This window comes from Flavobacterium hauense (assembly GCF_054457175.1).
Map to the genome: position 1 here is coordinate 57,672 of NZ_JBTKVX010000012.1, position 57,092 is coordinate 114,763.

At 39.1% G+C, this 57,092-nt stretch carries 58 protein-coding genes (1 of these 58 only partly in view); 29 read left to right on the forward strand and 29 right to left on the reverse strand.

Translation table 11 applies throughout. The annotated features are described in order from the left end of the window. The 4 genes from ACX0HA_RS10415 to ACX0HA_RS10430 form a co-directional block, all read right to left on the reverse strand. Positions 1-53 carry the start of an ELWxxDGT repeat protein gene (locus ACX0HA_RS10415; protein ID WP_458845220.1) on the reverse strand. 1,555 nt of this gene lie to the left of the window's left edge, so 53 of the gene's 1,608 nt are visible here — the first part of the coding sequence; the start codon lies at positions 51-53; the stop codon falls past the left edge of the window. Between the two features lie 145 nt (positions 54-198). Next, the gene (locus ACX0HA_RS10420; protein WP_458845221.1) at positions 199-630 is read right to left on the reverse strand and encodes a VOC family protein; all 432 of its coding nucleotides are present in this window, start codon (positions 628-630) and stop codon (positions 199-201) included. 64 nt (positions 631-694) lie between these two features. After that, positions 695-1,369 (reverse strand): DUF4919 domain-containing protein, encoded by a 675-nt coding sequence (locus ACX0HA_RS10425; protein ID WP_458845222.1) that lies wholly within the window; start codon positions 1,367-1,369, stop codon positions 695-697. 65 nt (positions 1,370-1,434) lie between these two features. Next, complete coding sequence (locus ACX0HA_RS10430; protein ID WP_458845223.1) at positions 1,435-2,226, reverse strand: glycine-rich domain-containing protein; 792 nt, start codon at positions 2,224-2,226, stop codon at positions 1,435-1,437. A gap of 245 nt (positions 2,227-2,471) precedes the next feature. Here ACX0HA_RS10430 and ACX0HA_RS10435 point away from each other — a divergent pair, with 245 nt between their 5' ends. Next, positions 2,472-3,278 carry a lysophospholipid acyltransferase family protein gene (locus ACX0HA_RS10435; RefSeq protein ID WP_458845224.1) on the forward strand — a complete coding sequence of 269 codons (807 nt, stop codon included), beginning with the start codon at positions 2,472-2,474 and terminating at the stop codon, positions 3,276-3,278. Here ACX0HA_RS10435 and ACX0HA_RS10440 read toward each other — a convergent pair. Then, a complete protein-coding gene (locus ACX0HA_RS10440) occupies positions 3,275-3,682 on the reverse strand; it encodes a VOC family protein (RefSeq protein ID WP_458845225.1) in 408 nt (135 codons plus the stop codon). The genes ACX0HA_RS10435 and ACX0HA_RS10440 overlap by 4 nt on opposite strands. A gap of 226 nt (positions 3,683-3,908) precedes the next feature. On the opposite strand from ACX0HA_RS10440, the gene guaA reads away from it, so the two are divergent. From guaA to ACX0HA_RS10460, 4 genes are all read left to right on the forward strand, one after another. Continuing rightward, positions 3,909-5,438: a glutamine-hydrolyzing GMP synthase gene (guaA, locus tag ACX0HA_RS10445; protein ID WP_458845226.1), complete on the forward strand. Its 1,530-nt coding sequence runs from the start codon at positions 3,909-3,911 to the stop codon at positions 5,436-5,438. A 211-nt stretch (positions 5,439-5,649) separates the two neighbouring features. Next, positions 5,650-6,054, forward strand: a complete 405-nt coding sequence (locus tag ACX0HA_RS10450; protein ID WP_458845227.1) for a LysM peptidoglycan-binding domain-containing protein — start codon at positions 5,650-5,652, stop codon at positions 6,052-6,054. Between the two features lie 132 nt (positions 6,055-6,186). Continuing rightward, positions 6,187-8,121, forward strand: a complete 1,935-nt coding sequence (locus tag ACX0HA_RS10455; protein ID WP_458845228.1) for an amino acid ABC transporter substrate-binding protein — start codon at positions 6,187-6,189, stop codon at positions 8,119-8,121. A gap of 2 nt (positions 8,122-8,123) precedes the next feature. After that, positions 8,124-8,522 (forward strand): OsmC family protein, encoded by a 399-nt coding sequence (locus ACX0HA_RS10460; RefSeq protein ID WP_458845229.1) that lies wholly within the window; start codon positions 8,124-8,126, stop codon positions 8,520-8,522. A gap of 36 nt (positions 8,523-8,558) precedes the next feature. Here the strand turns inward: ACX0HA_RS10460 and ACX0HA_RS10465 are convergent, their stop codons facing one another. Continuing rightward, on the reverse strand, positions 8,559-9,101 hold the full coding sequence (locus tag ACX0HA_RS10465; RefSeq protein WP_458845230.1) for a YfiT family bacillithiol transferase: 543 nt from the start codon (positions 9,099-9,101) through the stop codon (positions 8,559-8,561). Between the two features lie 163 nt (positions 9,102-9,264). On the opposite strand from ACX0HA_RS10465, the gene ACX0HA_RS10470 reads away from it, so the two are divergent. The 9 genes from ACX0HA_RS10470 to ACX0HA_RS10510 all read left to right on the forward strand — a co-directional run bounded on the left by ACX0HA_RS10470 (position 9,265) and on the right by ACX0HA_RS10510 (position 18,386). Then, positions 9,265-9,723 carry a lipocalin family protein gene (locus ACX0HA_RS10470; RefSeq protein WP_458845231.1) on the forward strand — a complete coding sequence of 153 codons (459 nt, stop codon included), beginning with the start codon at positions 9,265-9,267 and terminating at the stop codon, positions 9,721-9,723. Positions 9,724-9,834: 111 nt separating this feature from the next. Then, the gene (locus ACX0HA_RS10475; RefSeq protein ID WP_458845232.1) at positions 9,835-10,539 is read left to right on the forward strand and encodes a hypothetical protein; all 705 of its coding nucleotides are present in this window, start codon (positions 9,835-9,837) and stop codon (positions 10,537-10,539) included. Positions 10,540-10,691: 152 nt separating this feature from the next. Continuing rightward, positions 10,692-10,922 carry a DUF3820 family protein gene (locus ACX0HA_RS10480; protein WP_458845233.1) on the forward strand — a complete coding sequence of 77 codons (231 nt, stop codon included), beginning with the start codon at positions 10,692-10,694 and terminating at the stop codon, positions 10,920-10,922. A gap of 273 nt (positions 10,923-11,195) precedes the next feature. Beyond that, positions 11,196-12,812 (forward strand): CTP synthase, encoded by a 1,617-nt coding sequence (locus ACX0HA_RS10485; RefSeq protein ID WP_458845234.1) that lies wholly within the window; start codon positions 11,196-11,198, stop codon positions 12,810-12,812. A 67-nt stretch (positions 12,813-12,879) separates the two neighbouring features. Next, positions 12,880-14,793 (forward strand): membrane protein insertase YidC, encoded by a 1,914-nt coding sequence (gene yidC, locus ACX0HA_RS10490; RefSeq protein WP_458845235.1) that lies wholly within the window; start codon positions 12,880-12,882, stop codon positions 14,791-14,793. Between the two features lie 102 nt (positions 14,794-14,895). Beyond that, the gene (locus ACX0HA_RS10495) at positions 14,896-15,603 is read left to right on the forward strand and encodes a toxin-antitoxin system YwqK family antitoxin (protein WP_458845236.1); all 708 of its coding nucleotides are present in this window, start codon (positions 14,896-14,898) and stop codon (positions 15,601-15,603) included. 43 nt (positions 15,604-15,646) lie between these two features. Beyond that, positions 15,647-16,834 carry a tRNA 2-thiouridine(34) synthase MnmA gene (gene mnmA / locus ACX0HA_RS10500; protein ID WP_458845237.1) on the forward strand — a complete coding sequence of 396 codons (1,188 nt, stop codon included), beginning with the start codon at positions 15,647-15,649 and terminating at the stop codon, positions 16,832-16,834. Positions 16,835-17,023: 189 nt separating this feature from the next. After that, entirely contained in the window at positions 17,024-17,668 is a 645-nt protein-coding gene (locus ACX0HA_RS10505) for a TatD family hydrolase (RefSeq protein WP_458845238.1), read from the forward strand. Continuing rightward, a complete protein-coding gene (locus tag ACX0HA_RS10510) occupies positions 17,661-18,386 on the forward strand; it encodes a tRNA threonylcarbamoyladenosine dehydratase (RefSeq protein WP_458845239.1) in 726 nt (241 codons plus the stop codon). Before ACX0HA_RS10505 ends, ACX0HA_RS10510 begins: the two co-directional genes overlap by 8 nt. Positions 18,387-18,543: 157 nt before the next feature. Here ACX0HA_RS10510 and ACX0HA_RS10515 read toward each other — a convergent pair whose 3' ends face one another. The 8 genes from ACX0HA_RS10515 to ACX0HA_RS10550 form a co-directional block, all read right to left on the reverse strand. After that, positions 18,544-19,947 carry an effector binding domain-containing protein gene (locus ACX0HA_RS10515; RefSeq protein WP_458845240.1) on the reverse strand — a complete coding sequence of 468 codons (1,404 nt, stop codon included), beginning with the start codon at positions 19,945-19,947 and terminating at the stop codon, positions 18,544-18,546. A gap of 124 nt (positions 19,948-20,071) precedes the next feature. After that, positions 20,072-20,449: a hypothetical protein gene (locus ACX0HA_RS10520; protein ID WP_458845241.1), complete on the reverse strand. Its 378-nt coding sequence runs from the start codon at positions 20,447-20,449 to the stop codon at positions 20,072-20,074. Positions 20,450-20,470: 21 nt separating this feature from the next. After that, complete coding sequence (locus ACX0HA_RS10525; protein WP_458845242.1) at positions 20,471-22,003, reverse strand: COG3014 family protein; 1,533 nt, start codon at positions 22,001-22,003, stop codon at positions 20,471-20,473. 18 nt (positions 22,004-22,021) lie between these two features. Then, complete coding sequence (gene lpoB, locus ACX0HA_RS10530; protein ID WP_458845243.1) at positions 22,022-22,615, reverse strand: penicillin-binding protein activator LpoB; 594 nt, start codon at positions 22,613-22,615, stop codon at positions 22,022-22,024. A gap of 443 nt (positions 22,616-23,058) precedes the next feature. Next, positions 23,059-23,673 (reverse strand): response regulator, encoded by a 615-nt coding sequence (locus ACX0HA_RS10535; RefSeq protein ID WP_458845244.1) that lies wholly within the window; start codon positions 23,671-23,673, stop codon positions 23,059-23,061. Further along, entirely contained in the window at positions 23,666-25,462 is a 1,797-nt protein-coding gene (locus ACX0HA_RS10540; protein WP_458845245.1) for a tetratricopeptide repeat-containing sensor histidine kinase, read from the reverse strand. Before ACX0HA_RS10540 ends, ACX0HA_RS10535 begins: the two co-directional genes overlap by 8 nt. Before the next feature lie 3 nt (positions 25,463-25,465). Next, positions 25,466-25,984, reverse strand: a complete 519-nt coding sequence (locus ACX0HA_RS10545) for a hypothetical protein (RefSeq protein WP_458845246.1) — start codon at positions 25,982-25,984, stop codon at positions 25,466-25,468. A gap of 117 nt (positions 25,985-26,101) precedes the next feature. Further along, a complete protein-coding gene (locus ACX0HA_RS10550; protein WP_458845247.1) occupies positions 26,102-26,290 on the reverse strand; it encodes a hypothetical protein in 189 nt (62 codons plus the stop codon). 75 nt (positions 26,291-26,365) lie between these two features. Here ACX0HA_RS10550 and ACX0HA_RS10555 point away from each other — a divergent pair, with 75 nt between their 5' ends. Next, positions 26,366-26,749, forward strand: coding sequence for a pyrophosphohydrolase domain-containing protein (locus tag ACX0HA_RS10555; RefSeq protein WP_458845248.1), 384 nt, complete (start codon positions 26,366-26,368; stop codon positions 26,747-26,749). 175 nt (positions 26,750-26,924) lie between these two features. Here the strand turns inward: ACX0HA_RS10555 and ACX0HA_RS10560 are convergent, their stop codons facing one another. Further along, positions 26,925-27,992: a branched-chain amino acid aminotransferase gene (locus ACX0HA_RS10560; RefSeq protein ID WP_458845249.1), complete on the reverse strand. Its 1,068-nt coding sequence runs from the start codon at positions 27,990-27,992 to the stop codon at positions 26,925-26,927. A gap of 217 nt (positions 27,993-28,209) precedes the next feature. On the opposite strand from ACX0HA_RS10560, the gene ACX0HA_RS10565 reads away from it, so the two are divergent. The 3 genes from ACX0HA_RS10565 to mnmD are packed head-to-tail and all read left to right on the forward strand — an operon-like array spanning position 28,210 to position 29,954. Continuing rightward, positions 28,210-28,842, forward strand: coding sequence for a DUF4920 domain-containing protein (locus ACX0HA_RS10565; protein ID WP_458845250.1), 633 nt, complete (start codon positions 28,210-28,212; stop codon positions 28,840-28,842). Then, positions 28,842-29,291 carry a hypothetical protein gene (locus ACX0HA_RS10570; protein WP_458845251.1) on the forward strand — a complete coding sequence of 150 codons (450 nt, stop codon included), beginning with the start codon at positions 28,842-28,844 and terminating at the stop codon, positions 29,289-29,291. The genes ACX0HA_RS10565 and ACX0HA_RS10570 overlap by 1 nt, the downstream gene beginning before the upstream one ends. Next, complete coding sequence (gene mnmD, locus ACX0HA_RS10575; protein ID WP_458845252.1) at positions 29,292-29,954, forward strand: tRNA (5-methylaminomethyl-2-thiouridine)(34)-methyltransferase MnmD; 663 nt, start codon at positions 29,292-29,294, stop codon at positions 29,952-29,954. It begins immediately after the preceding gene. Positions 29,955-30,329: 375 nt separating this feature from the next. Here mnmD and ACX0HA_RS10580 read toward each other — a convergent pair whose 3' ends face one another. Next, positions 30,330-31,283, reverse strand: a complete 954-nt coding sequence (locus ACX0HA_RS10580) for a LysR substrate-binding domain-containing protein (protein WP_458845253.1) — start codon at positions 31,281-31,283, stop codon at positions 30,330-30,332. A gap of 120 nt (positions 31,284-31,403) precedes the next feature. On the opposite strand from ACX0HA_RS10580, the gene ACX0HA_RS10585 reads away from it, so the two are divergent. The 4 genes from ACX0HA_RS10585 (at position 31,404) to can (ending at position 34,652) form a co-directional block, all read left to right on the forward strand. Continuing rightward, the gene (locus tag ACX0HA_RS10585; protein WP_458845254.1) at positions 31,404-31,904 is read left to right on the forward strand and encodes a Dps family protein; all 501 of its coding nucleotides are present in this window, start codon (positions 31,404-31,406) and stop codon (positions 31,902-31,904) included. A 56-nt stretch (positions 31,905-31,960) separates the two neighbouring features. Continuing rightward, positions 31,961-32,245, forward strand: a complete 285-nt coding sequence (locus ACX0HA_RS10590) for a hypothetical protein (RefSeq protein ID WP_458845255.1) — start codon at positions 31,961-31,963, stop codon at positions 32,243-32,245. An 84-nt stretch (positions 32,246-32,329) separates the two neighbouring features. Continuing rightward, positions 32,330-33,982 carry a SulP family inorganic anion transporter gene (locus ACX0HA_RS10595; RefSeq protein WP_458845256.1) on the forward strand — a complete coding sequence of 551 codons (1,653 nt, stop codon included), beginning with the start codon at positions 32,330-32,332 and terminating at the stop codon, positions 33,980-33,982. Beyond that, the gene (gene can, locus ACX0HA_RS10600; RefSeq protein WP_458845257.1) at positions 33,966-34,652 is read left to right on the forward strand and encodes a carbonate dehydratase; all 687 of its coding nucleotides are present in this window, start codon (positions 33,966-33,968) and stop codon (positions 34,650-34,652) included. Before ACX0HA_RS10595 ends, can begins: the two co-directional genes overlap by 17 nt. A gap of 50 nt (positions 34,653-34,702) precedes the next feature. Here the strand turns inward: can and ACX0HA_RS10605 are convergent, their stop codons facing one another. Beyond that, complete coding sequence (locus tag ACX0HA_RS10605; RefSeq protein WP_458845258.1) at positions 34,703-35,905, reverse strand: LETM1-related biofilm-associated protein; 1,203 nt, start codon at positions 35,903-35,905, stop codon at positions 34,703-34,705. A gap of 132 nt (positions 35,906-36,037) precedes the next feature. On the opposite strand from ACX0HA_RS10605, the gene ACX0HA_RS10610 reads away from it, so the two are divergent. The 3 genes from ACX0HA_RS10610 to ACX0HA_RS10620 all read left to right on the forward strand — a co-directional run bounded on the left by ACX0HA_RS10610 (position 36,038) and on the right by ACX0HA_RS10620 (position 38,133). Beyond that, positions 36,038-37,243: an NAD(P)/FAD-dependent oxidoreductase gene (locus ACX0HA_RS10610; protein WP_458845259.1), complete on the forward strand. Its 1,206-nt coding sequence runs from the start codon at positions 36,038-36,040 to the stop codon at positions 37,241-37,243. 109 nt (positions 37,244-37,352) lie between these two features. Next, a complete protein-coding gene (locus tag ACX0HA_RS10615) occupies positions 37,353-37,952 on the forward strand; it encodes a DUF4142 domain-containing protein (protein WP_458845260.1) in 600 nt (199 codons plus the stop codon). Between the two features lie 19 nt (positions 37,953-37,971). Beyond that, a complete protein-coding gene (locus ACX0HA_RS10620) occupies positions 37,972-38,133 on the forward strand; it encodes a lmo0937 family membrane protein (RefSeq protein ID WP_458845261.1) in 162 nt (53 codons plus the stop codon). Between the two features lie 311 nt (positions 38,134-38,444). Here ACX0HA_RS10620 and ACX0HA_RS10625 read toward each other — a convergent pair whose 3' ends face one another. The 6 genes from ACX0HA_RS10625 to ACX0HA_RS10650 form a co-directional block, all read right to left on the reverse strand. Next, the gene (locus ACX0HA_RS10625) at positions 38,445-40,235 is read right to left on the reverse strand and encodes an acyl-CoA dehydrogenase family protein (RefSeq protein ID WP_458845262.1); all 1,791 of its coding nucleotides are present in this window, start codon (positions 40,233-40,235) and stop codon (positions 38,445-38,447) included. A 27-nt stretch (positions 40,236-40,262) separates the two neighbouring features. Beyond that, positions 40,263-41,450 (reverse strand): acetyl-CoA C-acyltransferase, encoded by a 1,188-nt coding sequence (locus ACX0HA_RS10630; protein ID WP_458845263.1) that lies wholly within the window; start codon positions 41,448-41,450, stop codon positions 40,263-40,265. A gap of 4 nt (positions 41,451-41,454) precedes the next feature. Next, positions 41,455-43,845 (reverse strand): 3-hydroxyacyl-CoA dehydrogenase/enoyl-CoA hydratase family protein, encoded by a 2,391-nt coding sequence (locus tag ACX0HA_RS10635; protein ID WP_458845264.1) that lies wholly within the window; start codon positions 43,843-43,845, stop codon positions 41,455-41,457. A gap of 63 nt (positions 43,846-43,908) precedes the next feature. After that, positions 43,909-44,364 (reverse strand): MarR family winged helix-turn-helix transcriptional regulator, encoded by a 456-nt coding sequence (locus ACX0HA_RS10640; RefSeq protein ID WP_458845265.1) that lies wholly within the window; start codon positions 44,362-44,364, stop codon positions 43,909-43,911. Between the two features lie 199 nt (positions 44,365-44,563). After that, complete coding sequence (locus ACX0HA_RS10645; protein ID WP_458845266.1) at positions 44,564-45,553, reverse strand: hypothetical protein; 990 nt, start codon at positions 45,551-45,553, stop codon at positions 44,564-44,566. Between the two features lie 52 nt (positions 45,554-45,605). Next, complete coding sequence (locus ACX0HA_RS10650) at positions 45,606-45,980, reverse strand: DUF2750 domain-containing protein (protein ID WP_458845267.1); 375 nt, start codon at positions 45,978-45,980, stop codon at positions 45,606-45,608. A gap of 164 nt (positions 45,981-46,144) precedes the next feature. Between ACX0HA_RS10650 and ACX0HA_RS10655 the strand changes: the two genes are divergently transcribed. Beyond that, positions 46,145-46,795: a hypothetical protein gene (locus ACX0HA_RS10655; protein ID WP_458845268.1), complete on the forward strand. Its 651-nt coding sequence runs from the start codon at positions 46,145-46,147 to the stop codon at positions 46,793-46,795. Positions 46,796-46,812: 17 nt separating this feature from the next. Here the strand turns inward: ACX0HA_RS10655 and ACX0HA_RS10660 are convergent, their stop codons facing one another. Both ACX0HA_RS10660 and ACX0HA_RS10665 read right to left on the reverse strand, forming a co-directional pair. Further along, positions 46,813-47,976, reverse strand: coding sequence for a DUF3095 domain-containing protein (locus tag ACX0HA_RS10660; protein ID WP_458845269.1), 1,164 nt, complete (start codon positions 47,974-47,976; stop codon positions 46,813-46,815). A gap of 52 nt (positions 47,977-48,028) precedes the next feature. Further along, a complete protein-coding gene (locus ACX0HA_RS10665) occupies positions 48,029-49,810 on the reverse strand; it encodes an AMP-dependent synthetase/ligase (protein ID WP_458845270.1) in 1,782 nt (593 codons plus the stop codon). Positions 49,811-50,093: 283 nt separating this feature from the next. Between ACX0HA_RS10665 and ACX0HA_RS10670 the strand changes: the two genes are divergently transcribed. Next, positions 50,094-51,554: a carboxypeptidase-like regulatory domain-containing protein gene (locus tag ACX0HA_RS10670; protein ID WP_458845271.1), complete on the forward strand. Its 1,461-nt coding sequence runs from the start codon at positions 50,094-50,096 to the stop codon at positions 51,552-51,554. 52 nt (positions 51,555-51,606) lie between these two features. Here ACX0HA_RS10670 and ACX0HA_RS10675 read toward each other — a convergent pair whose 3' ends face one another. After that, a complete protein-coding gene (locus ACX0HA_RS10675) occupies positions 51,607-52,449 on the reverse strand; it encodes a hypothetical protein (RefSeq protein ID WP_458845272.1) in 843 nt (280 codons plus the stop codon). Positions 52,450-52,692: 243 nt separating this feature from the next. After that, positions 52,693-52,977, reverse strand: a complete 285-nt coding sequence (locus ACX0HA_RS10680; protein ID WP_458845273.1) for a hypothetical protein — start codon at positions 52,975-52,977, stop codon at positions 52,693-52,695. A 98-nt stretch (positions 52,978-53,075) separates the two neighbouring features. On the opposite strand from ACX0HA_RS10680, the gene ACX0HA_RS10685 reads away from it, so the two are divergent. Together ACX0HA_RS10685 and ACX0HA_RS10690 are read left to right on the forward strand one after the other, a co-directional pair. Next, a complete protein-coding gene (locus ACX0HA_RS10685) occupies positions 53,076-53,873 on the forward strand; it encodes a polysaccharide deacetylase family protein (protein ID WP_458845274.1) in 798 nt (265 codons plus the stop codon). 62 nt (positions 53,874-53,935) lie between these two features. Then, positions 53,936-54,463, forward strand: coding sequence for a hypothetical protein (locus tag ACX0HA_RS10690; RefSeq protein ID WP_458845275.1), 528 nt, complete (start codon positions 53,936-53,938; stop codon positions 54,461-54,463). 60 nt (positions 54,464-54,523) lie between these two features. Here the strand turns inward: ACX0HA_RS10690 and ACX0HA_RS10695 are convergent, their stop codons facing one another. Beyond that, positions 54,524-55,033 (reverse strand): ATP/GTP-binding protein, encoded by a 510-nt coding sequence (locus ACX0HA_RS10695; protein ID WP_458845276.1) that lies wholly within the window; start codon positions 55,031-55,033, stop codon positions 54,524-54,526. Between the two features lie 116 nt (positions 55,034-55,149). Next, positions 55,150-57,087, reverse strand: coding sequence for a hypothetical protein (locus ACX0HA_RS10700; protein ID WP_458845277.1), 1,938 nt, complete (start codon positions 57,085-57,087; stop codon positions 55,150-55,152). Positions 57,088-57,092: the final 5 nt, after the last annotated feature.

Sequence of the window (57,092 nt, forward strand, 5' to 3'; positions counted from 1 at the left end):
TTTATCCCTAAAAATAAACAAACAGCATAAAATAGCGTAGTTTTTGATGTCATAATGATTGGGTTTATGGTATAAAGGTATTGAGAATAATACTATGAAAAAATACCTTTAAATAGGGATATTTTACCGTGAATCAAGTTACTACGATGTCAAAAATTACGCTATTTTATAAAGAAGTATGGGTTTAGAATAGTTGTATTATTCTTTAGGAGCAGTATCATGGTTTACCATCCAGTTGATGCCAAACTTATCGGTAAACATACCAAAGAATGCGCCCCAGAATGTTTTCTCAAGTGGCATGGTAATCCTGCCGCCTGCAGACAGTCCGTTGAAAAGGCGGGTAGCTTCTTCTTCGCTTTCAGCATTAATTGAGATCGAGATATTATTCCCTGTAGTCATCACATGTCCAAAAGAATCTAATGCATCGCTGCCCATAAGGATCGTCTCTTTACTGATAGGCAATGACACGTGCATGATGTAATTTTTTTCTCCTTCCGGAATTTTGTCACCGTCTGGCATTTCGCTGAAGCGCCCGATATATTGGAACTCGCCCCCAAAAACGGATTTGTAAAAATTGAATGCTTCTTCGCATGTACCCGAAAAAGTAATATAAGGATTAACTTGTGGCATAATTGTTATTTGTTTTTGTTTGTGAGAAGTCGGACGTCCGATATTGATATTGGCAATTGTTACATTATAATTTAAAACTCTCAAACAGCCTTGTTACATCAAAATAAAAGCCTTTGAGCTCATAAGAGTTTTCGGCTAAAGTAAGATAATCATATTGGTGTTCTATGAGCTTTTGTTCTCCGCCAAAGCGAAAGCCCAGGATATCAAGGATTTCGTATTCGTTTGTGGTATTTATCACGAAAAAGCTGTTTTCCTGAGTTGTGCCATCGCCGGTGCTCAGTATGGCATCGATAATGATGCTTGCCTGAATTTCTTCTGTTCGGGACTCTTTGTATTTGCCCAGTTCCTTAAAGGCATATACACGGTATTCTTTTATACGGATGCTAAAAGGGAAATCTTCCAAAACCTTATTGGAGATTTTAATGAGTTTCTCCAGTGTCTTTTTGTCTGACTTTTGGCTTCTGAGTATTTCGTTAAGCTCTTCCTGTGAATCGGAAATGCTGTATGGGGAGTAGTTTTTCTGGAAGGAATAGCCGTAATATAAATGTCTTTTTTCTTCAATGGTCATGGTGCTGTCGGCTTTTTTATAGCGCTCGTACAGAGAATTGAAGTAAAGAGGCGATTTTTTGTCGCCTACATTTTTTTCTATTTGTTTATAGTCTGGTTTTGTGAATTCTTCTGTCTGGCAGAAAGCCGTTGTAGAGAAAAGCAGGAAAAGCAATGAAAAAAGAGGTTTCATCTTTATTGAATTAGGAAACCTAAAGGTAAGTAAAAAACCTAATTCAGGAAATGCGGATTGTTAAATTAATCTCCGCCGCAGCCACCACCGCAACCGCTGCACCCGCTCGAGCATCCATCGGATGAGCACCCGCTGTTGTCATGATGAGATGAACATCCGCTATGCCCTTCTGAAGATGTGCAGGAAAAACTGCCGATACCATCACCATCTGTGCCGCTGTTTCCTCCCTTGCCGTTATTGTTGTTCCGGTTTGCAAAGGCAATGATGGCTCCAATAGCAAAGAGTACCAGTATGAATCCTTCACCCGACGCCTGTATCAACAGGGTGCTTATGGCTATGCCAATGAACTGTATTGCTAATCCGGGTGGATTTAGTTTAGGTTTCTTTACGAGCCAGTAGCGACTCAGGTTAACCCTTTGGAAATTAATTTCGCTAAACCGGGTCTTATTATCGTGCCAGATGTCGGGTGGAGGCACGGTGACAAATTTTTCAAGGTAAATTTCGTGCAGTCCGGTGTAGAGGGTGTTGAACTTTTGCTGTTCTTCTCTGCCGCCTTTAGTTGGGTTGTGATGAATCTCTCTTTCGAGGGTGTTTTTGCAGAGGTCGTTCCAGTACGATTTGGTGTAGGTAAGGTGCAGATGCCATGCCTGGTCTACCGGGTCGCTGGGTGTTACCGGAGTAGGAGAGGTACAGCACAGGAAGAGGAATTTTTTGTACTCTTCAATAACCCTGAGCGTGTACTCCCTGTTCCAGCCGTTCTCGCGGGCAAGCCGCTGTGAGAAGGTTAATCTGACATCGGTTTCATCAAGTTGGAAGCTTTTTAGCTTGTTCCAAAGCGGTGTTTCAGTTTGTGTCATTTTTATTTAAAGGTACTCTAAACAAAAGCCAATAGGCTAGTTTTTCAGTTCATTTATTGGCCTGCTTGTTACAGATTTTTAACATCCTTAAATGATAATCTAACGTTTACATAATAAATCGGTTATCGTAATTAAATCGGGCTATATTTGTTAGCAATCGGAGTAGAGAATTCACTGATGCGGTAGTACGCTTTATGTAGCAATTTACGTCGTTAATACAGATATGAACTCTCAATAACAAAACCATGACACTGATCTCCGAAGAAAAATTTTCTGAAATTGCCGGACTTTCTAAAATTCCCATCCCCGGCCTGTCTTCTTATCTGATGAAGAAGATGAAGATCGATAATTTAAATACTATTGTAAAAGAGGCGGGTAATCTTGAGGGTGCTGCGTTTTCGAGCCATGTTTTAGAAGCAATAGGCGTGAAGGTTCAGGTTAATGCTTCTGACTTACAGAATATCCCCGCTGATGGTGCATTTATAGCCGTTGCTAATCATCCTTACGGAGGCATCGAATCGTTGGCACTATTAAGTACAATTGCACGGGTGCGTCCTGATACATTATATATGGGGAATTTTTTGCTGAAGAAAATCCCTAACCTTGAAAAATGCATTATTGGGGTAAACCCATTTGAAAACGTACAAAATTCGTCGAGCATCAGCGGATTGAAAACAACGTTCAAAACCTTGAAAGACGGAATTCCTGTAGCCATTTTTCCTGCAGGCGAAGTGTCATCCTATGACTTAAGGACAAATTCGATCACTGATAAGGAGTGGCATCCTGTCGTTGGTAAAATCATAGCTAAAGCGGGTGTGCCAATCCTGCCCATATACTTTCACGGCAATAATGGTATTTTTTTCAGTTTACTGAAATCGGTGCATCCGATGCTGCAAACTTCGAAACTGATTTCAGAACTCTTCAATAAAAAAGGGCATGTTTTAAAAATAACCATTGGGAAACCCATAGTAGCGAGTGAGATTGAAGGAAAGGACCCGTCACTTTTTTTATTGAAGAATTTAAGGAAGAAAGTTTACGCTCTGAAGGGTTAATAATTAGAAGTACCGAATCTTTTCACGGCCTCCGGAGTTACAGGAGCAAAGAAGTTGATGAGGTTCCCGTCTGGGTCGCGGAACAATGTAGAACGGTTGCCCCACGGCATAGTTATCGGCTGTTGAAGAATATCTTCGGTAGTATTCTTAACCAACTCGTAGCTGTCGTCCACATTGTTAACGAGGAATTCAATAATTACACTTTTGTTCGATGATGGTTCGGCTATGTTTTCTCCAAATAGTGCCAGTGTTTTTGTACTGCCTATGGCAAGGTTAGAAGAAGGAGTGCCTATTTCTGCAAAATCTTCGGTATGCCATGTAGCAGTAAGGCCTGTAACTTTTTCGTAAAAATCTACAAGGTGTTTAATGTCTTCAGTAATTATCCGTAATGATCGTAAGTTCATAATAATGTCTCATTTTGTGATTAATGAGGCAAAATTATTTTGGAAGTATGACAACAGTGTGTCAGCAGGTTTTTGATTTTTTAATTTTTAGAGTATTAACTTTGAAATGCTTAGTGTTCTTTGCGTAAAACCTTGTGGACTTTATAGTTAATTGCTTAAAAATCAATCAATCTAAAAAACCGTAAATCTCATTTTTCATTTTCACATATAAGTATTACTTTTGCGCATGCAACACAATGTACTTATTCTAGATTTCGGATCGCAATACACTCAGCTTATTGCGAGAAGGGTTCGCGAGTTAAATATCTTCTGCGAAATTTTCCCTTACAACAACCCACCGGTTGATTTATCATCTTATAAAGCGGTAATATTATCAGGTAGCCCATTCTCTGTAAGGGCTGAAGATGCTCCGCACCCGGACCTTTCTCAAATTCGCGGCAAGCTGCCTCTATTGGCTGTTTGTTATGGTGCACAGTACCTTGCGCATTTTAACGGAGGTGAGGTAGCGCCATCTAACATTCGTGAGTATGGACGTGCTAATCTTTCTTTTATCAAAGAAGGTGAGCCTTTCCTGGAAGGTGTTTCTGAGAACAGCCAGGTATGGATGAGTCACAGCGATACCATCAAAAAACTGCCTACTGGCGGTGTAGTGCTAGCAAGTACTAAAGATGTGGAAAACGCAGCTTACAAGATTGAAGGCGAAACTACGTATGCAATACAGTACCACCCTGAGGTATACCACTCTACTGATGGTAAGCAGATGCTTGAGAACTTCCTTGTGAAGATAGCTCAGGTGCCACAAACCTTTACACCTGGGTCATTCGTAGAGGACATCGTAGCAGAGCTTAAAGGTAAAATTGGCGATGATAAAGTTGTTCTTGGTCTTTCAGGCGGAGTTGACTCTACTGTTGCTGCTGTGCTTTTAAACAAAGCTATCGGTAAAAACCTTTACTGTATTTTTGTTAACAACGGATTACTTAGAAAGAACGAATTCGAAAGCGTTCTTGATCAATATAAAGACATGGGACTTAACGTAAAAGGTGTTGATGCATCTGACCGTTTCCTTTCCCAGCTCGCAGGTATCGACGATCCTGAAACAAAACGTAAAACAATTGGGCGTGTATTCATCGAAGTATTCGACGATGAGGCAAACATGCTTGATGATGTTAAATGGCTTGCTCAGGGTACTATCTATCCTGACGTTATAGAGTCTGTTTCAGTAAAAGGTCCGTCGGCTACTATCAAATCGCACCACAATGTGGGTGGACTTCCTGACTTCATGAAGCTTCAGGTGGTAGAGCCATTAAGAATGTTATTCAAAGACGAAGTGAGAAGAGTAGGTGCTACTTTAGGTATCGACCCTGAGCTTCTTGGCCGTCACCCATTCCCGGGACCTGGTCTTTCTATCAGGATCCTTGGTGATATCACTCCTGAAAAAGTACGTATCTTACAGGAAGTTGATGCGGTATTTATCAACGGACTTAAAGAGCATGGACTATATGACAAAGTTTGGCAGGCGGGAGCAATCCTTCTTCCGGTAAATAGCGTTGGTGTTATGGGTGATGAGCGTACTTACGAAAAAGTAGTTGCGCTTAGGGCTGTAGAATCTACCGACGGTATGACGGCAGACTGGGTTCATTTACCTTATGAGTTCCTGATGAAAATTTCTAATGAGATCATCAATAAAGTAAAAGGTGTTAACCGTGTTGTTTATGACATTAGCTCTAAACCACCGGCCACTATTGAGTGGGAATAATCTTTTACAGATCTATATATAGAGAAGCCGTGCATTTTTTGCATGGCTTTTTTTATGGCTAACGAATTTTTGCCACCAATTACACGAATTAACACGAATCAAATTAGTGTAATTGCTGGCAAAGAACAAATTCTGGTGATTTTGAAATCGAAATTTTGTCTTTCCGCTAAAATCATTACTTTTAGGCATCCAAATGACCAAGATTACTGTTATGAAAAAAATGCTGCTGTTACTGGCCTTGTTTTTTGTTTTCCAAAGTGTTTCGGCACAGGATGACAGGGATAGCCAGACAAATACTGAAGAAAATCCTCCCGAGCTAATTGACCTGGATACCTATTTTATAGATCATAAGACCATGATGGGTGAGAGGATGATCATGATATCTAAAAAATATATGGTCGATCCGGACGAGATATATAAATACAATGAGGTGCAAACGGATGGTTTAGGTTTGGTGCCCGGGCAGATATTAAAGATTCCGCTACACGAGTCGCATAAAAAAGACCTTGATAAATTTAAGGCTGACCTGATAAAGAAGAATGGTGGTAATCCTATACAGGTGCCTGCCGTACCACCTATAAAGAAAAAAGAAGAAGAGGAAGAAGAGGACGAATAGTCCTCTTTTTTATGTAATAGCCTTTTGGTATGGGTTTTGTATTTTTAACTGAAATTTATAAGATAAAACTATCGAATAGTGGGAGTAAAACCTAAATTTGCAAGTGTTAAATTGTTCCAAAAAAATCACACCATGAAGTACCTTGTAATTTTTATTTTTTCATTGGCCTTGCTGTCAACGCCTTCTTATGCACAGGATTATAAAAAGCATAAGGTTGAGAAGGGAGAGACTGTAGCAAGCATAGCAAAAATATACAAAATTACCCCATACGATATTTATCGCCTCAATCCGGATGCAAAGAACGGCCTGAAGGAAAATACAACCCTGCTTATACCAAACAGTATAAAAGCACCTCAGGTTGCTCCGGTAAAAGAGAAGCCTACTAAAGTTGCGAATACGATACACGAAGTTCAGCCTAAAGAAACACTCTTTAGCCTTGCTAAAAAATATGATGTATCGGTCGATGATATCAAAAAAGCTAACGGCGCCACTCTTGATAATGGACTTCAGATAGGTCAGAAAGTGATCATACCTATTAAAGGCAGTGGTGTTGCTGCCCAGGTAAAAGCTGAAAAGAAAGCCGAAGCAAAGCCTAACTATCCGTCGTATATGTATCACGTAGTAGAGAAGGGCGAAACAAAGTATTCTATTGCCAAAGAATATGGCATGACCATTCAGTTACTGGATGAGCTTAACCCTGAAGTAAAAGACACCCTTCCGTTAGGCTATAAGCTTAAGCTGGATAAGAATGCAATAGTTAAGAAAGAAGATGCTAAGCCTGCAGTTGCTCCTGCACAGCAGGAATATTCAAGCTATGAAGTTCAGCCAAAAGAAACGCTTTACAGCCTTACAAAAAGAACAGGTCTTACCGAAGACCAGATAATTGCGCTTAATCCTGAAGTTAAAGATGGTCTTAAAGATGGTATGGTTTTAAAGCTTCCAAAAGGGGTGAATACAACTTTTGTTGCAGATGCATCTACTAAGTCTGTTTCGGGACTGATATCAACCCTTAAAAAATCAGAGACTAAAGAACTGGCTCTTTTATTGCCTTTCCATATATCAAGGATAGAATCGGATACCATTCGTGCCAAACTGTTACGTTCGGATAAATTCCTGAACATGACGCTTGATTTTTATGCGGGTGCCATGATGGCAATTGACTCTGCTAAAGTCCTTGGCCTTCCACTAAAGGTTAAGATACTGGATTCTAAAGAAAGTAAAACATCATCTGACGTTTCTGCACAGGCTCCGGGCCTTGCAGGAATGGATGCTATTATAGGTCCGTTTTTCCCTAATAATGTTGAGACACTTGCCTCGTTACTGGCTACTAAAGGTGTTCCTGTAATTTCGCCTTTATCTAAGGAAGAGGCTAAGCCGCATGCTAACCTGTATCAGTCAGTACCGACATCGGAAACAGTAAGGGGTGCAATGCTGGATTACCTGAAAACGAAAAATGGTAATCTTATTGCTGTGGTAGATGCCAAAAAGAACAGCTCAAGGCAATTTATAACCTCCAACCTTCCCGCTGTAAAATTTGCATCGCTGAATACCGATGGGACCATTATGGTTGATGCTTTAAAAGCAATGTTGGTTAAGGACAGGATAAACTATGTTATTCTTGAAACCGAAAGGATAGGGATGATATTGGGTACTACCAAAGCGCTTACAGACGCTCTTGCAGATTACCAGATACAGCTTGTGGTACTGGAGCGTTATGATACCTTCGATACCGACGAATTGCCGCTTACAAGGCTTACTAATCTTAAAATGCTTTATCCTTCTGTTACTAACGATAGTGATACACCGGGCAGTTTATTGTTTGCTAAAGTGTTCAGGGAAAAAAATAATGTAATGCCAAACCAATATGCTACACGTGGCTTTGACCTTACGTTCGATACAATTCTTCGTCTTTTTCAGCCGGAAAACTTTAAAGAGGTAACAGCAGAGAAGGCATCAGAGCAGGTAGAGAATAAATTTGCTTACGCATCAGTTAAAGGAGGAAATTACAACACAGGCGTATATATATTGTATTACGATCAGGACTTAAGTACTAAAATAGCTCAATAATTATGACATCTAAAGTAACTTACCTTGGGGAGTTAAGAACCTCTTCTGTTCATCTGCAATCGGGCAGCGAAATAATAACAGATGCGCCAACCGATAACCATGGTAAAGGTGAGGCTTTTTCGCCAACCGATATGGTTGCCAATTCGCTGGCTACCTGTATGCTTTCATTTATGGGTATTAAGGCCAATGAATTAAAGGTTAACCTTGAGGGATCAACAGCTGAGGTTACCAAAACCATGCAGGCAGATCCAAGGAAAATAGCAAAGATAGAAGTGATTTTCAACATGAAGTCGGATGCTGACGAAAAGTCAAGAATAATACTGGAGCGTGTGGCAAAAACATGTGCCGTAGGCCTTAGCCTGCATCCTGATGTAATTCAGGATGTGACATTCAACTGGTAATCAAAAAGTCCCGCTAATTTTAGTGGGACTTTTTGATTACCATCCTTTGCGTTTTTTTAATTCGGTAATGTGGGCAAGGTGATGATTGCAGTGCCATGCATAAAAGCTGATGTTTTCTACAATCTCAATTTTTTGGTTGCCTTCAGGATGTATAAAAGTTACTTTAAGGTCTTCTTTGGATAGTGACTTTAATAATGTAACCCATCGGAAATGCAGTCCTTCGAGTATATTCAGGCTGTGTAGTACAGGTAATGTCCTGCCGTCTTCTAATTCAGCCCATTTATCTTCCTGATATGCTTTTATGGTTGGATTATCTTCGGTTAATGCAAGCTTAAAACGAATATAGCTGTTTAGGTGGCTATCAGCACAATGATGAACCACTTGTCTTATTGTCCATCCCCCGGCTCTGTAAGGAGTGTCTAACTGTTCATCGGAAAGGTAGGCCGTTTCTTTTTTTATTGCTTCAGGAAAATTTGAAAGTGTTTTAATGTAATCGGATAGAATAAAATCCGTGTAGTTTTCGGGTGCTTTAAATTTCCCAATTGGAAAACGCAGTTCTTCAATATCATTATTAGACATAGGATATCTGTTTAGAGTCTACTAATGTACGATTTTTCGGGATTGTATAAGGATGTGGGTAAAACACTTACGAGTATATAGGTAAAATCCCCTTCTTCATGGGGATTTCTTTTTAGATGCTGGTAGTAGTTTTGGTGTAACAAATTATAAACCAATTATTACCATGAAAAAAGTTACCCAAATTTTAAGATTTACCGGTATGATATGCTTTCTGCTTATTGCAGTAGCGGTTGTTTCCTGTAGTGACGATAGTGATGAAAAAGATGACACCGGCAATTCGGAAATTGTAGGTGTATGGAAGAAAACAAAAGAAGAGGCCAGGCAGGGAAATGAAGCCTGGGAAGATGTTACAGAAGACTGTGATCTCGATGATACCGAAGAATATGAAGCAGGAGGTGACTGGACATTATATCCTGGTACAGTAACCTGCGGCAGTGCAAACGTAATCAAGGGCTCGTGGGAGCTAAAGGCTAACAATACAAAGGTTGTTTATTCATATGATGAGTTTGAAGGCGAATTTGAAAGTAACATTGAAGAGCTTACCAACACTAAAATGGTGCTTACCCATAGTTCCGGCGATATTGATGATACACAATACAGGGATACTTATGTAAAGAAATAAGTATAGGATAAAAATCATTATCCAATAGGGGAAACCCTCCTAAGGATAGGTTTTTCTTTGACTCTCGGTAAATTAATTTTGACTTAACAAAAACACGTAAACCTTATTATTATGAAAAAAATTACTCAATTCTTACGATTAGGCAGTTTCTTCTGCTTGCTTTTTGCTTCTGTCCTTGTGGTGTCATGTGAAGATGACAGTGAGGAGAGTACTAACAACAATAACGGTGGAACCTTTGGCGGAGTATGGACACGTCTTCCGGGTCCAAGTGGCGACAGGACGGATCTTGCTATTGGTGGGATAGAGGGCGAATCCTCTAATCGTGTCTACATGTGCGAAAAAAGGGGCTCTACTGCCGCGGGACTATACAAAGGGTATATTGACGGGAACTACATTACATGGGATTCAGAGTACGGCTTATGGGATACGTATCTCGAAATTGTAGACGGAACTCTTGAGTTTTCATATCCTGACTGTGATGTTTGTCTTGTGACCGATTATAAAAAAGGCTCATGGGAAGGAGACTGTGGCGAGCTGTCTAACAATGGGGGTGGCGGTTCAGGAGACGGACAGGTAATGTTTTGGGTTAGAAGTGACTTAGATTGCGGCTTTATTACTGTAAATATTGCAGGTATATCAGATACAATTGATGGGTATTACAGCTCAGGATCGCCATCATGCGGAGCTACTTCGGCAGCTACTTTTCAAATACCTGCAGGTAGCTACAATTATAGTGCAAGTTGTGACGGGCTTACCTGGAATGGAACTGTGACCGTTTCTGCTGATAGCTGCTTTAAAATGGAGTTGACAAATTAATATAGCAATATGCTAATTTTTCAATGTAGCAATGAAAGAGAAATGCTATGCATTGATTGCTATAACTGTAAATCAGTAATTTTTCACATTAAATTACACTACTTTTGCCTCTGCCACCAGCGGGGGCATTTTTTATTTTAAAACCTTCACATTTGGACCAGCAGAAAGAATTCCTGATAAAGCTCGCACATACAAAAATGCCCTTTGGTAAATATGAAGGCCGCTATCTTATAGAGCTGCCTGAATATTATGTGGTATGGTATCATAACAAAGGCTTTCCTGCAGGGCAGTTAGGGCAGATGCTGCAATTGGTATATGAGCTCAAGCTTAACGGCCTCGAAAATATCGTCAGGAATATCCAGCGCCTGCATCCGAAGAAGTAATCTTTATGTATCAATGTGATAATTTCCTACTGTACCAATTGATAGGTAGTAGTGGTAATTGTTACATTAAATCATTTGGTGCATTGTTATATTGAATAAGACAGTTTGGCAGGTTTTGTATTCATAGCATCATTTTTGGGTAGGATAATAAACCCGTTGATGTTATAAGCGTCATTACATTGCTACATTAAATAATTGATACATTAAACATCAATTAATTTTTGTACTTTTGCCACGTTTTTTACTACAGCAACACAACAACATATTTTACAAATGAATCAGACAAAGTATATTTTTGTTACAGGCGGTGTGTCTTCTTCTTTAGGAAAAGGAATTATAGCAGCATCACTGGCAAAACTACTGCAGGCAAGAGGTTACAGGACAACAATCCAGAAATTTGATCCCTACATTAATGTAGACCCGGGTACACTTAACCCGTATGAGCACGGAGAATGTTATGTTACAGATGATGGCGCGGAAACAGATCTTGACCTTGGCCACTATGAAAGATTCCTTAACGTTCCTACTTCTCAGTCGAATAACGTTACTACAGGAAGGGTCTACCTTTCGGTTATCGAGAAAGAGAGAAGAGGCGAATTTCTTGGTAAGACCGTACAGGTAGTGCCGCACATCACTAACGAAATTAAAGAACGCATGCAGCACCTGGGAAATACAGGTGAGTATGATATTGTTATTACCGAAATAGGTGGTACGGTAGGTGACATTGAGTCGCTTCCTTACATCGAGTCGGTAAGGCAATTGGTATGGGAACTGGGTGAAAATAACGGTATTGTTATCCACCTTACACTTGTGCCTTATCTTGCTGCTGCGGGTGAGCTTAAGACTAAACCAACGCAACACTCTGTTAAGACATTGATGGAAAGCGGTATCAAAGCTGATATCCTTGTATGCCGTACAGAGCACGAACTTTCGTCAGACCTGCGCCAGAAACTGGCATTGTTCTGTAACGTGAAGCGTGAAGCGGTTATACAGTCTATTGATGCTTCTACCATATACGAAGTGCCAAACCTTATGCTGGAGGAAGGCCTTGACAGGGTAACGCTTAAAAAACTTGACTTACCTGAAAAAAACACTCCGGATCTTAAAAACTGGAACCAGTTCCTTTTCAGGCTTAAAAATCCTAAACATACTGTAAACATAGGTCTTGTAGGTAAATATGTTGAACTTCAGGATTCATACAAATCGATTATTGAGGCATTTGTTCACGCAGGTTCTGCTAACGAAACTAAAGTTAACGTAATAAGCATTCACTCTGAATATATTGACAGGGACAATGCAAATGAAAAACTAAGCGGACTTGACGGTATTCTTGTTGCACCTGGTTTTGGTGGAAGAGGTATAGAAGGTAAGGTAGAGACGGTGCGTTATGCAAGGGAAAATAATATACCATTCTTTGGTATTTGTCTTGGTATGCAAATGGCCGTTATTGAATATTCAAGAAACGTATTAGGCTGGAAAGATGCTAACTCGACAGAAATGAACGAGAACACGCCGCATCCGGTTATCAATATCATGGAAGAGCAGAAAACCATTACCGACAAAGGCGGAACTATGCGTCTTGGTGCATGGAAATGTTCTCTTGAAGCAGGAACGCTTGCAAGTAAAATATATGATGGGGCTGCCGAGATACAGGAGCGTCACCGTCACCGTTATGAGTTTAACAGTGCATATATGAGCGACCTTCAGGGAGCAGGGCTTAAAACATCGGGTGTGAATCCTGATACAGGCCTTGTTGAAATCATTGAACTTGATAATCACCCATTCTTTATTGGGGTACAATACCATCCGGAGTATAAGAGTACGGTAGCTAATCCGCACCCACTTTTTGTAAGCTTCGTTAAAGCAGCCGTAAAGAAAAAAAGCAACTAAGAACTGCCTTTGGCATTCAACATAAAAGCCTGATGAAAGCGGGCATTAAAGTGAAATAATTTTTATAATGGAAGAAAAAAAGTTAGACTTAAAAACAATTATTGGTTTCGGTCTGGTAGCGTTACTGATGTTATGGATGATCTATAACAACTCTAATGAAAAAGAAAAAGAGTTTCAGGAAAAAGCTAAAAAAGAGCAGGTAGAAAAAGCTCAGGCTAAAAAACTTGCTGAAGAAGCTAAAACGGCTTCCATTATTAAGGATTCTACAGTAACCGATTCTGTTAAGATGGCACAGCTTAACGGTTCATTAGGTGTATTTGCTTATAGTGCTTCATTGCCATCGGCTAAAAATAATGTTACTGAGCTTAAAAGCCAGTTCCTTACATTAAAGATAGCTAACAAAGGTGGTTACATTCAGGAGGCAAAAATCAACGATTTTGAGCAGTTTGAAAAAAACAGCAACAAACCTGTTGACCTTATCAAAAACAATAACGCAAGTTTTAACCTTCAGTTTAAGACTAAAGATAACCGCATTCTGAATACAAAAGATCTTTACTTTGAGCCTGTACAGACTAAAGAAGGAGATAATGATGTATTGACAATGCGCCTTAAGGCCGGTGAAAACCAGTTTTTAGAGTACCGTTATGTGCTTAAGCCAAATAATTACATGATGGATTTCTCTATCCGTTCTCAGGGACTGGCACAGGTGGTTGACACGTCTAAGCCAATGGATCTTGAGTGGATGATGAAAACATACAGAAACGAAAAAAGCGTTTCGTATGAAAACAGATATACGAAAGTGGTCTATGAATATGAAGACGGTAAAGATGATAACCTGAGCGAAGGGTCTAAACTTGACAGCGAGAAAGCTGAAGCTGTTACCTATATCGCTTTCAAACAGCATTTCTTTACCTCTATCCTTTTAACTGACACGCCTTTTAAAACGGCTGAAATGACTTCTGAGAATCTTGTAAAAGATGAGAAGCTGGATACGATATTCACTAAAAAGTTCACGGCAAAAATGCCTCTTGAATTTAAAGGTGGAGAGCTAAGCTATAACATGAATATGTACTATGGCCCGGCAAACTATAATATTCTTACCCAAGATCAATATAAGGACAAAAATCTTGATGAGATCCTGCCATTAGGCTGGGGTATCTTCGGATGGATCAACCGTTATATATTTATTCCTTTATTTACATTCCTTAGCAGCTTCCTTTCTTATGGTGTTGCAATCATTATCTTCACGATACTGGTAAGGATAGTAATGTCTCCGGTAACGTATAAGTCATACCTGTCTCAGGCTAAGATGAAAGTACTTCGTCCTGAAATTACCGAGCTTAACGAGAAGTACAAAAAAGACCCGATGAAGAAACAGCAGGAAACAATGAAGCTGTACAACAGTGCGGGTGTAAACCCAATGGCGGGATGTCTTCCGGCGCTGATGCAGATTCCGGTATTCTATGCTCTATTCCAGTTCTTCCCATCGTTCTTTGATCTAAGACAGCAAAGTTTCCTTTGGGCAACCGACCTTTCATCATACGATTCAGTATACCACCTGCCATTCTACATTCCGTTCTATGGCGACCACGTGAGTTTGTTCCCAATATTGGCATCGGTAGCGATCTTCTTCTACATGAAGATGACAACAGGTGACCAGACTATGGCAGCGCCACCGCAGGAAGGTATGCCGGATATGAGCAAGATTATGAAAGTGATGATCTACATCTCTCCGGTAATGATGCTTGTGTTCTTTAATAACTATGCATCAGGATTGAGTTTGTACTATTTTATCTCTAACCTTATTACAATAGGTATCATGCTTGTAATTAAAAATTACATCGTGAAAGAAGATAAGATACACGCTAAAATTCAGGAAAATAAAACCAAGCCAAAGACCCAGGGTCGTTTCCAACGCAAAATGCAGGAAATGATGGAGCAGGCACAGGAGCAGCAAAAGCTTCAGAAAGGCAAAAAATAATACTGAAAGCATCTGCCCCGGCAGATGCTTTTTTTTCTTTGGCTCACTTTTGGATATACTAAAAAAGCCATATTTTCGATTAATAAAAAAACATACCGTTATATGATAAACAGGTTTTCAGCTTTATTGGTTTTATTTTTGGTAAGCGCAGTTACTTTTGCGCAGGGTATCAACCAGATGGATGCTGCCGGCAAACGCCATGGTGTTTGGAAAGGTACTTATGAAAAATCGAAGAATCCACGCTATGAGGGTACATTTGACCACGGAAAAGAAACAGGAACTTTTAAGTTCTTTGAAGATGATAAGACTTCTACACTTGCGGCAACAAGAGCTTTTGCAGCAGATGGCTCATGCATCACTACATTTTTTGATGAAAAAGGAAAGAAAGTGAGTGAGGGCAAAGAGGTAAACAAGCTCAGGGAAGGTGAGTGGAAATTTTATGATCCCAAAACGGGTAAGGTGCTTTCAACAGAGCCTTATGTAAACGGTAAGATACAGGGAACACGTAAAGTTCTTTTTGCAAATGGAGCCTTAGCGGAAGAAGCTGTCTATATAGACGGGGTTAAAAACGGAGCTTATAAGCAATATACCGAAAAGGGTATTGTGTTGGAAGAATCGACATATAAGAATGATAAGCTTGATGGGCCTGCTACTTTTAGGGATGGGCATGGAGACATTGTTAGCAAAGGTCAATTTACTGATAATAAGAAGACCGGCAAATGGCAGTTTTTTGAAAAAGGTAAAAAAGTAAGAGAAGAAGACCTTACCAATAAAAAAACGCAGTTGGCACGCAAAGAACGCAAAAACTAATTTTTGTCGTACTTTTGCAGAAATTTTTAAGAAAGGAATTAAAATGAAACGTGTAGTAGTAGGGCTTTCCGGAGGTGTAGATTCGAGCGTTGCAGCCTACCTGCTTCAGGAGCAGGGCTATGAAGTCATTGGGTTGTTCATGAAGAACTGGCACGATGACAGCGTAACGATATCTAACGAATGCCCGTGGCTGGAAGACAGCAACGATGCATTACTGGTAGCCGAAAAGCTTGGAATACCGTTCCAGACGGTAGACCTTAGCGAACAATATAAAGAGCGTATAGTAGATTATATGTTCAATGAATATGAAAAGGGCAGGACACCAAATCCTGACGTGCTTTGTAACCGTGAGATCAAGTTTGACGTGTTTATGAAGATTGCCCTTAGCCTTGGTGCCGATTATGTCGCTACAGGCCACTATTGCCGTAAAGGGACAATAGAGAAGGATGGTACCGAAACGTATCAGCTTCTTGCAGGGGTAGACGGTAACAAAGACCAGTCGTATTTCCTTTGCCAGCTTTCGCAGGAGCAACTGGCTAAGTCATTATTCCCGATAGGGGAGCTTACCAAACCTCAGGTGCGTGAGATTGCTGCCAAAATGGAACTGGTTACTGCTGAGAAAAAAGATTCGCAAGGACTTTGCTTTATCGGTAAAGTGCGACTGCCGGAGTTTCTTCAGCAGCAGCTGCAGCCAAAAGAAGGTGTTATCTATGAAGTGGCTGCCGATGTTGCAACCTACAGTGAAGCAGCACCGCAATTCAGCTCGGTAAAAGAACAGTTGGCTTACGAAGCCAAAAACATAGACTACAAACCTGAAATGGGTAAAGTGGTAGGCAAGCATCAGGGTGCGCATTACTTTACTATCGGGCAGCGAAAAGGCCTTAATGTAGGCGGTACCAAAGAAGCACTTTTCATTATAGCAACCGATGTGGAAAGCAATGCTATATACACAGGCCAGGGGCAGAACCATCCGGGGCTTTTCCGTAAGGCATTGTTCATACAGGAAAGCGAAATACACTGGGTGCGTGAAGACCTGAAACTGAAAGATGGCGAGACTATGGATGTAATGGTACGCATACGCTACCGCCAGCCATTGCAGAAAGCAACCCTGCATAAGTTTGATAACGGCATGTACATTTCGTTTGAAGAGCCGCAATCGGCAATCACCGAAGGACAATTTGCCGCATGGCATATTGGCGATGAACTTATTGGCAGTGGAGTGATTTCGTAATGTTTCTGTCATTCTGACGAAGGAAGAATCTAAATATATAATGCCCTATACTGAAAAGTGTAGGGCGTTTTGTTTTTAACCACAAAGAACACTAAGTTATTCCACAAGGTTCACAAAGCTTTGCGTTCTTCGTGCTTTCTTCTTTGTGAGCTTTGTGGTTAAAAGAATCTAAAATGTTATTTTTGTATAATGCTCTACAACCTCCATACACACAAATCATCAGAAGATATAAATATATTTGATATCGTAAACCGTTATCCCTACGAAGATATTGATGTGCCGTTTTTTTCTACGGGAATCCATCCGTGGTATATAGATGAGGATAAGTTGGAAGAGCATCTGGCTATCATAGAAAACCGGCTTTCAATGCCCGGCTGTCTTGCTATTGGCGAATGCGGACTGGACAAAAGAATAGAAAAACCACTCGATTTACAGATTGAAGTGTTTGAAAAACATTTACGATTAGCAAAAAAACATCAAAAACCCGTAATTTTGCACCTTGTTGCAGCATTTCAGGAACTGATTGAAGTTCATAACCGCATTAAACCGGGTGTACCAATGATCGTTCACGGGTTCTCTAAGAACATACAGGTAGCAAAACAATTGCTGGATAATGGGTTTTATTTGTCGTTTGGCAAATACCTGCTACGCAATGAGGAGTTATCGACTGTGTTTGCCGAAGTGCCTGCTGACAAGTTCTTTTTGGAAACCGACAGTATGGAACAAAGCATTGCCGAAGTGTATGCCAAAGCCGCAGCGGCAAGAAATATTGATATTGAAGAAGTAAAAGATATAGTAAGCACTAATTTTAAAACCGTTTTTAAGAATGGCTGATTGGAGAGAAAGGGCTGAGCTCCTTTTTAAAAAAGAAGGACTGGAGAGATTAAAAAATGCACACGTAATGGTGGTAGGCCTTGGAGGTGTTGGCTCGTTTGCGGCTGAATTCCTTGCAAGGGCAGGAGTGGGTAAAATGACAATAGTTGATGGCGACGTGGTAGATATCACGAACATCAACCGACAATTGCCGGCCCTGCATTCTACCGTTGGGCAGCCAAAGGTAACCATCGTTGGCGACAGGCTTATGGATATCAATCCTGAACTGCAACTGATACGTGTACAGGAATTCCTTTCGCCGGAACGCGCTTACGAACTGGTTACACCTGAGTATGACTATGTGCTAGACTGCATAGACAGCATAACACCTAAGCTGAATCTCTTAATATCGGCGAGACGTCAAAAGGTTAAGATCATAAGTAATATGGGCGCAGGGGGCAAATATGAGGCCGGTAAGGTAAGAGTTGCCGATATTAGCAAGACAGAATACTGCCCATTGGCCAAAACAGTGCGTAAACGCCTTAAAAAAGAAGGTATTACTAAAGGGGTAAAAGTGGTCTTCTCGATTGAATATCCCGACCAGACGAGCCTTAAAATGACGGATGGCTCAAACTTCAAGAAATCATTCTTCGGGACAAACAGCTGGATACCCGCAGTTTTTGGACTGCATTCAGCAGAAACAGTCGTGAAGCACATTATAGGCCACGGCCAAAAATAAAAAAGTCCCCTTCGAAAGAAGGGGACTTTTTTGTACTATTTATTATCTGTACTATCCTTTTTTTTATTTTTAGGATCAGAGGTTTCAATATTATTATCAGCGAATGTAGGTATCAGTTCAAATAATACTTCTAAAATCTCTGCAGTCATTTTCCTGTTTAGTTAGCGTTATTTGTAGTAGGTTTAGTTTCTGCCGGCTTAGGAGCTGTTGTGCCTGTAGTCGTTGCAGGTTTAGCAGCAGGTTTTACATGCGTACTTGTACCTGTTGCCGTTGTACCCGCTGGTTTAGTTGCTGGTTTAGTTGCTGTTCCGCCCGGCTTTGGTGCAGTTGTTGCCGGTTTTGTTCCTGTAGTTGTTGTAGCAGCAGGTTTGGTTCCTGTCACTGTAGGTTTAGCAGTACCAGTAGCAGTTGTAGTCCCCGCAGGTTTGTTTGTCGCTGCGGCCGGACGTGCACCGGCTGTAGTTGGAGTCACAACTGCCGGTTTTACCGGAGTCAATGCTGCCGGAGCCTGTATAGAATCGGTTATCGGCAATATTGTTGGTGGTCCGATTGGAATATAAAGATCGGTTATCCATTCAGACGGGCGTTTCGATTTCTGTACACCTTTGCTGTAAAGCTCTATATAGGTTCCTGTAGTGTTTTCCTGCAATGCTTTTTCGGTAATGTAGGCATGGGCGGCATCCCACGCTTTAGGAAGATGTGAGTAATCACCTTTAAGGGTTGTTTTAAGCGCATTGAAGCCTGCATATTTTCCACCTTCATATTCGCTTCCCGGAGAAGTGAACATCTCGTCTTTGATAGGGATACAAACTACATAAGAGGCTGTGCCCTGTGTTTTGTCATAGTTTCTGTAAAAGATGAATGGAGCACCCTGCTTCACCATCTTGTTCTTCTTCATGAAGTTCAAAAGCTTAGGGAAGATCTCTGCCGATTTTTTATTGATGTCCTCAATCTTAGATGTAACGGCGTGGCCTATATAATTTGCACCTGTTTTGGTAATAAGTCCTTTTACTTCAACATTGCTTTTAGAAAGCTCGTCGATCAGGAAGGCATTAAGGTTCTTGAGGCCGTTATCAAGTGACGATTCCATCACTTTGTTTACATTGCCACCACCGCGTATGAAGGCATTCGCTTTTTCCATAAAGCTAAGGTCGCCTTTCATCCTTACGGTCACTTTTGTGCTTTTTAGGGTGTCTTTAAAGTTCCAGGCAATATCGGAGTTCAGGCCGTCGATCACTGCTTTTTGTATAATAGAATCGTTTTCTGCAAGTTTAATGGTTTTAATCTGCCCTTCACTTCTGTCTTTTTTCCACGACATCATGGCCCCGCTTCCAGACGAATTTTCAGAATAGGTATATATCGCCGTAGTGTCGCTTCCTGTCAGGATACCAAGGTTTTCCCAGTTCTTGTATTCGTTTATATAGTTGTAAAGCACCATTTTAGGTACTCGTATCACGCTTTCTTTTTTGATATCATATTTCCCCTCCTGAGTGGCTATAAAAACCGAAACTGCGACTACCGAAAGCAGTAACAGGAGAAATATATATTTAACAATTTTCATAGGGGGAAAACTTTTAGTTTGTCGTAAAATTATAATAAATTATTTTAACAAACCAATTATCTTTTAAAGATCATAAAAACCCGACGAAATACGAAAAAAGCCCCCTAAAATGGAGGCTTTTGTATTAATTGTCACAATCTGCAAAATTTTCCGGATAGGGTGAAAGGCTCAGTTTGTCTACCAGAAGGTATATGTTGCTTCCTGTAGTGTAGACATCTATTTCTTCACTCATCTTTCCCGGGTTCATCGTTTTGCGATGTGTGGTGACAGCATATTCTTCAAGCTTATCGGTAACATGATAATTGAATGAGACCACTTCGTTATAATCGCTTCTGAACTGTATTTTCCAGTGGTATTGATCGCCAATTTTTTGTTCGTCTTTCATCCTGTAGGATATTTTAGAGTAGCAGCTTGTCCTTTGCCATTCATCCCAGCTGCTATTGTCCTGCGCGCACAGCGTAAAGCAGGTAGACAGCAATAGAAACAGTAGAAGCTTTTTCATAATTTCAGGTTTTAAATTCAATTATGGTTTTAATGCACCGGTGGTCGTTGGTAATGGAGTGGCAGATACAGGTGTTGTTTCAGAAGGAACCGCATCAGGAAAAACCTGCGTTCTCCCCAGGTCAAAGTAGTTTACAATCTGCAGGCCCTCTTTAAACGGTATTGTTATCGTATCAGTGTCAACAATACCTCCCTGGCCGTATTTTTTAATTGTAAATTTATTTTCACCTTCCTGTAAAGGCACACGTGCATACCCTATCGTAGCCGGAAGCGATTGCCAGTTCCTGGTATCGGCTTTTTCGGTAGCTGCCCCGGCAATATCACCACCTAACCTAAAAATGTCTTCACCATCTTTACCAAACATCTCTTTGCCTAAAGCCGCCATACCGGCACTTGCAGCTTTTTTAGCAGCAAAACGAGTAACAATACTTACGACTTCACGAAGCATCCTGTCTTTGAGGCACTGTTTTGCAATAGGATAAAAATCCTGTCCGGTTTGCAAAGGCATTTCAGCGCCATTTACAAGTACGGTTGCTTTACTATAAAAACTCTCCCTTTTCCTGTATTTCGGTATGGCAATAGCATTTACGGTGCCTAAATCAAATCCCATGGGAATTGGCAGTATTATATCCTGTACAACACCATCTTCCATGTATGATGCGTAGAACCAGTATTCACCTGCTGAGAAATTAAGTATAATCTGGTCTTTAGCAGGAGCAAGGCCATTCTCCCAAAATATGATTGCCTCACCCGCAGCTACAGGAGGATTTGGCTGTACTGCCAAACCATTCTTGCCGGTTTTTACCAGCTCTATAGGTTCAAGTTTGTATTGCTTTAAATACTTATTGTATTCATCCATGAAGCCCATTTGCTTTGCCGTACGTGCTAGGTCATATTTAAGCTGTTCAGGCATCGCTATACCAAAGAAATTGCCGCCATCGGCATCATAAATTTCTGCGGCATTCCTGTAAGCAATAAAGGCATTGTTAGTATCTCCTGTGCTTTCATAAATAAGACCCTGCAATATTTGAGAAAAAGCATCGCTACTGTATTTGTTCTTATTGTTCGGGTATTTATCGTTTAGCTCAAGCAGTTTTATATTTATTCGCTTTGCTTCAACAAGGGCTTCGTTGGGAAGACCAAGATGAAAATAGTTAAGCGCCATATAATAATGGATGGTCACTTTTTCAAAATCTTCACCCCTGTAAGGTTCTGCCATTGGATTGGTCAGCTTAGATGCTACAACCTGTCCTGCATTGATGGTTATTTTATCCTCGATCATAATGTAAGCCTTTTCAAGAAGGGCATTACTTTCTTTATAATTACCGAGGAGGTGTTCCATCTTACCTTTTTCCATAAGATACAAAAGCCTGTTCCTTTCCTTGTTCAGGAATTTGTTGCTGTCAATATTCTCAACGGCTTTTTTGAACTGCCCATTGTAAAGGTCAGCTTCTATAGTGGTCTTGGTATTATATGTGCCACAGGAATACAAGCCGGCCAACAATAGCAGTACAGCTGTTTTTGAAAAAAAAGAAGCAATATTCTTAAGTATCATAAAAACTTTACTCAGGAATTACTTGATGTATTTTTTTATCTTTTTGTCACCAATCCATACTTTTTCATTTGTCTGGATATTTGTTAGCTCAAGATCGATCTGGTAGTAAATCGTTTTTTCTTTTTTGTTTGAGTCAACAATAGAGTTTATAGTTCCCTGAAGCATAAAATCAGCCCCGTTTTCAAGTCCGAATTTTTTCATGGTAGACTGTGAAGCGAAGTTTTGCTGGTCAGCTCTTTCACCTCTTATCTCTTCACGTTTGGCACCTGCCTGAACAAGTTTCATCCTTCCTGAATTGATGATAGCTTTTTCGATGTCTTTAGAAAAAGTTTCCGCTTCAATATGCTCATGCGATTTGTTGGTGATTAGGCCTACAATGATAACCGGTTTTTTGCCACCGTTTTCAGATGCATAAGTACTGTACCAAGAATGTCCCATCATGTCTGCAGCAATAGCTTCGGCAGTCAGTCTTGAATCTGTGTCATTCCAGCGTCCGCTTATATCGGTTACACTATTTTCGTCTACACGCGTTACTGTTTGTGTTCCGCCACAATTTGATAAAGTAAGTCCTAATGCCGCTGCCAGGATAAATTTGTAAGTAAATGTTCTCATGTCGTAATTATTGATTAATGATTCAAATTTAAGAATAAAGTGTTTGTTAATTCTTCTATAAACAAAGAATGTGCCAAGGTTTTTAACATTTTTTGTGTTAAACACAAAACACTCTGTGAAAGAGTGTTTTAAGTATTCTTTATGGCGTATAATTAATTGTTTCTCAGGCGTATATTGTTATGTTAGATAATAAATAATATTAAAATATATTATAATCGCCCCTTAAAAGGCGTCTTTGTTTTGCAAAAGCACTTTTTTTACGACGAAAGATTCGGTTTAAAAAAAATACCCTGCCTAAAATTGCTGATAATGATGTTGGTTTATTCATAGCTTGTTTTTTTATGCATTATACGCATGAACATCGCAAAGTTGCAGATTACTGTTAAGCAAAAAAATACCCATAAGAGGGTATTTTTGTAAAATTTATAGTAATAATTCGTTTACTAAAAATCATATTTTTTTTCCATCGAATAGCGCAAAAGCTCGCTTTTACCCTGGAGGCTCAATTTTTTAAGTATGTTTTTTCTATGGGTATCAACGGTGGTCTTTCCTATGAAAAGAATATCGGCAATATCCTGCGAAGTCTTCCCTTCGCCAATGAGCTTAACAATTTCCATTTCACGTTTGCTAAGGGGTACATCCTGGTCAGATTTTTTTACGCCGGTATTTTTAAGCGAAGCATCAAAGTATTCTTCGCCATTCATAACTGCCCTTATGGCAGCAAGAACAATTTTGAGCGAAGAGTTTTTCATAATATATCCTGATGCCCCAGCTTCCTGCATCTGGATGATGGCTTCGTCCTGTTCAAACATGCTGAACGCAATTACCTTGCACAGCGGAAATTCTTTTTTCAGCTGCCTGGTGGCAGTAATGCCATCCATTTTTGGCATACGGATGTCAGTAAGCACCACATCGGGGTTTTTAAGCCTTACTGTTTCCAGGAGCCTTTCCCCGTCATTGGCTTCGCCTACAACATTGATATCTTCTTCATATTCAAGAAAAATCTTGATGCCGTCTATAAGCGACTGATGGTCTTCTGCAATTACTACGTTAATCATTTACAGGTATGTCTATTATTATTGTTGTGCCTTTGCCAGGAGTAGAATCTATTTCCAGATTGCCGCCAAGCTGCACTATTTTCTTTTTAATATTTTGTAATCCCATACCATCGGCGGTATCAATGTTCTTACGGTCAAAACCTACACCGTTATCTTCGATCATGATATTAATGTTATCGCCATGATCGGTCAGGTGAATAGTCGCTTCAGTAGCCTGTGAGTGTTTAATTATGTTGGTAGAGAGCTCCTGGACTGTCCTAAAGATAGCAATTTCCAGTGAATTCTCAAGCCTTTCCTTAAAGCCGAAAGCTATAACCTGTAGCTGAAGCTTACCTGGTATTGATATTTTCTCTGCCAGTTTCTGTATTGCCGGTATAAGGCCTTCGCTGGCAAATACCCCTGCATTTTTGGCGTGGGCAAGGCGGCGTACCTTTTGGTAGGCTTCTTCTATAAGCTCATCGGTGCGGTCGTATAGTTTATTTTCTTCTTCCCTAAGCTCCATTTTTCTGAGCTTAAGGTTTTCAAAGTTCAGTTTAAGGGTAGCAAGCATGCTGCCAAGGTTGTCATGAAGGTCGTTAGCCATTCGCTGACGCTCTTTTTCCTGGCCTTCCAGTATCATATCAATACTGTTCAGCTCGTAATCTTTAAGTGTTTTTTCAAACTTTTGCTGCTCGATAAGTTTTTCCTGTTTTGATATTTTTTCTCTCCTGCGGGAGTTTTTAATTATCAGGGCAGCAATTGCAACTATGGCAATAAGAAGTATTATGATAGAATATAATACTATCCTGTTGGTTTTAACTTCACTTTTTAGTAAAGTATTTTCAAGTTCCTTTTCTTTAGTTTTGTATTTGGTGTCAAGATCATTTAGCGCAATATTTTGCTCAACGATATTAATGCTATCGGAATATTTTGTGCTGAGCTGAAGATATTTATAGGCATTAGTGTAGTCACCTAAAGCATCATAATTTTTGTAAAGAAACTCATTAATATGCTGATTTTTCTTCGTTTTATATGAATTTAGAGGAATATTATCAGCAAGATTAAGGTATTCTATTGCTTTTCTATAATTTCCAAGGTAATAATATGAAGCTGCCTGATTTACGTAATTATACCATAAATCATCGACCTCTCCATAAATTTTGATTTCCGGTAGTTGTTTATTTAGATAGAATAAAGCTGAATCAGGCTTATGTAGTTGTTCATTATATATTGCAGCAATATTAAAGTATACGTATGACGCTTTTTTCCGATCATTAGCTTTTAAAAAAAGCGCTAATGCTTTTTTATAATAGGGCAGACTTTCTTTAGGTTTGTTATTGTCAAAAGCTATTTCACCTAGTGCTTTATAGCTCCTGGCAAGTCTTATAGTGTCACCTGTTTTATGAGCATAGTCAATATATTCATCTAAATATTTTTTATATATCGGACTGTAATTTTCCTGAGCAGTTATTAGATTGGATATTTCGAGATTGATATCCATTGCCATATTAACACTATCAATAGATAAGTATGCTTTTTTTGATAGTAAATAATACTTAAAAGCCTCGTTTATCTTTAGGTCTGAATGTGAACAATTAGCGATTAAATAGTAGTATAGTGCCTTATCCGGTTTTGAAAGAGATTTTTCGTCAATGTTTTTTAGCTCTTGATTAATATTCTTGAGCTTAGATGATTCCATCCTATGTCTTATATCTATAAGCTTTTTAGAATCGGATTGACAATATGCCCTGCTTATAAATAAGATATTTATAAGCAGCAGCAATAATAATTTTGGATAAGGTCTAATCATAGTTTATTTTTTAGGGACAGAACTCATCCCTGTTTTTCTTGTATCTCCCATAAGGTTAAGCCCCATCTGGAAGTTTCCATCGGCGATCAAATTAGTTTTTAGTGTGTCAAGCATTCCAAAGAGTTTTTTCGAACAATTAGTTACATACAATGCGTCGTTTTCATATTCGTGACGGATAATGATTACGGCATCGTCAAGTTTGTAATCAAATCCGCAGAAACCCGGCGTATCGTTTAATGGTTGAAAATCAGAATAACTGAAAGTTTTTTCAACTTCATTTAGGTCATCATCACTGTCCGAAAGGTCATCTCCATTATCATTTAGCTTTTTCATAAAGAGTAGCAAAGCATTTACAGGAGTGCCGTTTATTGTCTGAGAAATATCATATGTAATAAATTCATACGGGTTGTCTATTATTTCCGCTGGCAGTAAGAGCCTCAGGATAATCCCATCTTCGTCAAAATAACTGGTTACAGAATTTAATGTGTACGTTTTGTCCTTTGTTTGTTTTTCGATGTTCATTGTGGTGTGTGTTTTATTTTATTGGTTTTATTATTTGCAAATATGATGAACTGAATGTAAAAAAAAATCCCCATTAATGGGGATTTTTAAGGTTATAAAATTAAGAAAATTTTAAGACTATTCTTTCAGGAATGTTTTGATGACAAACAATAGTGCTATGAAAGTTAAAAAGCCTAAAAGGATCTTATAAGTGCCTTTGTAATATTTTTTGTGCGTCACCAGGTCTTTACGGTACATAACTATCATGGTAATAATGAAAGCCACTAAAAATAACCCTGCAAAAACCAATTGTCCTGTTGTAAACATGTTGAAATCTTTTTGGCAAAGGTACAACAGCCCGCTGTTATTTTTAGCTATTTTTAAGTCACAAATTTTAGAAAAATGAAAAAACAATTAGACTCAGTAAAAGAATTTCATATATCATTTGGTGTAGGTGTAAATGAAATGCCTAAAGCATCGCTTGGCGAAACCGTAAACATGCTGCGATATAACCTGATGAAAGAAGAAAATGAAGAATATCTTGAAGCAGTACAAAATAACGACCTTGTTGAAATTGCCGATGCGCTTGGCGATATGCTTTATATATTGTGTGGTACTATCATCAGTCACGGCTTGCAGTATAAAATAGAAGAGGTGTTTGACGAGATTCAGCGCAGCAACATGAGCAAGCTGGGGCAGGATGGCAAACCCATTTATCGTGAAGACGGTAAGGTAATGAAAGGGCCGAATTACTTTAAGCCTAATTTTGAGGAGATTCTTAGATAGTATTCAGTTTTCAGTCACAGTTTACAGTAGCTTCACTCATGCTTAAATATCATTAACAAATTAAATAAGCTTTGCTATTGTAAGGTGCTAAAAAAAGTCAGTACGCAGTTTTAACCGCGTTACTGACTTTTTTAATATTATCTCGTCACTGAAAACTGTGACTGTGACTGAAAACTTAAATCTTCACCGTCCACCCAAAGGTATCTTCGGCAAGTTTGTATTGTATGTTGTTCAGTTTTTCTTTAAGCTCTAAAGCTATTGAATTTTCCTGTTTTGGAAGCTCATAGTATTTATCCTGGTAGCTGAATCCTATGATTGGGTTAACTACAGCAGCTGTTCCTGCACCAAAGATCTCTTTTAGTGTACCGTTATTGGCAGCTTCAATAAGCTCTGAAACCAATACCGGGCGAACATCAACTTTAATGTTTTCGCGTTTAGCCAGCTCTATTAAGCTCTTACGGGTAACCCCGTCAAGAATCCTTTCGCTTGTAGGCGCGGTATATAGTGTATCGTTTATCCTGAAGAATACGTTCATTGTTCCGGCTTCTTCAAGTTTAGTGTGCGTTGCATCGTCTGTCCAGATGATTTGCTGGAAACCTGCTTCGTTAGCCAGTTTTGTAGGGTAGAACTGGGCAGAATAGTTACCGGCAGCTTTAGCAGCACCAATACCGCCATTAGCAGCACGGCTGTAATGCTCAGCAATAATAACTTTTACTTCTCCTGAATAGTAAGACTTGGCAGGTGAAAGTATGATCATGAAACGGTATTGCGTAGACGGGGCTGCAATAACTCCCGAACCTATCGCGATCATGAACGGACGTATATATAGCGAGTTGCCTTTTCCTTTCTTAACCCATTCTTTTTCTATTTCAAGTATTTTTTTAAGGCCCCCGATGAATACTTCTTCGGGAACTTCAGGCATAGCAAGCCTTACTGCCGATTTATTGAAACGGTCAAAATTCTGGTCAGGCCTGAAAAGCCACACGTCATCCTGCTCATCTTTGTAGGCCTTCATACCTTCAAAAATAGCTTGTCCGTAATGAAAAATTTTAGCAGAGGGATCTATCAGAAATGGCTCGTAAGGTTTGATCACGGGAGTTTCCCATGCACCATTCCTGAAATCACAAATCAGCATGTGATCTGTAAAAGTGTTACCAAAAGTAAGGTTTTCAAAGTCTACAGCACCAATTTTTGATGTCTCTGCCTTGTTGATGATAATGCTATCAGAAGCGTTATTACTCATTAAAAAAGTGTTTTCGTGTTGGTTTAAATGTTTAGGTCGTGTTAATTGCAAATTTACTAAAAAAAGATGTTGTCAACTTGTTTTAGAATAATTTTGGACACCGAATAATTAAATCATTGAAAGAAAGTGTAATAAAATGATGAATTTGAAGGGAAGCACTTGCAAGGTTAAAGATTCTGTATAAATTTGTAACATTAAACCTAATTTTCGTTAAATAATGAAAAAATCACTACTTATGGCTTTTGTGGCTATAGCTTTTGCTGCATGCCAGAAGAATAAAGAAACCGAGGTAACTACCGAAGAAACCATCATAAAAGATACTACTGCCGTTGTAACTGATACGATTGCAGAAACTACTTCAGAAGATGCCGTTTCTGCAGAAACTGCAAAAGAAGAAGTAAAGACTGTTGAAGTAAAGGAAGTTAAGCCCGTTACAGCAGTAAAAGTTGATTATGCTTCTTTTGGAGATAAGATACTTGCCGATAAAGCCATTTCTAAAGAAGAGATGATTAAAAAATATAAGTCGCTTAAACCTGGTGATACAGTAAATATAAAATTCAGATCAAAAATAAACGCAGTATGCCAGAAAAAGGGATGCTGGATGTCTATGGCACTTCCGGGTGGTAAAGAATCATTCGTGAAATTTAAAGATTATGCATTTTTCATTCCGTTGAATGCCGCCGAACAGGAAGCTGTCGTGAGCGGTAAGGCTTTTGTGAGTGAAACATCTGTGGCGCAACTTAGGCATTATGCTAAAGATGGAGGAGAGTCTGATGAGGCAATAGCTAAAATCACTGAGCCTAAGATCGAATATAAATTTATGGCCGATGGCGTGCTAATCAGCAAATAATGAAAAAGCAATTGTTGATTGTTCTTTCGGGATCGCTTATTTTTGCAGCGTGTGAAAAGAAAGCCGAAGCTGTAAAAGCGGAGCCTGAAAAGAAGGCCCCTGCAAAAAAGGAGTTCAAAATGTATGAGATGTCTGAAATGGCTGCTCTTATGGAGCAGATGTATGTAGACAACATGAGGTTAAAGGAGCGTATTACCAATGGCGATACCATTGGCAATTTTCCGCAGCACTTTTTGAAGATACATGCTTCGGTAATGACCGATGAAAGTGATAACGATGCCTTTTTTAAGGTTCAGGCTGCTAAATTCCTCAAAGCACAGGAGCTTATCTATAAAGATTCGCTGAACGCCAAAAAGCATTTTAACGATGCGGTTTCGTCTTGTGTTGCTTGCCATGAGCAAAAATGCGAAGGCCCTATACCACGCATTAAAAAACTTTATATTAAATAATTGAAAAGAGAAATTGTAATTACGAATGACGGATCGGTAACCATTTACCTGCCGGATATGGATGAGAATTATCATTCAAGGTATGGTGCCATCCAGGAAGCGTATCATGTATTCATAAAAAATGGGCTCGCCTTGACAGAAGGCAGGCCCATTTCTGTTTTAGAGATAGGTTTTGGTACAGGCCTGAATTGTTTTATTACCTATCTTGAATCGCTTAAATCAGGCCAACATATTGATTACACAGGGGTGGAGGCTTATCCTGTAGAACAGGAAGTGGTTGCGCAACTTAATTATGTTAGCCAACTGGACGCCAATGATAAACAAGCTGTTTTTAATGCTATGCACAATGCTGCCTGGGGAGAGAAGACGCAACTGACGGAACAATTTAGCCTCACAAAACGCCAGCAGCTTTTTCAGGATATTAATGACAGTGAAGTGTTTGACCTTATTTATTTTGATGCTTTTGGCTATCCTACACAACCGGAATTATGGAGTGATGAAATATTCTCAAAAATGTATGCTGCGTTGAAAAGTGAAGGTGTCCTTGTTACCTATGCATGCAGAACAGTTATAAAAAAAGCTATGATGAGTGCAGGATTCAGCGTGAAAAAAGTTCCCGGCCCTCCCGGGAAAAGAGAAATGCTTATCGCTTTTAAAGGTTAATAAAGTGTTAATTAATTGCGGTATTCAAAACTTTAACGAATAATTGTTGAAAACTATTTCGTTATAGTAGATTTAATTTTATTACATTTACATACTCGTTCTTATCACAGCTAACTTAAAAAAGAATTTCCGCATTATGACTAGACCTATGTTTAGCTATACACAAAAGATTTTAGAGAGCGTAAGCTTTGACCCTATGCTTTTTTGTAAGGAGGTTGAAAAAGCTATAAAAATACTTTTACCTTACGAAATTGAACAACTTATAGAATGGCTTAATACATTCACCGTTGAAAAACCTGAATTAAAAGCGTGCCTTATTTATGTTGAGCAATAAAAAAATGAAAGGAGCCCATTGGGCTCCTTTTTTTTGTCTAACTAGTTAGTCTTCTTTTGTAAAGGGCTGGTGATATCTACATTCTGGAATGTGATTGCTCCTTTTACAACACCTGCTATCGTGGTGCGTAATGCTTCTATAATATGCAGCTTCAATTCTTTTTTAGAATAGATAAGGCTTACTTCGCGTGATGGCCTTGGATCTTTGAACTGGCGAAGCTTATCTTTATGCTTTTCGTCCATATCCAGCGTATGCAGGTAGGGAAGCAGTGTCATTCCAAGCCCTTCGTCTGAAAGTCTTACCATGGTCTCAAAACTACCACTCTCTATCTGGAAATTATTGTCAGAGCCCAAGGATGTTGCTTTACAGATGTTTAGTACATTATTACGGAAACAATGCCCGTCCTGTAGCAATAAAATGTTATTTAGATTAGCTTCAAGATCTTCGATCTCAAATTCTTTCTTTTGGTAGGCTGCGTTGTTTTCGGGTACATAAGCTACAAAAGGTTCGTAGTACAGTACTATTTCTTTCAGTGATTCTTCATCAAGCGGAGTGGCGGCTATGGCAGCGTCGAGCTGGCCATTTTTCAGCATTTTTATAATCTCTTCGGTATTACGCTCCTCAATGATAAGATTTACTTTTGGGTATTTATGAATGAAATTTGCCATGAACATAGGGAGCAGTGTGGGCATTACAGTTGGGATGATACCCACTTTAAAGTCACCTCCTATATACCCCTTTTGTTGGTCTACAATATCTTTGATCCTTCCCGACTCGTTTACAATATTTTTTGCCTGCTGTACTATTTTCTCCCCAACATCAGTAAGCTGAATAGGTTTTTTGCTGCGGTCGAAAATTTGTATATCAAGTTCTTCTTCAAGCTTTTGAATCTGCATACTAAGTGTGGGCTGTGTTACAAAGCATTTTTCCGCGGCAAGCGTAAAATTTTTGTGTTCAGCTACAGCAAGCACATAGTAGAGTTGGGTAATTGTCATGGTATAGATTTTTATGATAAAATTATAAAAACTATTGATATTTCCTATCTTTTAAATAGCTAAATTTACTCTAGTTTCGTACAATAAAGCTTACACTAAAAAACAAAACATATCTATATTATGGCAACAAAAAAACAAACACAAGCAACTAATATACTCGGGCTTCCGGTTAAAGAAACTGAAGTGATTGCAGCAGAGCTTAATATCCTGCTTTCTAACTTTCAGGTGTACTACCAAAATCTTCGTGGGATTCACTGGAACATCCGCGGTAAAAGATTTTTTGACCTGCACGTAAAATTTGAAGAGCTTTACAATGATGCACAGCTAAAGATCGATATGATTGCCGAGCGTGTTCTTACATTAGGCGGGACACCGCTTCATACATTCGATGATTATATTAAAAATAACAAGCTGAAAGTGGGTAAAAATATTTCAATAGACAGTGAGGCTGTGAATCTTATCATGGAGTCTATTGCCGACCTTTTGAAAATTGAAAGAGTAATCCTTGAAGAGTCGGGAAATATAAATGATGAAGGGACTAACTCAATGATGAGCGATTTCATTAAGGAGCAGGAGAAAACAATGTGGATGATGAAAGCATGGAGCGAAGAAAAAATTTAACGGTAACACAAATACTGGCTTAAATTTTGCTATAAATAATGCGTATCTTTGCGCTAATGAAATTTTTTGTAAACATAGTACTCTTTTTATTCCTGTCATTTCTGGCGACTCCTACCATTGTGAGTTTCCTCCAGGATGATGCAGATATGTCTATTGTTTACAGCCTTACAGAAGAAGAAATACAAAAAGAAATAAAAGAAGTTAAAGCTGCAGCCTTCGTTGAGCTGCGGCTTTCTTTCTTTGCGCCTGCAAAGAAAACTCCTGTTATAAAAACGGCTAACGACGAGGAACATGATAATGTTTCGCGCGAGATACATTCGCCTCCTCCCGATATAGTATAATCCAATTTTCGTGTCCATACTTACGGACAACTGTTCAGGTGTATAGGTGCCTGAGAGTGTAATTGTATTATATATTTTTCGGTTATGACAAAAAAGACAAATCTTTTTAGCAGCCTAAAGGCCGATTTTCCATCGGGTCTTGTGGTATTTTTAGTTGCGCTGCCCTTATGTTTGGGTATTGCGTTAGCATCAGGTGCGCCACCATTAGCAGGTATTATTGCGGGTGTAATCGGTGGTATTGTTGTGGGGTCTTTAAGCAGATCTCACGTGAGTGTTTCGGGTCCCGCTGCAGGGCTTACGGCTATAGTTCTTACAGCTATAGCAACTCTTGGCTCATTTGAAGTGTTCTTACTGAGTGTTTTCCTTGCCGGTGTTTTCCAGCTGGCGCTGGGCTTTATAAGAGCTGGAAGTATTTCTAATTATTTTCCCTCTAATGTTATAGAAGGTATGCTGGCGGGTATTGGTATTATCATTATCCTTAAGCAATTACCGCATGCTGTTGGGTTTGACGCCGATTTTGAAGGCGACGAGGCCTTTATGCAAACGGATGGCGACAATACGTTTTCAGCCATTTTTGGAGCGCTTGATTATTTTCACCTTGGTGCAATCATTATAACTCTTATTTCGCTTACGATCCTTATTTTATGGGATAGGGTGCCTGCACTAAAAAAGCTTAAGCTGGTGCCGGGAGCCCTTGTAGCGGTAATTGTGAGCATTGTACTTAATGAGGTATTCATAAGGACAGGCAGTACTCTTGAAATAATGCAGTCGCATCTTGTAAAACTGCCAATACCACAGTCGTTCGATGAGCTAAAAAGTATAATCGTCATGCCGGATTTTACAGCATTCAGCAATCCGCAGGTATGGATCACAGCGGCAACTATTACTGTAGTGGCATCTATTGAGACGCTTTTATGTATTGAAGCTTCCGACAGGATGGACGTTCAGAAACGTTATACTGATACCAATGTTGAGCTTAAAGCTCAGGGTATTGGTAATATGATAAGTGCATTGTTAGGAGGCTTACCTATGACTTCGGTTGTTGTCCGCTCTTCGGCGAATGCCAATGCTGGTGCAAAGACCAAACTTTCGGCAATTATTCATGGAGTATTACTTCTTATATGTGTACTGGCTATTCCGGTAGTGCTGAATAAGATTCCGCTGGCAACATTAGCAGCTGTATTGTTGCTGGTAGGCTATAAGCTTGCCAAGCCTGCTACATTGCTGCATTTTTGGCATAAAGGTAAATACCAGTTCATACCATTTATTGCGACACTGCTAGCGGTAGTATTTACCGATCTGCTTAAAGGTGTGGCGCTTGGTATGGCGATAAGTATTATTTTTGTACTGAGGGGTAACCTTAAGAGAGCATACAATTTCAGGAAAGAGGAGTATGCTGAAGGCGATGTAATTCATATCGATCTGGCACAGGAAGTTTCTTTCCTTAATAAAGCGGCTATAAAAACAACGCTTAATGAGGTGCCTGAAAATTCTAAAGTTGTTATTGATGCGTCAGACACGGTATATATAGCCCACGATGTACTTGATCTTATTGAGGAATTTAAAGATGTGAAATCGAAAGAGAAACATATTAAGGTTAAGCTTGTTGGTTTTAAAAAAGCTTATGAGCTTGAAAATACCGACTGGGGTAAACAAAACGTGTTTGTAGAACACAAAGAAAAAAAGATTAAAAAAGATAAAAAAGAAAAAACTTCTGCGGATGCAGAAACATTATAAAACTATTATGGCAAATACACATTCACACGAATCACATTCAGATTTTTACAAAAAGATATTAGACAACAACAGGATATGGTCCGAGACCAAGCTTAACCAGGATCCTGAATATTTTGCAAACCTTGCTAAAGGTCAGGCGCCACCATTATTATGGATTGGATGTTCAGACAGCCGTGTTCCTGCCAATGAGGTAATAGGTGCACAGCCGGGAGAAGTATTCGTTCACAGGAATATCGCTAACATGGTAGTTCACACTGACATGAACATGCTGAGCGTACTTGACTATGCGGTAAACGTGCTTAAAGTAAAACACGTTATCGTATGCGGACACTACGGTTGTGGTGGCGTTAAAGCAGCGATGGGTAACGATTCTATCGGACTTATTGACAACTGGATCAGGCATATTAAAGATGTTTACAGACATCACCGCCAGTTCCTTGACTCAATCATTGACGAAACGACACGATTCAATACATTCGTAGAGATAAATGTAAAAGAGCAGGTTCTTGACCTTGCAAAAACTTCTATCGTACAGAATGCATGGAAAAACGGGCAGGAGCTTTGCCTTCACGGATGGGTTTATGGACTTGATACAGGTATTGTAAAAGATCTTGATGTAAACTTTTGTGACAACACTGAGCTTGACAAAGTAAGCCAGCTTAAATTCTAAATTCCCGTTATTTTGTTTATAATGAAAAACCGCCTTCAGGGGCGGTTTTTTTATTCTGTATCCGTTTCAAGGTTTTCATTGAAAACCGATGGTAACAGTTGAGGTATGAATTTTATAAGAAGAGGTAGCAATAAGCTTCCGCCGGGCAATAAGAAAATAGTTAGTGAAGGAACAGTTTTGCATATTTCCAGTAATTGTTTCTTTACTTTTTTCTTTTCTTTTTCATCAAGGCTTCGATGCGTGGAATGGGTAAGCAACAGCATCAGTTCTCCGTTATTGGATAGCTCTTTTATAAGACGGTTCTTGTTACGGTTTATAAGCAGTACTACCGACTGTGATGCATGATCATAGAAATGTTTCACCGGGTTGGAGTACCTGAAGAATGGCAGCTCTTTGCGGTTCATTTTAATAAAAACATCGAATGAAGCAATGCTTTCGGCGGCGATATCGTCGTTCATTTCCATTTGTGCCGAAAGCCTGAACAGGAAATCTATTTCTGTTTCCTGCGCTTTTCCGTCACTCCATATAGCCATGCCTGCCATATCGAGCAGGTAATTCTTTTCGGGTTTAGAAGCAAAATAATCCAGTTCGAGCTTGTAAAGATCATCGGCTTCGATCTTTGAGAACTTGGTATAGCGCACGGACGATTCAAACAACTTTATAAGAAGGTCATCATATTCAGATCTTTTGTCTTTTGCCTTAAGGGCTAATGCTACAATACTTATGACCGTTTCTTCCAGCTTTTTTAGGTAGCGTTGCGGAAGGACTTCATTAATGAGGTATTGGCGAAAAGCCAGTACATCCATAAACAGCAGGGCATTGGTAAGTATATGCGAAAAGCTGCGGCTTATGATATTGTCGTTAGTCTTAATGCGTTCGTCCAGTATTTCCTCTAATTGATGGCTTTGCGACGAGGCAGGCAGTACTTTTTTGAAAAAGTCAAAACCATCAGGAGTCATGTCTTTATAAAAAGCGATAGCCTTTTTAATGAATACTTTTGGGTCGTCATCTTTTTCAACCAGCCTGTATACATCATATAGCGTATTGAGAAGTGCGGCTTTCGTGATTTCTTCGGTAATCCAGCCTTTGGTTTCTTTAGCATCGATGTTGCTGAAGGATACCACATGGCCATATATAAACCCTGAATCCCTAACCGAACGGTAAAATTCGTGGGCATTGGCATAAACGGGAAGCTTGTTTTTTAGCTGTGCAAAAAACTTGTCGATCCAGCCGCTGGCAGAAGGGTTTATCATTTGAAGAAATTATACTGCAAAACTATGCAATTTTTCTGCGATTGAACAACAGTTAAATAAAAGCTATAATTTATTTCATGTTAAATCTCTCCAGTCTAAAATTGGTAAATTTATGGCTATAAGCAATTTATTATGACATTAAAAGCAGGTTATCCTTTCTGGCTGATAAAAGACGGGCTGCCGTTTACATTTCCTAAACTCGACCATGATGTAGAAACTGAGGTAGCTATAATCGGAGCCGGGATTTCCGGTGCATTGGTACGTTACCATCTTATAAATGCAGGCATAGATTGTGTTACTATTGATGCCCGTACCATAGGCCTTGGCAGTACCAGTGCAAGCACTTCGCTGTTGCAGTATGAGATCGATGTCCCACTATATAAGCTGACAGAGATGATTGGCCAAGAAAAAGCGGAACGTGCTTATAAGCTGTGCAGCGATGCAATAGACAAACTGGGAAAGATAGTTAAAGACAGGGGAGTGGATTACTTCGAGAAGAAAAAAAGCCTGTATTATGCGGCCTACAAAAAAGATACGGCATGGCTAAAGAAAGAATATGAAGCCAGAAAAGCAGCAGGTTTTAAAGTGCGCTGGCTCGATGCCGATGAACTGAAAAAAGAATTCGGATTTACAGGCTATGGTGCTATCCTTTCGGAACAGGCGGCACAAACCAATGCATATATGTTTACGCATTGCCTTTTACAGCACAATCATAAAAAAGGAAAAGCGAATGATATCTATGACCGCACCGAGATAACAGACATCAAACATTCTAAAAGTGGTGTTGTAATCAAAACGGAATCGGGGTATACCATAAAAGCGAAAAAGCTGGTATATGCCACAGGTTATGAGGTGGTGGATTTCATAGATAAGAAAATTGTAGATCTACTGTCTACTTATGCAGTAGTAAGCGAACAGTATAACGAACGGGATTTCTGGAAGGATGAAGTGCTGATATGGAATACAGCCGATCCCTATCTCTATATGCGTACTACGGCTGATAACAGGGTATTGGTTGGTGGAAGGGATGAAGATTTCAGCGACCCTGCTAAAAGGGATAAACTCATGAAAAAGAAAACCAAACAGCTTACTGCCGATGTAGATAAACTATATCCGCACCTGAAATTTAAACCTGAATTTGTCTGGACAGGAACATTTGGTTCCACCAAAGACGGGCTGCCATACATTGGTCCTTATGACAAACTGCCTAACAGTTACTTTGCATTGGGATTTGGTGGAAACGGTATTACCTTCAGTCTTATTGCTGCCGAAATTATTACCGACCTGATTTTGGGTAAAGATAATAAGGATGTTGATCTATTCTCTTTTGACCGCTAAATCACATTTAATATTTCGCTAACACTTATTGTGATAACGCTAACAGCATGGCCTTTTTATATGTGTTAATTTCGTAAAGAACAAATACTAACAAATAACATAACCTATTATGAAAAGGACATCATTATTTAGCAAAACACTATTAGGAGCTTCGGTTCTATTATTATCTCTTGGCCTTCAGTCATGCAAGAATGAACCAAAACAGGAGGATCCTAAAGAAGTAGCAGAAGACGAAAACGAAGCAAAATTTGACGATGTAAATGAGGAAAAAGAAAAAGATTCTGATTACCTTGTAGCTGCTGCCGAATCAGACATGAAAGAAATTGAGCTTGGAAAACTGGCACAGACAAAAAGTACAAATGCCGATGTAAAAACATTGGGTAAAATGATGGTTGAGGCGCATACTAAATCGCTTGCAGAACTTAAAGCTACTGCTGCAAAGAAAAACATTACACTTCCGGCATCATTGACAGAAAAAGGACAGGAAGCCTTTAGAGATCTTAACGATAAATCAGGTCATGATTTTGATAAGGCGTATGCCGATAAAATGGTAGAAGGCCATGAAAAAATGATTGAAAAAATGCAGAAAGCTTCTGAAAAAGCAGAAGAAACGGATGTAAGAATGTGGGCTGCGAATATGTTGCCAACGTTGATGGCTCATCTTGAGCATGCAAAAATGACGAAAGAAAAAGTTGATGCTATAAAATAGTCACTCAAAAAATATTGCTATGAAAAATTTACTTTATATAATAGCCTTTATACTGATCATCTTTTGGGCACTTGGCAGTTTTGCTTATCATACAGGAAGTGCTCTTATACATTTGCTGCTTGTTGTAGCTATTGTAATGATTGCGCTTAACCTGATAAGAAGAAGGCCGCCATTAGATTAAACTCAGTACTAAGGATGAAGACCCGTAATGTAACACATTGCGGGTTTTTATTTTATAACAATCTGGACTATATAGAAAAGCCTGTCAATATAGACAGGCTTTTGCAATGCAGTATTCTGCCCCCACATGAATACCGATTGTAAAATAAATTGGTTGGATGGGTGATATTGTATCTCTTTACACCCAAATTTATCCAACTATATTTATATTTTTTATATAAAATTCTGCATACATTTTATAAAATTAGGTTTTAGAGATTAAAAAACCCTGCCGGAAAGCAGGGTTTACAAACAAACTAAAAACTGAAATTATTAATAAGGGTAAGCGCCTTCGCTTACGATTTTTGCAGCAATGGTCTCTCTTAAAGCCACTACGTTAGGCATATTGTTATATTTTGTGTAACGCTTAAGCCCCATCATCATCATGCGCTGCTCATCGCCTTCAGAGAAAGAAGAGATACCTTCTTTACCTTTAGAATTTACGATGTCTACTGCTTTGTACAGATAAAGCTGTGCCATTGCGATTTGTTCTTTAACGTTGTCAGCACCTTGTTTTCTTGCGAGTTTCTCCGTACGAAGGATAACAGACTCTGCCATGTATATCTCGATAAGGATATCTGAAGCAGCCATTAGCAGTTGCTGGTGCTCATCAAGCGCCGGACCATATTTTTGTACAGCCGATCCTGCAACCATAAGGAATGCTTTTTTCAGCTTGCCTATCATTTCTTTCTCCTCAGCAAAAAGCTCAGAGTAGTCCGGGGTGTCGAATGAAGGGATACCCATAAGCTCTTCGGCAACTTTCATTGCCGGGCCTAAAAGGTCTACGTGGCCTTTCATCGCTTTTTTAACAAGCATGCCTACAGATAACATGCGGTTGATCTCATTAGTACCTTCGTAGATACGTGCAATCCTCGCATCTCTCCAAGCGCTTTCCATAGGAGTGTCTTCAGAGAAGCCCATACCGCCAAAGATCTGGATACCTTCGTCTGTACAGCTTTGCACGTCTTCAGATACTGCCACTTTAAGGATAGAGCATTCTATTGCAAATTCTTCTACACCTTTAAGTTCTGCATCCTGGTGTGATTCGCCATTGGCAACACGCGCTTCAATGCGGTCTTCGATGTTTTTAGCAGCCCTGTAGCTTGCGCTTTCTCCGGCATATACATTGGTAGCCATTTCTGCCAGTTTAGAGCGTATAGCCCCAAAGCTTGCGATAGGAGTATTGAACTGAATACGCTCATTAGCATATTTAGCTGCTCCCGAAATTGTTCTTCTTTGTGCATCAAGGCAGGCAGCAGCAAGTTTTATACGGCCTACGTTAAGTGCATTCATTGCAATCTTAAAGCCATTGCCTCTTTCCGAAAGCATATTTTCTACCGGAACTTTGGTTTCGCTAAAGAAAACCTGACGGGTAGAAGAGGCACGTATGCCCAGTTTATGTTCTTCTTCACCAAGAGAGATTCCGTTAGACGGGTCATTCTCTACGATAAAGCCTGTAATGTTCTTATCATCTTCAATTCGTGCGAATACAATGAATACGCTGCAAAAGCCGGCATTCGATATCCACATTTTTTGTCCTGTGATTTTATAGTGCGTACCGTCTTCAGAAAGTACAGCCTTTGTCTTACCTGAATTGGCATCAGATCCTGCGCCCGGCTCAGTAAGGCAGTAAGCGCCAAACCATTCGCCCGATGCAAGCTTTGGCACATATTTCAGTTTTTGCTCTTCAGTTCCATAAAGGGTAATAGGCATAGTACCAATACCTGTATGCGCTCCGAAAGCTGTCGAGAATGAGCCTGTTGCTCCCGAAATGTAATCACATACCAGCATGGTAGAAACGAAGCCCATACCAAGTCCGCCATATTCTTCAGGAACTGCTACGCCAAGGAAGCCAAGCTCACCTGCTTTACGCATGGTTTCTTCAGTAAGTGCATAGTCTTTTTTCTCAAAACGGTCTTTGTTAGGCCATATTTCACGGTCAACAAATTCTTTAACCGTATCGCGCATCATTATCTGCTCTTCCGAAAAATCTTCCGGAGTAAAGATGTCTTCGCTCTTTGTCTCCTTAACGAGGAATTGGCCTCCTCTTGCTATTTCGCTCATTTTATATGTTTTTTATAAGTTGGAATCTTAAAGTATCTCGTATACCCCGGCTGCACCCTGTCCGGTACCTACACACATGGTTACTACACCATATTTGCCTTCGTTGCCACGGCGTTTCATTTCATCAAATAACTGAACTGATAGCTTTGCACCTGTACATCCCAGCGGGTGACCCAGGGCAATAGCACCTCCGTTTACGTTCACAATATCAGGATTGATGCCTAACTCACGAACCACGGCAAGTGATTGTGAAGCAAAAGCCTCATTCAGTTCAAACAATTCGATATCGTTAAGCTGAAGTCCTGCCATCTTAAGGGCTTTCGGAATGGCTTTCACCGGGCCGATACCCATGATCCTTGGTTCAACACCTGCTGCTGCATAGCTTACCATGCGTGCAATAGGCTCAAGCTTAAGTTCTTTTACCATAGCTTCAGACATTACCATTACAAAGGCAGCACCATCACTCATTTGCGATGATGTACCGGCTGTAACGCTTCCATCAGCGGCAAATACCGGTCTTAGTTTGCCTAATGCCTCTACTGACGTATCTGCCCTTGGACCTTCATCTTTAGTAACGGTATATGATTTAGTGGCTTTTTTGCCGTTTTCATCGATGTAAACCTGCTCAACAGTGATAGGCACTATCTGGCGGTCAAATTTGCCTTCAGCCTGAGCTTTAAGCGCTTTTTGATGTGACTGGTAACCAAAGAAGTCCTGGTCTTCACGCGAAACGTTAAACTGTTTTGCAACAGCTTCTGCCGTTAGACCCATTCCCCAGTAGTAATCTTCATGGCCGGCTTTGGCTGCCTGATAATCAGGAACCGGTTTGTATCCGCCCATTGGTATATAACTCATGCTCTCGGCACCACCGGCAATGATACATTCGGCCATACCGGATTGTATTTTAGCAGTAGCCATGGCAATTGTTTCTAATCCTGATGCACAGTAACGGTTTACTGTAACTCCGGGAACATCATCCACTTTAAGTCCCATAAGGGAAATAAGGCGTGCAAAGTTCAGTCCCTGCTCAGCTTCCGGCATGGCGTTGCCTACCATTACGTCATCAATTAGTGTTTTGTCGAAATCAGGCAGCTCATTCATAATGAACTGTATGGTTTCAGCGGCCAGTTCGTCAGGCCTTTTAAAGCGGAACACACCTTTAGGGGCTTTACCCACGGCTGTCCTGTAGGCTTTTACTATATATGCTGTTTTCATTTTTTTAGTTTCTTAGTGGTTTTCCTTTCGTAAGCATGAATTGAATGCGCTCTAATGTTTTACGCTCTCCACATAATGATAGGAACGCTTCCCTTTCAAGGTCAAGAAGGTATTGCTCGGTAACCAGTGTAGGTTCAGAAAGGTCGCCTCCGGCCATAACATAAGCCAGTTTGTTAGCTATCTTCTTGTCGTGTTCAGAGATGTAGTGTCCGGCTTCCATACTGTCGGTTCCTACTAAGAACATACCCAGTGCCTGTTTGCCCAGTACTTTTACATCTTTTCTGCGAATAGGAGCAGTGTAACCGGCTTCAGCAAGAAGCTTAGCGTGTTTTTTAGCCTCGGCGATCTGCCTGTCTTTATTAACCACGATAACATCTTTTCCTTTCTGAAGGATGCCAAGATCAAACGCCTCATAAGCCGATGTTGACACTTTTGCCATTGCAACAGTAAGGAAGTATTCCTGAAGCGTATTCAGTTCGACGTCATTTTTACGGAAAAGGTCAGATGCTCTTAAAGTCATTTCTTTTGATCCGCCGCCGCCGGGAATAACCCCAACACCAAATTCTACAAGCCCGATGTAAGTTTCTGCTGCTGCAACAACTTTATCAGCGTGCATGCTCATTTCGCAGCCACCACCCAAAGTCATGCCGTGAGGTGCCACCACTACCGGAGTAGAAGAGTAACGAACGCGCATCATAGTGTCCTGGAACATTTTGATGGCCATGTTAAGCTCATCATATTCCTGTTCAACGGCCATCATGAAAATCATTCCGATGTTAGCCCCAACAGAGAAGTTAGCTGCCTGGTTGCCGATGACAAGTCCTTCATATTCTTTTTCGGCAAGGTCTATGGCTTTGTTGATGCCCTGAAGCACACCGCCGCCAATAGTATTCATTTTAGAGCGGAACTCCAGATTGATGATTCCATCACCAAGATCCTGGATGATAGATTCGCTGTTGCTCCATACTTTTTTGCTTTCGCGGATGTTGTTCAGTATGATGAACGCATCCTGACCCGGAACTTTTTTCTGTGATTTAGAAGCTAAGTCATAATAGTAAGTAGCTCCGTCTTTGATGGTATAGAAACTTGTGTTTCCGCTGGCAAGCATTTCGCTGATCCACGGAGCAACAGTAAGCCCTTCTGCCTGTATTAGCTCAAGTCCTTTCTCAACACCTACGGCATCCCAAATCTCGAACGGCCCATTCTCCCAGCCAAAGCCGGCTTTCATGGCATCGTCAATTTTATAAAGGTCGTCGGTGATTTCAGGAACACGGTTAGAGACATAAGAGAACGTACCTGCAAAGTTTTTACGGTAAAATTCGCCTGCCTTGTCAGTGCCTTTTATAAGCACTTTAAAGCGGTCAATAGGCTTTTCTATAGTTTTAGTAAGTTCCAGTGTTGCAAACGATGCTTTCTTCGCTGCACGATACTCTAAAGTATCAAGATCTAGCGTAAGAATGTCTTTGTCAACTTTTTTGTAGAAACCCTGTCCGCTTTTGCTTCCCAGCCATTTGTTTGTCATCATGGTATCGATGAAAGCAGGAAGCTTGAAAAGCTCATGTACTTCGTCGTCAGGGCAATTCTCGTAGATACCATTGGCAACGTGTACTAATGTATCAAGTCCTACAACGTCTACAGTACGGAAGGTAGCCGACTTAGGTCGCCCGATAACCGGACCTGTAAGTTTGTCTACTTCTTCGACGGTAAGACCCATTTCCTTAACCTGGTGGAAAAGGCTCATAATACCATAAATACCGATACGGTTACCGATGAAAGCAGGAGTGTCTTTAGCAACAACCGATGTTTTGCCAAGAAACTGCTCACCATAATTATTAAGGAAGTCCAGTACTTCTGTCGAAGTCTGCGGACCCGGTATGATCTCGAAAAGTTTTAAGTAACGCGGAGGGTTGAAGAAGTGTGTTCCGCAAAAATGTTTTTGGAAGTCTTCGCTGCGTCCTTCACTCATAAAGTGGATAGGAATACCCGAAGTGTTAGAAGTGATAAGTGTACCCGGTTTGCGGTATTTTTCAACCTGCTCAAACACTTTTTGTTTGATGTCAAGTCTTTCTACAACAACTTCTATGATCCAGTCGGCATCGGCAATTTTTGCCATGTCGTCTTCCGTATTACCAGTTTTGATCCTGTCGGCAAACTTTTGGTGGTAAATAGGAGAGGGTTTGGATTTCAGGGAGTTAGCAAGGTGGTCGTTAACTATCCTGTTCCTTACAGCTTTGTTGTCAAGCGTAAGTCCTTTTTTTTGTTCAGCTTCGGTAAGTTCTCTTGGCGGTATGTCCAGCAAAAGCACTTCAACACCTATATTGGCAAAATGGCAGGCAATAGCCGATCCCATAACGCCGGAGCCTATTACAGCTGCCTTCTTAATAGTGCGTTTCATTTATTTGTTCTTTTTAGTTTTAGGCGGATGCCCGGCTATAGTCCAAACCTCCGCGTTGTTTGTTTATTCAGTTGGTTCGTTATCGTTTGTGAATATCAGTTTTTCCGATATCAGATCGTTAATTATCTCTGCTACTTCCATGAAGCTGTCCAGTTTCTCCTGCGATACATGCTGTTTTATCACATCATTGAATTTTAGCACCCTGTCGCGCGAAAGTTCTCTTTTTTCCTTGCCCAGTTTGGTTAGGTGTATCAGTACACCACGGCCATCCACCGGATTTTTCTTTCGCACTATAAGGCCTTTTTCTTCCATCGATTTCAGGGTACGGGTGAGGCTTGTAGGTTCCATTCCCATTTGCGGCCCTAAAGCTGTAGATGGTATTCCGTTGTCCTTATCTATTGAAAGCAACGCAAACCCGACCGACATGCTGGCACCGTATTTTGAGGCTTCTTCGTTATACATTCTCGAAACTGCCTGCCATGTTGCCCTCAATGCGTAGTCAATTGTCTTATCTTTCATAGGTTATTGTTTTTCAAATATACAAAAATTTATTATGCATGCATATTAAATTTAAAATTTTTTAATGTTAATTAAAAGTGTGAGTGATTTTTGTGTGATACTAGTAAATATATGAATTTATTTTGAAGAATATGGCAATAAAAAACTCCCTTTGGTAGGGAGTCCGTGTTTTGAAATGCAGAATGAAAAAGCTTCAGCTTTACATTTTTACTCTTTTCGTTTTACTGTTTTCATCCAAAAATCCGTGTATTTCATAACCATGTCCGGGCAGCCTGCTAAACGCCCTGTAAAATACAAATGGTTGGTTTCTGTCCAGATCCGGAAAGTTTTTAGCAACGTAGTGCTTTACTTTTTCATATTCTTCTGTAAGTGCCGGTACATCATCCATTGGTGTCCAACTGTTGTAGTGTACAGCGGTATACAAGCCTTTCTTATAGTAAGCCATATCAAAGCCGGTCAGTTGAGGGATCTCGTTTATTTCCCTCATGTCAATAGGAAATACTCCATGGCGTTTTTCTAATTTTGATAACAGACTGTTGCGATACTGTTCTTTTTCTGATTCCTCATCAAACACTAAGTCTTTTCCACCGCTCTTGGTCAGATTAAGTGCACCGTTAGCAAAGACAAACGCATCTATGGTAAAGCCGTTAGATTCTTTTTCCTTTGCCAGATTATACATGTCTTCGGCATTGTATTCGAAAAAAGAATAACGGGCTGGGATAATCTTTTCAATTTTCCAGGATTTTCCTGTTAGGCTATATACTACCGCTAAAAGATAATGCTGTTGTTCATTGGCGTGTATTTTAAGTACCGATACATAAGACTCTTTTTGTGTATTGCCAAAGTGAACTGTATAATGGTTTTTATCGGAATGCAGCTCATGATTTTTAAAACCTTCCTGCTTTATGAAAAATTCGTCCATTACTGTTGGAGTCGATTTTATCTTGGGATCCCAGTATATTCCTTTGATTATTTCTGTTTTTTCTTTCAGGTTGTCATAAAAATCCTCTGACCCCATAAGGTAGTAGGCGCCTTTGTTGTCTGTGCGCACAGTCATCGCAATACTGTCGCTTTTAGATTTAAACTTCTCCCGAATTTCAGGATCGATATCGTTATTGGTAAGCAGGTCGGTTGCGTTGCAGCTAATAAGCAACTGCATAATTAAGAGAACGGGTAGTATTCTTTTCATATATAAGTAAGTTGGCAGTTGTAAAAATAGGTTTCCTATCGCGTGACAGTCATCAATAGTTTTTAAGTTCCCTGTTGAGTTCCCTAACAAAATCATTGAGGGCAACTAAATATCCTGTTCTGCTGTCAACAGGGAATATATTAATGAAGTAGTTATTCTGTCTGATAAGCGGAATGATGGTTTCTTCCAGTTCATCCAGATTTATCTTAAAGGGAATGTAATCCTGCCAGTCCGGAGTGATGTTACTTTCTATGGAAGTTTCATCTGGCCATACAGAAAATACCGTTTTATTATTGACCTCGAACAAGGCAAAACGACCATCATTGTCTATAAGTGTCCATAGTTCGTCAGTTTCAGCAATGGTTTTAAGGAAATGAGGGTAAAGCTCGTTTGGTGACAGATATCGGAGGTCAGCATTTGAATTCATACTGCAAAAATAATGTATAAATACAAGTGTAGCTATATGAGTAATATATTGTAATTATATTTTTATATTTTTATATTTTGTAAGATAAATTAGTTTTTTTGATTAATTTTATCAACATAAATGCTGTTTGTTCAGAATATTTCCAACCAATTATAATCCTTCAAATGAAAAAAATCACCAGGCCGTTATTTGCGGCTGCAGTTATTGCTATTGCCAGTGTTTTAAGCACGGGCTGTTCTAAAAAAGAAGTTCAACAAGAAAAGAACGGGCTTCATGTTGCTGAAAAGCTTCTTACAGATGAAGAAAAACAGGCGTATATGAACCAAATGTCATTAGTAACTTCAACGGAAGACGACAGGAAAAAAGATACAACTGTTACTATTAGTAATATTGAATCTGCAGACGATTCTAAAATTGACTGGACTTTTTTTGATAAACAATATAATGAAGACTTGAGTAATCCTGAGAAACAGGAAATTGCTTATATCATCCTTTGTAAAAAAGACCTTATAGGAAAGGTAAATAAAAATCCGGATAATGCAGAACTTGTAGCGGCACTAAAAAAGTATACTGATGTATTGGTGAAAACTGAATACATAGGCTACACTTCTTTATATTATGCATTGAAGACATTAAAGCCTATAGATGAGGTGTATACAAAAGAAAAAGCTGCAGCGATTTTAAAATATGCGAAGCATGATACCACTCATACTGATTTTATAAATGATAAAGAGTTTATGAAGAAGGAAAAGAAGACGTATGATAGGTTTGTTGAGAACTTTAAGTATGTAAGCAGGATAGGAGCGCTATCATAATATCAAAAAGGTTACTGTTACAGGTAGCCTTTTTTTAATTTCTCCTTCATCACTTTTGCTGCTTTGGTGTAGCCGCCATCTGAACCATCAACAAAGTGGATATGATCATCTACAAGATTGCGGACATAACATGACATTATAGATGCTTCGCTGATGTGTATTCCGTATAGTATTTCCCCGGCTTTTTCCATTTCGTCCAGTAGTTTCTGGAGAGAAGCCCTTTGGGCAACAGTACCGGTTATCACGGTATTTATTTTCCCGTCGATTACAAGAGTGTCCGACATTTCGACCATGCTCTTTAGATAGGTTTTGCCTTTGTTGGTACTGAAATATAGATACCACGAAAAGGTAACGATCCAGTTTTTAAAGAGCTCGAACCACTTTATTTTGCCCAGTTGTACCTGCATCTCCAAAGTAAGCCTGCTGAAAGTAGTCTTTAGCTTCAGCCTTGCGATCGATATTGGCTGGCGCATTTCCTGAGTGCCATAGAGTTCATCCATTTTTTCCAGAACTCTTCCAAAGACTGCAGACTGTTTTTCAATATTTCGAGAAATGATAAGAAGCGTAACGACCTCTTCTTTATTTTTTGGAGGAGGGATAGTGTCCCACCGGCATTGCATTCCCGTAAGGTCAAGTTCTTTGATTTTTGGTGTATGTCTTGAAAATAAATAATCTTCAGCTTTAATGAGTTTTTCGGCATAATCGAGCCCGCTACCCAATACTATTGGGATAGTGAAGTTTTTTGAACTGCTGAATTTAGCAATCTTTATGTTATGTTCTTTGGTATAAATGTCAGCTACAGGAACAGTTCCTGTGCGGAGTTCCAATTTGAAATTATCATAGGTGTTTACCCTGTATAAAGCCAGTGCCTCCATAAGACGGTCAATCAGTATCGGGGGTACGATGAATGTAGCGCCGTCTCCACCAAAGAAAAACGGTACGGTAATATCCATGCTGTAAGCGATGTTGAGTACCGTGACTATGCTTCCTGTAGAGATGAGGTTAACATCCTGGTGACTGCCACCAAGCACAGCAGTTGTTGAGCCTTTAATATCCGTAATGATAACATGCCAGTCAGCAGGAACAGGGCTAAACAAGCTTTCATCCGACAGGAGTGCAGGCAGCGCTATCTTGTGGGATGAAAGGGAGGAGTAAAACTGTTCGTTACTGTTTGCTGTCATTTTAATGTTTATTTATAATCAAAAAACTCCCCATTTAGCGGGGAGTTCATTATTATTTCGAAGAACCATCATATATCTTATCATATAGTTTCTGGTACTTTTCTTTAACGGCTTTACGTTTTAGTTTTAGGGTAGGGGTAAGTTCGCCGCCATCAACGCTCCATAGTTCAGGCGTGATCTCAAATTTCTTGATCTGTTCCCAGTGTCCGAATTTCTTGTTGATTTCGTCTACTTCTTCCTGTATCCTGTCATGAACCTCTTTGTTGTCCGCAATTTCCTGGTTGCTGCTCAGGGAAAGCCCTTTGCGTGATGCCCACTGTTTTACAAACTCAAAGTCAGGCTGAATGAAAGCACCCGGCATTTTCTCGCCATCGCCTATCACCATGATCTGCTCAATAAAACGCGATTGCTTCATGGCATTCTCTATAAGCTGCGGTGCAATATATTTACCACCCGATGTTTTGAACATCTCTTTTTTCCTGTCGGTAATCTTCAGGAAACCATCCGCATCAATGATACCGATATCTCCCGTGTGGAAATAACCGTCGGTCATTACTTCGGCAGTTTTGTCCGGCGCATTAAGGTAACCCATCATTACGTTAGGACCTTTGCAAAGTATCTCGCCGTCTTCGGCAATTTTTACTTCAACACCAGTAAGCGGTTTACCCACAGTACCTATTTTGAATCCTTTATTACGTTCGTCGTTTACGGCAATAACAGGAGAAGTTTCGGTAAGTCCATAGCCTTCCATAACCGGTATGCCTGCTGCTGCGAATACTCTTGCCAGTCTTGGCTGTATAGCAGCACTTCCTGATACCATCAGTTCAAGGTTACCACCAAGCCCTGCTTTCCATTTAGAGAAGATAAGCTTGCGGGCAAGCCAAAGCTTGAAGCCATACCACGGGCCATTGGCACCATAAGGCTCATATTGAAGGCCAACTTCAACTGCCCAGAAGAACAGCTTGCGCTTAATGCCTGTAAGGTCTGTACTTTTGGCAATGATCTTGTCGTATACTTTTTCAAGAAGCCTTGGCACCGCTGTGATTACGAATGGCTGTGCTTCTTTGATGTTGTCGCTTACTTTTTCTATGGATTCTGCAAAATAGGTCGATACGCCATAGTACTGGTATAGGTACAATATCATACGCTCATAGATGTGGCATATCGGCAGGAAGCTCAAAGCCCTGCTGTTACCAGCCTCAAACGGAACCCTTTCGGCGCTCATCAGTACGTCAGAAACGATGTTCTTGTGCGAAAGCATTACACCTTTAGGCCTGCCTGTAGTACCCGAAGTATAGATAACTGTTGCCAGTTCTTCTTCGGTAATAGCGTCTTTAATGGCATTTACTTCGTTTTGGTTGGAATTATCTTTACCAAGGTCAAGTATTTCGTTCCAGCTTTTGCAGCCTTTTACATCATTAAAAGAATATATTTCCCTCAGCTTTGGAACATTGTTCCTGATAGCTGCTATTTTATTATAAAGCTCTTCATCAGAAACGATACAGTATGTAGATTCAGAGTGATTCAGGATATATTCAATATCTTCTTCGCTAATGGTAGGGTAGATGGGTACGTTCTGAGCACCTGTCTGCAGAATGCCTATGTCAGTAATATGCCACTCCGTCCTGTTGTTAGATGATATAACAGCAATCCTGTCATTCTTTTTAACGCCCAAACGCATTAGCCCTCGCGAAAAGGCATTTGCCTTGTCGACATATTCCTGAGTTGAGGTCTTTACCCACTCATTGCCGTATTTTGTAACCAGTGCATCGGGCAGGTTATATTTTTCCAGCTGGTAGTACGGAAAATCAAACAGGCGTGTTATAGTAGTCATAGGTGTTTTGATGTTTGTTCCTGCAAATTATGAAAAAAATATATATCTACACCTAAAGTTATGGATTATTGAAAAATAAATTGAAAAAAATATAAGACTCTAATAATCATGTTTTTTTATACAAATTGGTAATCAGATTGTCTAAATAACAAGATATGCTGTACATTTAAAAACACAAACTGCTGCCGGATAATGATATGCATGCATTGTTTTTGGAGATTCGGTCTGTTACAAAAACACGAATAAGTCGTCCTATAATAAATCACCAATACAAACCAATTTTATGAAAACAATAGCCTTTAGTTTAACCTTGCTGCTTTTTACGCTCAATTTGGCAGCACAAACCGTTACCGGTAAGGTTGTAGATGAGCAGCAACAGCCTATAGAATATGTTTCTATCCAGCTTGGTCCTGACTATGGTGTAGTCAGTAATGCCGAAGGAAATTTTGTTATTGACCTGTCCAAAAAAGGCAGTGCCGAAAAAGTTGTTTTTTCAAGCATAGGATACAAAACGATTGCTGTAGCAGTTGCTGATTTCAAAGGAGGTACTTACACAATGCCTATCCATATTAACGAACTTGCTGAGGTAGTTGTTCAAAAATTGTCGCCTACACAGATACTTGAAGAAGTAATTAAAAATGCTCCTGTAAATCATAGTTTAGGGTCTACTAAGCAGACGTTCTTTTGGCGTACTTCACATGATAGTAAAATGATAAGCAGTGAGCTGAAGCTTGTTAAGTCTTCTTTAGAGAAGAAGTCTACTCTTAAAGAATTGAATAAAGATATTGAAGCGGCTTCAAAAACCGGTAAGGATAAACGTTCGCAGGATTATTTAGAGTATTATGGCTACTTATACCAACAGGATAAGTCTTCTAAACTAGTTTTGGAAAAGGCGGTAGAACTTAAAAACAGGGAAAAAGATGTTTCAGGCGCTCAAAAAAGCAAGCTATATGAAGTTTACAGAAAACACATGGAGCCTAACGCAACTTATAAAGTAGTCAGCGGCTGGTTTACATTGGTGGATTCGATGAAAGTAGATGATGCTTCAAAAGAAAAAAGAGAGGGAGTTAAAACTGCTTCACTTAAAGGTGAGGTAAAGTCATTGTCAGATAAACTGAATAATTTTTATACTGATAAAGATCTGGATTTCTTTACCGAATTTAAACGTTACACTTATACCTTAGAAGGATATGCGCCTTCAGAGGATGCTACGATTTATATTATCGATTTCAAGCCTTTAAAAAGCGCAGCCCGTTATTATGGTAAGATTTATGTGAATGCTGAGGATTTTGCCATTGTAAAACTTCAGTATAATCTTAAAGATGGTGAAAAAGAAGCTACTCCGGGTATTGCTAAAATGCTTTTAGGAATAAAAAAGGTGGATGACCGTATAAAAGTAAATGCTTCCTATGTTAAAAATGAAACAGGAAAGTATTCAGTAAACTTTGTCAAGGAGCAAATGAACAGCTACCTGTATATGAATCGTCCCTTTAAATTAGAGAAGAACAAAGTCGATAAAAAAGAAGAAGACAAGATGCTGAAAATTGATCTTTTAGCCGAAGTCGATCAGTTTGTTACCAATGAATTGTTTATTATAGGCAATGAAAGTATAACGGGACAGCAGTACAGTGATGTTACCGAAAAGGAAAAGTATGATATCAACTACATCTCTAAATACGATCCTTCCATCTGGAAAAACTATAATATTCTTGCGCCGGTTGAGGCCATCAAAAATTACAATTAAAAAAAATCCCTGCTGAATGCAGGGATTTTGATTTTATAGCTAATAGGTTAAGTTATATCCTGAATATACCGCCTACTGCAACAATTCTTTCGAAGAAAGCAAAATGATGGTGAGCCCTGTCCGGCCCTTTGTGGGTAGTGCGCACATCATACATGTCAATATATCCGCCTTTAAGTTCTCCGGTTACAAAAAAGTATTTTAAGAAAGTAAGGTTTAGCCCTGCTTTTGCAGAAAAGCCATATCCAGCCACGTGAAACTCATCGTTTCGGGGCATCCCTAATACCTTGGCATTGGTTCTCGGGTACAATATGCCTCCTCCTATACCTTCGGTGATATTAACCTGAAATTTATCAGTATTCCCAATACGAAATAGTTTAGAGATATCATCGACACGTGCAAATTCAGCGTTGATATAGTTCAATCCGTCGGTATGCTCAAAATCCAGAAAATCTTCTGTAAGAACTGTCGGGGTGTTGCTATATGTTCCGTTATAAACATATCCCGGATGGTCTTCGGGCACATTAATAGTGCCGCTTACATTAGCTGTTTGTCCTGTCCTCATTACATATTTCATGTGGTCAAAACCAATTGAGATGTTGTAATGATCTGAAATGAAATAACCAACTTTGAAGTTAGTCTGAGGGATGGTCATTCTCGCCGGATTCACATAATCTATGCTCCATCCTTTAGGCTTGTCGTCTGCAATGGCATCATGAACAGTAAAGTTATAACCATTGCCTTTGAAATGAAGATCAGATTTTGAGTAGGACTCCCTGTTGCCTCCCCAGTAAAAGAAGATTTTTCCTTTGTTGTGTGCGGTGTATTTTTCAGGCTCAGTTGCCACTTCCTGGGCAAAGGTGTACTGTGAAAAAATACAAAAAGATAGTACAACCATTAGTAGTGGTTGTTTCACGGTAATAAATAAAAATTAAAATTTAATTGTTGCCATTCACAAGTGGTAAGTGGCAGCTGACTTATAGCGGATTATCAATAAAATATCCGTCAAAAAAGGGAGTTGTCGACATCGTGCAAATAGCAATACAAAGATAAAGATTTGTCCTAATAAAAATTATTTAAAAAATGAATTTTTAATTTATTAATCCTGCCTGAGTAAGGGCTTTAGCCAATTGTTTGATAATTACAATTGGGTTGCATAATAACCATATAAAACAGCCAGTAGGGCAGATAAAACAATTTTGAGGGATGGCAATGCAAATTTTAGGTACTTGAAGAATAACAGCAGGTGCAGTGCAGCCAAAATGGCATAACCTGCCAGCCATGCTATGTTATATTTTTCGAATGACACTATTGATGAAGGGCCTTCACCATGCACGAAAAAATTAATTATAATTATGAGCATCACCAGCACAAAAGGCATCAGGAAATTTAATGCTATAAAGATGATGCGCGATACTGTTTTCATAATTCATTTTTTTCTGCTAATCTATAAAAATTTCTTACAAAATATAATTTTGAGGGATATATTCTAATTGACTATTTTTAAAAAATAAATAGAACCCTATGAAATCACATGGTTTGCGCAAATTTCTGATAGTAACAACATTATTTATTTCCTGTATGGGAACTGCACAGGAGACCAGAAACTGGAATGGCAAAAAATGTGCTGTGGTACTTACTTACGATGACGCGCTCAATATCCATCTGGATAAAGTTATCCCGATGCTTGATAAATACAAGTTTAAAGGCACGTTTTACCTTATCGGGGCTTCACCAAATGTTGCAAACAGAATTGATGACTGGCGAAAAGCGGCAAAAAATGGTCATGAACTGGGTAATCATACCCTGAACCATCCCTGCGATGGCAGCTTACAGAACAGGGAATGGGTATCTGCGGAAGCGGACCTTTCTAAATATACTGTTGCGAGAGCTGTAAATGAGATCAGGGCTACCAACGCGCTGCTTAAAGCAATTGACGGTAAAAGTGAGCGAACCTTTGCCTATCCCTGCGGTGACCTTAAAATAGGTGACAGCTATTTCTATGACCAGGTTAAAGATGAATTTGCCGGGGCAAGAGGAGTTGTGTCTGCTTATCCATCAATCAGAGAGGTTAACCTTAATGATATTAATGGCTTTGCTGAGATAGACAGCACCGCTGAACAAATGATAGCCAAAATTGACGCAGCCGAAAAGTCAGGTTCATTTATTGTGTTTATTTTTCATGGGGTAGGTGGCGAGCATCCGTTAAATATAGCGCTCGATGAACATAAAAAATTGCTGGACTACCTTAAGAAGCGTGAAAAAGATATCTGGGTAGCCACTATGGTAGACGTAGCAAAGTATATAAAAGCAAAACAATAGATTATTGTTGCTTTATCTGTCTGAATTCTTAAATTTACACCAATAACCAAAAACAACAAACCATGAAACAATGCACCAACTGCGGTACTATGCTTACTGCCGATGCTACTTACTGTAATGTTTGCAATACTCAGCAAACAGCAGGATTCGATGAATTTGATCCTAAACCGCGTTATAATGACACTTTCCTGAAAGTATTGTGCATACTTACAATTGTGGGTGCGGCTTTTAGCCTTATATCCGGAGTGTTTTCGTCTCTAAATGGTGGCGAACTACCAGTTGAGGGTGTAGCGCTTGTAGGCTATATAAGTTTAGCCTTGTCAGTTGTTAAGCTGGGATCGGCTATAGCAATGCTTAAAAAGAAACTTGCAGGACTTTATCTTTATTCGGTAGCGGCTGTATTGGCAATAGGCACACAGATATATAGCGCAATACTTACCTCTGATTATATGAATACAGTCCTTGAGAACTCAGGCGCCCCTGTTGGCGGTAGTGGTATCATGATTGTTGGTACAGCAATCGTAATCTTGTTCTACCTTGCTTTCCTTATCATGTACTGGCTGCCGGTAAACAAAAGACATTTATCGTAAGCTAAAAAATTAAAACAGAACGCCCCACAGAAATGTGGGGCGTTTTTTGTTATGTAAAGGCTAAGTTATTTTAGCCAGTACCTGACTAACCCGTTGGGATAGGGTTCCTTTAACTTCTAGTACATTAATTCCAAAATCATGGACGGAATCTTTGAGGATTTCATTTACAGCATCCCTGAGTTCCGGATAGTCTGATTTTTGATGTGCAATAACATCAGGTTGTTCTATTGGTACAAAGACGATAAGATCAATCTCTTCCATTGCGTTCTCTGCCTTGTCATACATTGAGTTGATGTACTGGATTCCATCAAGAGCCTCTAAGTATGCCATAATATCAACAGGGCATCTGTCAAAAATGACATTATCACCGCTTGCAGCAATTTGTTTTATAGAGTATTTAAGCTGTTCAGCAAAGTCATCGGCATTAGGCGTTTCAGAGAATTCATAACCTAATTCTTCCAGTTCATAATAGGGCTCGGCAATTAACTCATAATCCGGCAGATATTCCTGAAGTTTTTCAGACAATGTTGTTTTTCCTACCCTATGCGCTCCTGTAATAGCTATCTTCATTTGGGTGAAATGTTTTTGTTAGAGAAGTTTATTATAAAATTGATTTTAGGAAATAAGTAAGAGCGTAGGTAAGGATTGTAAGTCTACATTATTTGGACATATTCAATTTTCATTTATTAGAATAGAAACTCCTTGGGAGGCGGAGGGAGTAATTTCTTAATCTTAACAAGTAGAACGTTTAGTTTCGTTTTAAATTCAAAATATTCATTTTCATTAACAATCCAATTTTCCATTAATTCTTCACCAGCATGAGATATATTATTTTTATTTCTTCTATCGAAAAACTGAACAGTAAAAGCTAAATGAATATTTGAAAGATTTAATTTATCTAAAAAGTTTTCGACATTCGTTTTATTATATTTTTTCAATTCTCCGGCATCGCTATCATTTTTAAAGCAATAGACATGATAAATATTTAGTAAATGACTAAATGCCAAATTATATCTTTCCTCAATTTCAGCTAAATTCAACATTTTTATTTGTTGAGTAATTGTTTGATTTTCCGTTATAAAAACGTCGTCTATCCAAATATCTTGATTGTAGGTTAAAGGAGATTTATCTCCTAACATTTTTTTTATTAAAGTTAAATATGGGTTTTTAATTTTTGATGATAGGATTTCAGTATTAAAATCTAGATCCTCGTCATTGGATAATATGAATTTTTCTAATAAATACAGATACTGTGGATGATTAAATTTTACATCTGTATTTGTAAGTAGAAATTCCTTTAAAGTCTTGTTTTCTTTTGAATGTTTTAATAAATATATTAAAGCTTGAGAACTGTATAAAGTCAATATTGGGTTCCAACCTTTAAACATTTTATCAATGTTGGCTTTTACTGTGCTGACTTTTATATAATTAGTTAAGGATTTTGAAAATATTTCTTTTAATTTATTGTTATCTTCAATATTTAAGTGAGTTAAACCATCAGATTTGTACTCACTTTTAAGTTTCTCAATAATATCTTTTATTTCATCGAGTTTTTCCTGAGGTTTTTTTGGTTTTTTTAAAGTTTCAGGAATACTTATTATTTTTTCTTTTTTTATAAATTTTTCGAAATCTGCAGTATTTTCAAGTATTACCTTATGAGTCTTTAGATGATTAATATTAAGTTGTAACTCAGAAAATAAAAACTCAGTTATACCAGTTGTTATATTGAATATTTCATCTCCAATAATGTCATTTTTGACAGTTTTATTCCTCTTGTAGATTAAATAAAAATCATCTACATATCTTGTATATAAAAAGTCTTTTTCATTAGCTATCGATAATTCTTGAATATAATTATCTAAATTAAATAGATACAAATAGCTTAGATAATTTGAAACAATACTTTGAGAAAATAGGGGTACACCTAATAGGCTCTTATTTATAAACAGAAATAAATTTTTTATTTCCTCTATTGTAGTGTAATCGAAATTGAGTCTTTTGCTATTCGAAGGCACAGCATATTTTTTTATTGTTTCAATAAGTATATTAAAGTCAATCGATTTAAAGTAATCTTGGATATCTAATTTAATTATAATAGCTTTCTTTTTTTGACGTAGTATTTCTTCAATTTTAGTGTTTACAACATTATTAAAATCAATATAATCGTTTTGGTAAAAAAGATTTGACTTATTAGGATTGTTAAAGTCAATTTTTCCTCCATAATATGTTGATATATTATCTCTATTGTTTTTCTTATCTTCAATAGCTTCATATGAATCCTTTATGATATCATAGAAATAGAAACTCAATGAATAATATAAGATTAGCATCTCAAAAGATAAAAAATTGAAATTTCTTACTCCATAAGTTCCTTTCGGGATTAGATATTCAATATTATAAAAGATATTAGTTTTGTTGTAAAATATATCTTTTGCTATAAATTCCTTATAGTAATTATTTACATCGAATGTTGATAATTTATCTTCAATTCTGTAAATTTCTAATTCTATGGTCTTAAATGAAAATTTATCACCTTCAATTTGAAGTTTAACCAATTCTAAAGCTCGTTCAATGTGATTAATTTTTATGAAATTTCCAATATTGAAATTTTTTATATCTTCCATACTAT

Bases quoted from the DNA above. Each gene is read 5' to 3' on its own strand.
- ACX0HA_RS10430 (WP_458845223.1), bottom strand. From the start codon at position 2,226: ATGACACAAACTGAAACACCGCTTTGGAACAAGCTAAAAAGCTTCCAA.
- ACX0HA_RS10535 (WP_458845244.1), bottom strand. From the start codon at position 23,673: ATGATTAACGTAGTAATTGCAGAAGACCATCAGTCGCTTATAGACGGC.
- ACX0HA_RS10655 (WP_458845268.1), top strand. From the start codon at position 46,145: ATGAAAAAAATCACCAGGCCGTTATTTGCGGCTGCAGTTATTGCTATT.
- ACX0HA_RS10540 (WP_458845245.1), bottom strand. From the start codon at position 25,462: ATGATTAGACCTTATCCAAAATTATTATTGCTGCTGCTTATAAATATC.
- ACX0HA_RS10570 (WP_458845251.1), top strand. From the start codon at position 28,842: ATGAAAAAGCAATTGTTGATTGTTCTTTCGGGATCGCTTATTTTTGCA.
- ACX0HA_RS10475 (WP_458845232.1), top strand. From the start codon at position 9,835: ATGAAAAAAATTACTCAATTCTTACGATTAGGCAGTTTCTTCTGCTTG.
- ACX0HA_RS10595 (WP_458845256.1), top strand. From the start codon at position 32,330: ATGACAAAAAAGACAAATCTTTTTAGCAGCCTAAAGGCCGATTTTCCA.
- ACX0HA_RS10640 (WP_458845265.1), bottom strand. From the start codon at position 44,364: ATGAAAGATAAGACAATTGACTACGCATTGAGGGCAACATGGCAGGCA.
- guaA (WP_458845226.1), top strand. From the start codon at position 3,909: ATGCAACACAATGTACTTATTCTAGATTTCGGATCGCAATACACTCAG.
- ACX0HA_RS10555 (WP_458845248.1), top strand. From the start codon at position 26,366: ATGAAAAAACAATTAGACTCAGTAAAAGAATTTCATATATCATTTGGT.
- ACX0HA_RS10680 (WP_458845273.1), bottom strand. From the start codon at position 52,977: ATGAAAACAGTATCGCGCATCATCTTTATAGCATTAAATTTCCTGATG.
- ACX0HA_RS10440 (WP_458845225.1), bottom strand. From the start codon at position 3,682: ATGAACTTACGATCATTACGGATAATTACTGAAGACATTAAACACCTT.
- mnmA (WP_458845237.1), top strand. From the start codon at position 15,647: ATGAAACGTGTAGTAGTAGGGCTTTCCGGAGGTGTAGATTCGAGCGTT.
- ACX0HA_RS10700 (WP_458845277.1), bottom strand. From the start codon at position 57,087: ATGGAAGATATAAAAAATTTCAATATTGGAAATTTCATAAAAATTAAT.
- ACX0HA_RS10660 (WP_458845269.1), bottom strand. From the start codon at position 47,976: ATGACAGCAAACAGTAACGAACAGTTTTACTCCTCCCTTTCATCCCAC.
- ACX0HA_RS10615 (WP_458845260.1), top strand. From the start codon at position 37,353: ATGAAAAGGACATCATTATTTAGCAAAACACTATTAGGAGCTTCGGTT.
- ACX0HA_RS10545 (WP_458845246.1), bottom strand. From the start codon at position 25,984: ATGAACATCGAAAAACAAACAAAGGACAAAACGTACACATTAAATTCT.
- ACX0HA_RS10425 (WP_458845222.1), bottom strand. From the start codon at position 1,369: ATGAAACCTCTTTTTTCATTGCTTTTCCTGCTTTTCTCTACAACGGCT.
- ACX0HA_RS10510 (WP_458845239.1), top strand. From the start codon at position 17,661: ATGGCTGATTGGAGAGAAAGGGCTGAGCTCCTTTTTAAAAAAGAAGGA.
- ACX0HA_RS10620 (WP_458845261.1), top strand. From the start codon at position 37,972: ATGAAAAATTTACTTTATATAATAGCCTTTATACTGATCATCTTTTGG.
- can (WP_458845257.1), top strand. From the start codon at position 33,966: ATGCAGAAACATTATAAAACTATTATGGCAAATACACATTCACACGAA.
- ACX0HA_RS10645 (WP_458845266.1), bottom strand. From the start codon at position 45,553: ATGAAAAGAATACTACCCGTTCTCTTAATTATGCAGTTGCTTATTAGC.
- ACX0HA_RS10520 (WP_458845241.1), bottom strand. From the start codon at position 20,449: ATGAAAAAGCTTCTACTGTTTCTATTGCTGTCTACCTGCTTTACGCTG.
- ACX0HA_RS10690 (WP_458845275.1), top strand. From the start codon at position 53,936: ATGAAACAATGCACCAACTGCGGTACTATGCTTACTGCCGATGCTACT.
- ACX0HA_RS10565 (WP_458845250.1), top strand. From the start codon at position 28,210: ATGAAAAAATCACTACTTATGGCTTTTGTGGCTATAGCTTTTGCTGCA.
- ACX0HA_RS10625 (WP_458845262.1), bottom strand. From the start codon at position 40,235: ATGAGCGAAATAGCAAGAGGAGGCCAATTCCTCGTTAAGGAGACAAAG.
- ACX0HA_RS10460 (WP_458845229.1), top strand. From the start codon at position 8,124: ATGACATCTAAAGTAACTTACCTTGGGGAGTTAAGAACCTCTTCTGTT.
- ACX0HA_RS10455 (WP_458845228.1), top strand. From the start codon at position 6,187: ATGAAGTACCTTGTAATTTTTATTTTTTCATTGGCCTTGCTGTCAACG.
- ACX0HA_RS10695 (WP_458845276.1), bottom strand. From the start codon at position 55,033: ATGAAGATAGCTATTACAGGAGCGCATAGGGTAGGAAAAACAACATTG.
- ACX0HA_RS10585 (WP_458845254.1), top strand. From the start codon at position 31,404: ATGGCAACAAAAAAACAAACACAAGCAACTAATATACTCGGGCTTCCG.
- ACX0HA_RS10685 (WP_458845274.1), top strand. From the start codon at position 53,076: ATGAAATCACATGGTTTGCGCAAATTTCTGATAGTAACAACATTATTT.
- ACX0HA_RS10495 (WP_458845236.1), top strand. From the start codon at position 14,896: ATGATAAACAGGTTTTCAGCTTTATTGGTTTTATTTTTGGTAAGCGCA.
- ACX0HA_RS10675 (WP_458845272.1), bottom strand. From the start codon at position 52,449: ATGGTTGTACTATCTTTTTGTATTTTTTCACAGTACACCTTTGCCCAG.
- ACX0HA_RS10420 (WP_458845221.1), bottom strand. From the start codon at position 630: ATGCCACAAGTTAATCCTTATATTACTTTTTCGGGTACATGCGAAGAA.
- ACX0HA_RS10525 (WP_458845242.1), bottom strand. From the start codon at position 22,003: ATGATACTTAAGAATATTGCTTCTTTTTTTTCAAAAACAGCTGTACTG.
- ACX0HA_RS10590 (WP_458845255.1), top strand. From the start codon at position 31,961: ATGAAATTTTTTGTAAACATAGTACTCTTTTTATTCCTGTCATTTCTG.
- ACX0HA_RS10470 (WP_458845231.1), top strand. From the start codon at position 9,265: ATGAAAAAAGTTACCCAAATTTTAAGATTTACCGGTATGATATGCTTT.
- ACX0HA_RS10560 (WP_458845249.1), bottom strand. From the start codon at position 27,992: ATGAGTAATAACGCTTCTGATAGCATTATCATCAACAAGGCAGAGACA.
- lpoB (WP_458845243.1), bottom strand. From the start codon at position 22,615: ATGAGAACATTTACTTACAAATTTATCCTGGCAGCGGCATTAGGACTT.
- ACX0HA_RS10635 (WP_458845264.1), bottom strand. From the start codon at position 43,845: ATGAAACGCACTATTAAGAAGGCAGCTGTAATAGGCTCCGGCGTTATG.
- ACX0HA_RS10610 (WP_458845259.1), top strand. From the start codon at position 36,038: ATGACATTAAAAGCAGGTTATCCTTTCTGGCTGATAAAAGACGGGCTG.
- ACX0HA_RS10665 (WP_458845270.1), bottom strand. From the start codon at position 49,810: ATGACTACTATAACACGCCTGTTTGATTTTCCGTACTACCAGCTGGAA.
- ACX0HA_RS10465 (WP_458845230.1), bottom strand. From the start codon at position 9,101: ATGTCTAATAATGATATTGAAGAACTGCGTTTTCCAATTGGGAAATTT.
- ACX0HA_RS10450 (WP_458845227.1), top strand. From the start codon at position 5,650: ATGAAAAAAATGCTGCTGTTACTGGCCTTGTTTTTTGTTTTCCAAAGT.
- ACX0HA_RS10505 (WP_458845238.1), top strand. From the start codon at position 17,024: ATGCTCTACAACCTCCATACACACAAATCATCAGAAGATATAAATATA.
- ACX0HA_RS10515 (WP_458845240.1), bottom strand. From the start codon at position 19,947: ATGAAAATTGTTAAATATATATTTCTCCTGTTACTGCTTTCGGTAGTC.
- ACX0HA_RS10485 (WP_458845234.1), top strand. From the start codon at position 11,196: ATGAATCAGACAAAGTATATTTTTGTTACAGGCGGTGTGTCTTCTTCT.
- yidC (WP_458845235.1), top strand. From the start codon at position 12,880: ATGGAAGAAAAAAAGTTAGACTTAAAAACAATTATTGGTTTCGGTCTG.
- ACX0HA_RS10580 (WP_458845253.1), bottom strand. From the start codon at position 31,283: ATGACAATTACCCAACTCTACTATGTGCTTGCTGTAGCTGAACACAAA.
- ACX0HA_RS10650 (WP_458845267.1), bottom strand. From the start codon at position 45,980: ATGAATTCAAATGCTGACCTCCGATATCTGTCACCAAACGAGCTTTAC.
- ACX0HA_RS10550 (WP_458845247.1), bottom strand. From the start codon at position 26,290: ATGTTTACAACAGGACAATTGGTTTTTGCAGGGTTATTTTTAGTGGCT.
- ACX0HA_RS10670 (WP_458845271.1), top strand. From the start codon at position 50,094: ATGAAAACAATAGCCTTTAGTTTAACCTTGCTGCTTTTTACGCTCAAT.
- ACX0HA_RS10435 (WP_458845224.1), top strand. From the start codon at position 2,472: ATGACACTGATCTCCGAAGAAAAATTTTCTGAAATTGCCGGACTTTCT.
- ACX0HA_RS10605 (WP_458845258.1), bottom strand. From the start codon at position 35,905: ATGATAAACCCTTCTGCCAGCGGCTGGATCGACAAGTTTTTTGCACAG.
- ACX0HA_RS10630 (WP_458845263.1), bottom strand. From the start codon at position 41,450: ATGAAAACAGCATATATAGTAAAAGCCTACAGGACAGCCGTGGGTAAA.